Raw genomic sequence first — 57,671 nt, 5'->3', positions numbered from 1 at the left:
TTCTTCTATTTCACTAATAAATGAATCTTGATTTTTTTCAAAATATGGAATCAGCGTTACATTAGTAAAATCTCCGATGACCTTCATTATATCTTTACTTAGAGGAAGCCTATTAAATAACGTTAAGTTTAAAGTAATATCTTTTTGCTCGCTCCAATGTGAAAGAACTTTCATATATGCAGTACATATAACTGCCGAAGCTGTAAAATTATACTTTTTCATTTTTCTATTAAGAATATCTGATTCTTCATTAGTTAACACAAACATCTTTCTAGAAAAATGCGGCTTTTCTATTAATTCATAGGAATTTTTTAAAGGGATATTTGGAGCTGGTGGAAGTTTATTAACTTGTTCCTGCCAAAACTTACTTGCTTCATTATGATACGCCTTATTCTTAAGCCATGAATCCTGCTTCTTAATATATTCCCTAATTGAGATATCAGGCTCTTCTATTTTGATTCCATGATAAGCCTTAAATATTTCCTTTAAGAAAAGCAATGTGCTCCATCCATCAGCTATCAAACAATCGATGCTGAAATGAATTCTAAAAGGTTCATTTTCAAACCTGGAAACTTGAATATTAAACATTGGCCATTGACCTAATTTATATACACATTGAGATAATTCATTCCTTTTATCTTCAAATTCTTTAGCATCAGTTATTTGTTTATATTTAATTTTATATAGTGGAATTGAACTTAATACTTCCTGTGTTCCATCCTCATAAATTACTGTTCGCAGCATCTCATGTTTCTCAATAACTTCATTTATTGCTTGTTCAAATTTGTTGATATCAAGATTTTCGCATTCATATTCTGAGTAGTAATGTGCACTGACATTCCCAAGTTCATAATCTTTTGAACGCCCTAAAACATAAGCTAGTTGAATTGGTGTTAATGGAAACTTATTATTTTGAATTTCCTTAAGATAAATAATCAATTTCTCTTTATTTTCTTTTAATTCATCACGGAGCTCTAAAGTCATAATGCCTTTAGGTGCCTTAAATTTAAGGCCTTCACTCTCTAGCCATAATTTAATTCCAAGGTTATTATATCTTTCTTCTAAGGCCTTCATTTTTTCGTAATCATCAGCGTTTAATTGGTTATCTTTTTTATGATCGATCTCATAATCTTCATTAATTCCTTCTTTTATATGAGTTTCATTTGAAATATTAATTCCTTCTTTTACACGAGTTTCATTTGAAATTTTTATAGTTTCTTTTTTATTATTAATGATATTATCATGATTAGCCTCTTGAATTTTATCTCTATAAAACTCAAGTAATTCAGATATAAATTTATATTTTATCATTTCACTTACTAAAGGCCTCTCAGTATAAATAATTTCAAGTTGATTAGCGAGCCTTATAATTTCCAAAGAAGAAACACCTATATTGCTAAAACTGTCTTCAGCCATTAGTTCTGGAATATTCAATATTTCCCTGACGGTTTGCAAAACTGGATTATCTTCAGTATCTCTAGTATCTTTAATATCTTTAAGCTCATTATTTTCACGAATTAATTGTGATTCTCTTTCAAATATCCTTAGGAGTTCCTTCCTATCTATTTTCCCATTCGATGTAATAGGCAGCTTATCCAATATGATTATTCTGTCTGGAATAAAATAATGTGGCAGATATTCTTTTAACTTTAATTTCAACTTGTCTTCTGAAGTTGCTATTTCATCATGTTTTAAAAATGCCGCTATTTTATTTTTATTCATACCTACACCAATCGGTAGAATTATAACTTCTTCAAAATCTCCACATTTTCTAAAGGCAGACTCTATTTCTCCAATTTCTATCCTATAACCATTAATTTTAAGTTGAGAATCCTTTCTTCCAAGAAATTCAATGATCCCATCCTCCATATATCTGCCATAATCTCCTGTATTGTATATTCTCTCACCTATTTGAGTGTTATATATAAATGTTTCTTCAGTAAGTTTCTCTTCATTTAAATAACCTTTTGAAAGCCCTTTTCCTCCAATGAATAATTTTCCTTTTACCCAATTAGGACAAGGACGATAAAATTCATCTAATATATAAAAACGTTGATTAGCTAAAGGATATCCGTATGGGATTGAATTCCATTCATTTTGTATTTCCAAAACATCATAATAATTAGACCATATGGATGCTTCTGTTGCACCACCCATACTTGTTAATTTAGCTTTTGGTAAATTAACTTTTATTTTATCTGGTAAATTTAACGGTATCCAATCTCCAGACAAAATAATTTGTCTTATTTTATAATCTTGGGCGTAAACTCCAACACTCTCAATATAATCAGTATAAATTTTCATTAATGCTGGTACTGTATTCCATATACTTACTCCATACTCATCAATAAGAATCTTCCAGAATTTTGGATCAATCCTCTCTTCTTCAGTAGGCAGCACTAATGTACCTCCAACTGATAAAATTCCAAATATATCATATACAGAAAGATCAAAACTAATTGACGATAATCCAAAAGTACTATCTTTTGATGTAACTTTAAAACGATTATTCACATCATTAATTGTATTCATGGCTGCTTTATGCTGAATGCATACTCCTTTTGGAGTTCCAGTTGAACCAGAAGTATAAATTATATATGCTAAATCAGATGGACTTATTTCTTTTTTACTCCACTCTCCATCAAGTTCACTGAAGTTTTCTGAATTAAACTGTTTTACTTTATCCACCAATAATTCATTAACACCATCTACAAATAAAATTGATATTCCAGCTCTTTTAATTATGTCAATTGTCCTATTTGCAGGCTGGTCATAATTCATAGGTACATAAACTGCTCCTATCTGCAATATTCCAATTATAACTGCTATTTGATCAAAGGATTTTTTCATTTGTAGTCCGATTTTATCTCCTTTTTGGACATCTTCTCTCTCTAATAATTCTGATACCTGATTAGCACGATTAATTAACTTACTATAACTATATTTTCTATTATTACATACTATAGCTGTTTCTTCTCCACAATATAAAGCTCTATTTATTATGTTTTCATGTAATAATGAATCCTCAATTTCACTAAAGGTATCATTAGATTTTTCCTGGATATTCTTTTGATCTTTAGTCCTTAAATCAACTAAAGCATTCTTCCAGAAATCTTTTTCTTTTGAGGCTCTTTTAACAAGTTCTACATATTGTTCAAACATCGATTCAACAATGCCAGGAAAGAAAACATCATCTAAGGTATCCCAGCTCAAAGCAATACCTTCTTTTTCTTTGAATACTTGATGATCAATCCATACTTGTGGCGTTGAGGATGCTATACTTTCAAGATTTTTAACAAAAATATCTGCTTCATCTCTATTACTCATTTCATCTATTCCAAGTGCACTTGTAAAAACAATTGGATATATTCGTTCGCCATCACTGTCTTTGTTCAATTCTTTTATGAAGTCTATTGCTGAGTAATTGCTATGTTCTATATCTTTCTGCATCTGAATTTGAAAATCTAAAGCATTTTCACCTGCAGTTTTATTTCTTCTATGAACTTCAACAAGTGCCAGCTGTGTAAAATCACCTATTACTTGATTTATTTGAGAATGAATAAGTTCCCTATTAAATACTGTAAGCATTACTGCAAAATCTTCCCCTCCTCCCCATGCTGACAATATCTCTGAGTATAAGCAAAATAATGCAGCTGATGGAGTTAAATTATTTTCTGCAGCTAAAGTCACAAAATCTCCCCATGTTTTATTATCAATCCATTTCTTTCTTCTAGAAAATCCATGAGAGTTTCCATTTTTAATATTTACAGGTAATTCAGGGGCATTTGGGAAGTTTTCAATTTTATTTAGCCAATACTTTTTATCCTCTTCATATGAGTTATTATTACTCATTAATTCGTAATTTAAATAATCTTTATACGTAACTTCGAGATTCGATAATTCTTTATCAAAATAAAAACTTGTCATATCTTTCCACAATATTGAAACGCTTAAAGCATCTGCTATCATAAAATCTATTCCAAATAAAACTATCCACTTATTATCATTTGTTTCAGTAACTCTAATATCAAACATTGGTTTTCCAAGAGGAATAACCTGTAATGATATTTCTTTTCTTAAATCTTCAAGATGTTTTCCCATATCATAAACTTCGTTTTTATGATAAATTTTTAATGGCAATTCTATTTCTTTCACTATTTTTTGAGTGCCATCTTCTGAAATAATACCTCTTAACATATCATGTCTTTTTATAAGCAATGATAATGCTCTCTTAAATTTTTCTAAATTTAATTCTTCAATTTCTATTTCATATGCACCATAGCAGCCAACGCCACCGTACTCTAATTCGCTATTTCTACCAACTAAATAAGCATTTTGAACTTTACTTAAGGAGAAGGCTTCATACCTTTTTTCTGGATGAGAAATAAATGTATTTTTTTCCTCAGCTACTGCATATGGCTTAGCAGCTTTTTCAAAGATAATTTCTGCCCATTTATTCACTGAACAATTTTCCAATAAAGTTCTTGGTTTTAAGTATATCTTTAAACTTTTTCTCCATGCAGCAGCAAGCCTTGTAGTTACAATTGAATTTAATCCATATAAAAGCAGATTTTCATCATCCGCTAATTCATTTTCTTCTATTTTCAATTCACGTTTTAGTTCACTTCTGATATATATCTTGACTTCATCTATAGTGTTAAATATGCATTTATTATCCGCAAACTTAAGCTTAACTTCTTTATTTTCATATTCTTCATTTTCATATTCTTCCTTCAAAATTGATAAATTTGAATTAACTTTATCGTATTTATCGCTTTTTAAAATTGCCTTATTTATCTCAAAGTGTTTTTCACTAAATTTATAGCTAGGTACAATTACCCTATCAAAATTTGATCTTGAATAATATTTTCTCCATTCAATATCTGAGCCAAAAACATATAAATCAAAAAGGACTTTTTGAATTTGCTCTTCTGTTTTTACATCTGGATAATTAGTAACTAAAACTTCTGCTTTTTCCTCATAAATATTATCTACAAAGGATGTTAAAACAGGCTTAGGCCCTATCTCTAAGAAAATATAATTTTCAGGATTTTCAATTGACTGTATACTTTGATAAAACTTTACTTCTGATAAAATATGCCTGCTCCAATATTTCCATGAGGCTATTTCTTTCCCAATAATTCCACCTGTTACATTTGATAAAATTGCTTTTGATGGAAAGTTGTATTCTACAGCTTTAGAAATCAATTCAAAATCTTCAAGCATTGGTTCCATAAGCTTAGAATGAAATGCATTAGAAACCTTTAATAAAACGCTCTTTATTCCTTTGTTTTTTAAATCATTACATATTTCATCAATTTCCTTGTCATTCCCAGAAATGATTGTCTGTTCCTTAGAATTTGTAGCTGCAATCGAAACATTTTCCTTAAACCTCAAAAGTTTCTCTACATCATTTCTTTTCATAAAAATTGCTGCCATTTTTCCTTTTACAGATAATTTCTGCATAAGGCTTCCTCTTGCTGTTACAAGTTTTATAGCATCACTAAGCTTAAAAACATCTGCTAAACAAGCTGCTACATACTCTCCAATACTATGTCCAATCATTAATGCTGGCTTAATTCCATATTCCATCCACATTTTAGCTAGTGAATATTCTATTGAAAACAAAGCTGGCTGAGTATATTTTGTTTCACTTATTAAATTATCTGATGAAAAAATTATAGGTAAAAGTTCATTCCCTGTATATTCTTTATAAAAGGCATTACATTTATCTAGATAGTATTTAAATATACTGTTTGTATCATAAAATTCTTTGAACATTTCCGGATATTGTGAACCTTGTCCTGTAAATAAAAATGTTACTTTTTTTTCACTGTTCCCATATTTAATATTAGAATTAATCTGGTTATTTAGTGCCAAACTAACATTTTCCTTCAACTCACTATAAGAATCAGCCCAAATAATAATTTTTTCTTTTAAATCACCTTTAGATATATTTTGACTATAAGATAAATCAGAAATTAATACTTCTTCTTGTATTTTAGCTTTGTTTAAATACTCTAAAAATACTTCAAGCTGATTAATTAATCCTTCCTTATTATTAGAACTAAATTTAAAAGGCCAGTATTTATCTCTTCCTTTATCAATTAATTCACTTTTTCTTTCTATTTGTCTTTCTATTGGTTTAGATGAATATTCTTCAACTATCGCATGTGCATTTGTCCCACTTAGTCCAAAAGAACTAACTCCAGCAATACGCTTTTTTCCTGCTTCACTTTTCCATTTAATTGTCTTTTTAGGGACTTCTATACATATCTCTTCCCAATTTATGTGGGGAGAAGGAGCTTCAAAATTTAAATTTCCTGGTATTTTCCCATTTTTAACTGCCAATATTACTTTAATAATTCCTGCTACTCCAGCTGCTGCCTCAAGATGACCAATATTAGCTTTAACCGTTCCTACATACAAATTTGATTTTCTATTTTTTGAAAATACATTTCCTAAAGCTGAAATTTCTATAGGATCTCCTAATTCAGTTCCTGTACCATGAGCTTCAACATAACCAACCTCGCTGGAATTAATCTCATAACGACTTAATATGTCCTTAATCAATCTCTCCTGTGCTAGTCCATATGGAGCTGTAAGCCCAGAACTTGGCCCATCTTGATTTACACCACTGCCTTTTATAACAGCATAAATAAGATCTCCATCTTTTTCTGCATCTGAAAGCCGTTTTAAGACTAAAGCTCCGCACCCTTCACCTCTTACGGTTCCATTTGCTTTTGCATCAAAAGGACGAATTTCGCAATCAGGAGATAAAATATTTAAGTCACCCAATGACTTAGTAGTTTCTGGTGAATACATCAAATTGACTCCACCAGCTATAGCCATATTGCATTCGCCAGTTATAAGCCCCTTACAAGCATTATCTATTGCTACTAATGACGAAGAACATGCCGTATCTATTGTTATACCTGGTCCTTGAAATCCAAAGAAATATGACACTCTTCCAGATAAAAAAGAAAAACCGCTTCCTATTACATCACCAGATTGAAGCTCCTTATTCACCTTTCTATCAATGCAGAGCTCATTTGAATAATCAGTTGATGTTATTCCAACATATACTCCAGTCTTTGAATTTTTTAAACTATTAGGTGAATACCCTGCATTTTCTAAGGCTTCCCAGGTCACTTTCATAAATAATCTCTGCTGCGGATCTGTTCTTTCAGCCTCTTTAGGTGATAATCTAAATAATCTATTATCAAAGGACATGATATCTTCCTTAAGAAATCCTGCCTTTTTCATATATTGATTTTCATTATAATCTTTTGATAAATGTTCACGCCATCTAGAATCTTTAATATCACAAATCATACTTTTCTGCTTAATTAAAGCTTCCCAAAATTCTTCTGGACTTGTAATTGCCCCAGGAAAATGGCATCCAATTCCTATTACTGCAATTGATTCACTCTTTCTCAGCTCACCCTTTAACTTTCTGATTTCAATCAATGCCTTTTTTAAAAGATCATCCTTTGATTCATTGCTAATCATAAACACTCTCACATCCTAATTCTTTTTTTAATAACTCAAAAATTTCATCCTCAGAACAATTTTCAATCATAGATTTATTTATTTCCGATATGATGCTGATTTTATCATCTTCCATACTTTGGTTTTTCGTTATAATAGTTATTTCATCATCTTCTATACTTTGTTTCTCAGTTATCATATTGATTCCATCATTCTCTATACTTTGTCCCACTTTAACAATTCTTTTAGGATTTAGTGCAGAGGTTAAATATTCACTCATTTGTGCTGCTGTATTATAGTTAAAAAGCAGCGTTGAAGATATTTTAATTCCTAAATTTTCTTCTATAGCATTTCTAATGGCTAAAGACATAATTGAATTTATGCCGAGTTCCATAAACGATATGTTTTTGTTCACTTCTTTTACTTCAATGCCAAGTTTTTCTGCCATAAGTTCTATCATAAAACTTTCTAACGATTCTTTATTAAATCCTCTTGTTTTTAATACTTCGCCAGCCTTATTTTTCTTCATAATATCTCTTTTAAAATCCAAGATTTCTAAAGCATTTATCCAGCCGTTATTCCCAAATATCTTTTTACATTTTGCTCTTTGAATTTTTCCGCTTATTGTACGTGGAATACTTAAAGGCGGCACAAAAACAATGACCTCAGTCTTAATTCCATGAACCTTTAATATATTTTCTCTTATATGCTCTCCCCACTTTTTACATTGGTGATTCCTAACAGCATCCTGGATTATTTCTTGAACTAATATAAGCTTTTCTTCACCATTTTCCAAAATTGAAAATGCAGCTGCACCGTTTTTCACAAAATATTCTTCTGAATAAAATGACGTCTTTTCAATATCTTGAGGATAATAATTCATTCCTCTCATAATTATTAATTCTTTTCTTCTCCCAGTTACATAAAGCTCACCACTATCGTCTATAAACCCTAAATCTCCAGTTTTTAAATACATTTCATTAGAATTTTCATCATATTTGAAAATTTCCTTGTTTTTTTCACTGCTGCCCCAATATCCATTTGTTATGGATGGGCCAAAAAAGCAAATCTCTCCTATATTATTAACTTCTAGCTCACTTTCTTTTTTATCATCAGCTTTTTTTATAACTACCTTATGCTCATCAATAACACTTCCGTTAGATACTAAGTAAATTTCATTGTCTGCTAAATCATTAAATGTATCTTTAAAATCGCCTAAATATCCTTTGTCTAATATAGTTATAATTCCGCTATTATAATCACTTCTATTTAGCTTAATCCAACTAACTTTTTTTGAGACTTTATGGCAAGATATTATAAGCGTTGCCTCTGCTAAGCCATATGCTGGAGATAAAACACAATCGTTAAAACCAAGAGATTTAGTCTTTTCATAAAATCTATTTAATGTTTTTATATTTACTGGTTCTCCTGCACAAAGTGCAGCCTTAAGTGTATTTAGTTTAATATCTTTTACTTCTAAAGGTTTGTTATCTATTTCATTTGAAATTAACTCATAAGCAAAATTTGGTGCTGCTGTATGAGTTGCTTTATAAGTTGTAATTGCCCTTAACCAGCTTATAGGATTTTCCATAAAATCATCTGGATTCATCAATATAACTTTATATCCCGAATATATTCCTTGTAGTATCCCGTATATCAGCCCAAGATCATGATAAAATGGCAGCCAGCTTACCATTATACTTTCTTCACAAAAGTTTAAATTTTTCTCTACCTGCTTCATATTATTTAATAAAGAAGAATTCGTCACAATAACGCCTTTAGGGATTCCAGTCGATCCAGATGTATATTGTAAAAAACTTATATCATTGTTTTTATGTGCTGCTTTATCTTTACTATCACTGCTTTTTTCTTTTTCAAAATATATTGGCAGGGATGAAAGATGCTTACAGCTGCTAAAAGCAAACTTCTCTTTCAAGAATTCAACATTATCTCCCTCTGTTAAAATGCACCTTGCTTCAGAATCTTTTGCAATATTTTCCCATTTATCCATATAACTATTTCTTTTTGGCATATTTAATGGAATAGGAATTGCACCAATGAAATTACATGCAAGATATGATATTATAAAATCCAATTCCCTATGAAAAATCAATAAGCATCTATCACCATTTACAATTTTATTTTTTAATAATCTTAAAGCAAAATTAGACACTCTGAAATATAACTCTGAATATGTGATTTCATATGGGTTTAAATTTGAATCCAATATTTCATATGCGATTTTTTCTGGTGTACAATACGCTCTAAATTGTAGTATTTGTATTAGATTTTCAGCATTTTCAGGTCTTATTTTAGTATCTAACATTTTTTCTATTCTTCTCCTTGTCCAATAATTTTATATTTCCTTTTCAATTTAATTCTTACTCTCTTATTAATGGTTTTCCAATTATCTCAGCAACATTTCCTGCATTTGTTTCTTCTTCAATACATGTGAAATGATTACCCTTTATTTCTTCTATTGACAGCCTTCCAAGACATATTTCCTTCCAAAATTCACGTGTCATTTCATTGATGTTTGAAAATAGAGGAAAGGCTTCACATGATAAAAGTAATCTAATATCTCCAAAGTATGGCATAGGATTAAAATGTGCAGCTTTAAAACTTTGGCAAAAAACTTTAAATAATCCTTCTATCATTTCTAGAGGCATTTGTTCTCCACTATACTTTTCTACTGCAGCTGCATAACTTATAAATCTCTCTCTTTGTGTAAGTTCTGAAAGTTTTTTAAATAACTCTCCTACTTTATCAAGACTTTCATCTCCTCCAATACTTAAAGATGCTTTAAACGGAATGCTTTCACCATTTTCTTTTAATACTTTTGATATTCCATTTATAAGAGCTTCATGGCTTACATTATTGAATCCTGCCTGTTCAAGGGTAAGGTTAATATTTGAAACAAATAATGCTTCAAGAATTAATTCATCTTCTACCTTAAATGGAATATGATGACCATCAATCAATATTAAATCCTTTATATTTATATCTCTTTCAACTAATCGTCTTGCTACTTCTACTGCAATCATTCCACCTAAGCTATATCCAATTAACTGCATATCCTTATATCCTGTTTTTATAAGCTGATCTGCATAATCATCTGCAATTTTTTCAAGGATTTCTTCTTCCTTAAACGAACAATATAAATTAATATCATCTACATTTATTCCTACCACAGTTCCAGTATTTTGTTTTATTAAATATGGCATTAATGTTTTAAAGCAGCTCATAGAACCTAGGCCTGCATGAAAAACAACTCTAAGCATATCATTATTTTGCTTATTATAAAATTTCAAATTAGCATTAGTTAAAACTTTATTTTTATCTCTAGATTCACTTACGTTACTTCCATCTTTATTGGTTTTTGACCTAATAAACTCTGCCAATTGACCTATAGTTGGATTATTTATCATATGTCTTAATAAAACATCAAATTGAATATCCATATGATATGGTTCTTTTGATAAATTTTCTCTTAATTTACCCGATACTTGAGCCATTATTAGTGAATCTGCACCACATTCATAAAAATTTTGTGTTTCATTAATTCCACTTATCCCTAATGCTTCTGACCATATTTGTGATAATAAAACAGCTAACGGATCTGATAAATTAAATTTATTTTTTGAATCTAAAGCTATATTTTCAGCTTTATTTTTCCATTCTATAATCTCTTTACGATTAATTTTGTTATTACTTGTTAATGGCATTGACTCTACTATCTCTATATCTGAAGGGATCATATGATTTGGCAGAAAACCAGCTATAAACTCAGTTATATCTGAAATCAACTCTTTTTTTGTCTTATTATGGAGATTATATACCTCAACAACAGCAAATAATAATTTATTGTATTCCTTCCCAACTGTCACAACTGCTGCCGAATGAACAGCTGGATGTTTTTGAAGTGCTGTTTCTATTTCTCCCAGTTCTATTCTGTGTCCCTTAATTTTTACCTGATTGTCCTGTCTTCCTAAAAATTCTATTTCCCCACCTGGAAGATACCTTCCTAAATCGCCAGTTTTATAAAGACGCTCTTTGTTAACAGGGTGATAAATAAACCTTTCTTCTGTTATTTTAATATCACCATAATATTCCTTTGCTAAACCAACCCCCGAAATATATATGTCTCCAGAAGCCCATACAGGGCAGTCCCTAAACTTCTTATCTAAGATGTAAAAACTTTGATTAGAAAGAGGTTTTCCATATGGTATGCTATTTAAATTTTCCTTTAAACCTTTATATTCATGAAAAATTGACCATATTGATGCTTCTGTTGCTCCTCCAAGGCTTATTATTTTCAAATCAGGAATTCTTTTAAGAAGCTTATCTGGAAGCTCTAGTGGTATCCAATCTCCTGAAAGCATAGCCAAACGAAGTTTTGGTAATCTTATTGATACTTCACTATCTAAATATGAGCTCAACATTCTCATGAGTGCAGGAACTGAATTCCAAATGGTTATATCATGCTTTAAAATCAAATCAACCCAGTGTGATGGATCAGTCTGTCTGTCTACAGATGGATAAATAAGTGTTCCTCCAACAGACAATATTCCAAATATATCGTAAACAGATAAATCAAAACTCAATTGTGCTAATCCAAGAATATTATCATCACTTCCAACATTAAATCTCTTATTAATATCTTCTATGGTGTTTACAGCTGCTTCATGTGTGATTACAACGCTTTTAGGAATTCCTGTTGAGCCTGATGTATGAATGATATAACTTGGCATATCCGTATTTCCATCTTCCACAAGTATATTTTCCACATGAGGTGTTATTTTATCTACATATATTACCTCTATATTTTCCGGGAAATTTATCGATACAGTTGAACAAGTTAAGATACATCGAGTTTCTGTTCTTTTCAGCATTTCATTCATTCTTATGGCTGGCTGCGTCGTATCAATTGGAACATATACAGCTCCAATTGATAATATACCAAGCACTGCCTCTATCTGATGTACGGATTTATCCATAATAACAGCAACTTTATCCTGCTTTTTACAATCAATTTCTTGTAATTTTTTCATTACCCCAGAGGCTTTTAATGCAAGCTCCATATATGTGACTTCTTCTTTGTCATCTATGACCGCAATTTTTTCTGGAACTGACTTTATCTGTTTTAATATTCCACTGTGTAATAGATGATTTGGCAGTGGCAATTTTGTATTATTTACTTCTTCACGTTCTTCCTTTTGCCATTTAGGTAATTCTATTATTCTTTCTCTTTCCCATGAATTTTCTGTTATTGTAAGCAAAAATAATAGCTCTTTAAAAGCTTTAAACATGTCTTCTATCATGCCTTCTGGAAATACATTTTTTCTTACATCCCAATTTATTTGAAGCCCCAGCTCAGTGTCCATAGCTTGGCAATCAATAAATACCTGTGGTGTCTGACTTATTCCATGCTCTCCAATATTTCCCTTTAATTGATCTGATTCTGATGATTTAATAAGACCAATAGCACTCGTAAATACCACAGGCATTAAAGAAGCATTTCCTCCTTGTTTCTTTGATATCTCTCTTAATACCTCTACCCCTGAAAACAATCTATGATCTAAATCTTCAAATAATTGTTTACCGATTTTTTTTGCATTTTCACTAAAAGAACTATCATCATTCCAATCTACCTCAAGCAGATTTATTGTTGTAAAATCACCTACAATATCATTAACTTGTGGATGTACTGGTAATCTATTTAATACTGTAAGATTTAAGCAAAATTTATTATTACTGCTCCAACGCTCTATTACAGACGCATATGCACTCATAATTGCAACAGTAGGTGTTATTCCATAACTTTGTGATCTTTGCTTAAATTCATCCCATTCTTTTTTATTCATTACAACTGTATGTCTTTCAAATTCAACTTTTTCTTTGAATTTTTTTGATTCAACCACTGGAAGATCTGGAGCAGCTGGAATAGAGTCAATACGTTTTAACCAATATTCTTTATCATTAGAATAATTTATACTTCCTTTTAAACGCTTTTCAGCTATTAGATAATCTCTAAAACTTAAATCAAGTTTATCAAGTGGCTTTTCTGGATTAGAATATAAATTTTCAAATTCACAAAGGAGAAGCCATATACTTGCCCAATCTGCAATTAAAAATTCTATAGAAAAATGTAAAATTGAATTATCTGGAGTTTTTGATACAGCTACACCAAATAAAGGCCAATTTTCTGTATCATATGTGGAAATGCCCATTTTATCACGTATAGTTTCTAACTTTTTATCAGCTTCCTGGCTGTTTAATGTACTCATATCGTAATATGGTACTTCTAATTTAGGGACTGTATTTAATACCCTTTGATATCCATTTTTATTAATCACAGCTCTAAGCATGTCATGCCTTTCAACCAGCTTATTCCAAATGTTTTCACAAAGCTCATGATTTAGCTCTGAATAAATTATTTCCATATAAATATGGCAAGCACATCCACCATATCCAAATGCATCATTTCTGCCAAGTAAATATGCAGACTGTATATCCGTCAACGGAAATGGTTCATATTTATTTTCAGGATTGCTTTCAATAGTTAATTCATTTTTTCTATTTTTTAGTGCATCTAAAATATCTAGTTTATATTCTTTCATAACCTTTAGATCCGCATTATCTATTGCTCCTTGTGGATATTTATATTTTAGTTTTCCATCTTCCTCCCAAAGTGTTGCACCTTTTTTTATTAATGCATTTATTAGATCATCTATATTTAAATTTTGGTTATACATAATATACTCCCTCTCTTATTTTCTTTTTTTTACAGCAAAAAGTCTCTGACCTAGTGGAGATATTATGTGATCATCCTCTGGCAGTATTAAGACCTTCTCAGCTCCTGCATTATAAAATACCTCTTCCCATTGATCTATTGTCATGAATGTAGTTCTTGTATTACTTCTATCATCTTTCGGATCTGTCATCATAAACGCTTGAGAAATCAACATTTCCATACACTCATGGACTGCCTCTGTAATGAGTATCCATCCTCCAGGAACTAATAATTCCATTAGTCCTTTTATAACACTATCTGTATCAAAAGCATTGTTTATGACTCCAGCTGCAATAATAATATCTGTACTTTTTGGTGTTAATCCTTGTGTAATAAAATTTTTATCGATATTTATAGTCTTAAATTCCATCCAAGGGTTATTCCCAAACTTTTGTTTTGCAGCTGACAAAAAGTAATTTGATATATCTGTAAATAAATATTTTATATTTATTATTTTTTCAATTTCTATTAACCTTTTTACGACCCCATCAGTGGTTGCACCTGTTCCAGCTCCAATTTCAACAATTCTAAGCTCTCCTTTTGACTCACTGCCAATTGAAATCTTTTTTTCTGCACTGATACGAATAACAGCTTCTGATAAAATTTTATTTAAATAACGAACAGTTACCATATCGTGATACATTGAATAAGCACAATCAAATTTTCCTTCTGGGAACAGCAAAAATACGGCTTTCTGCTCTCCACTCATTAATTGTGGAAGCTTTTTAACATTGCGTATGAAATAATCCATTGTTTCCTTAGAACCAAAGCCACTTTCCCATATGTTTCTCACGTTATCCCAACATTTGTTTAATTTCATACCTGATATAATATCAGCTCCATAATATAGCTCATCATCACATTTTATATACTTATTTTTTTTCAATAATTCTAACCATTTTATAATTAAGCTTTCATGCTCCATAGCTGTATTAGAAATATCTAAAATCTCTCTTTTACTATATTTTTGTTCTTTATTTACCAAAGCTCCTTTTATTTGTAGTGAATATAACATAGAGGTTAAAACCGCTTCATTCAGATTTTCATTATATAATCTGACTAATTTAGCATCTATATTTCCAAGTTCGCTTTTACCACATTCACTGCAAGATTGAATATCTCTCGGTATCTTATATGGAAATTTATCATTAATATTAGTACTTGTCTTATTTGAATCTTCTAAAATAGCTTTTTTTAATATATCTACTGGAAATATATTATGCTTTGATGCACTTTTTAAAGTGGGATACCCTAACTCTTTTGTGATATTATGCCATTGATTTGAACATAACAATTCCCTTTGACCATGCATATTCACATTTATATTTCCTAAAATCATTTCCTTAATTACTAATAAATCTTCTACAATAGCTTCTGGCCATATTTTAGTGAAAATATCTCTATAATTTTCTATTTCTGTTATGCCTAATATTTCAGTGGTTTTTTCAAAAAACTCCAATGTTCCTTTATCCGCAAAGTCTTCCAATGTTATTGAATCTTTTGGGACATGCATTCGAGGATGCCATAGCAATGGACCATGTGTATCTGATAATAATAAACTTCCCCCGTCACAGCCAATTTCAATGCGATGCAATAAATGCATATAATTATCCGGGTCATCTGGATTTACTTCATTATGAACCCTAAAAGTAAATGGAATATCTCCAATTTCTCCTGTAATAATTTGAAATGGGCTTTTGCTTTTACTAACATTGTCTATTTTAAAATTTCTAATTGACGGCAATGCTTCCATAAGAATATGAATCATTGGATATGATACCTGTGAAGCAAAGGCCCCATCAATATATAAAAGCTCTTGTTTATCTGTTATTGCTTTTGCACATGTTATAAATTGCTTAACTGAAGGCAGATTAATATAGAGATCTCCTGTCATAAAAACAACATTATTTTGGCTTGCTGCTCTTAAACATTCCGAAATATCCCTGCTGTGTATTGGCTGCTCCTGAATAACATTAATTCCTCTATTAAGAAGCTCTAATGAAATATTCGTTCCCATTCCGCCTAAAACTCCTGAACGTAATACTACACATGCTAAATCTATATTTTTAGGTATCTGATTTACCTTTGTATATAAATTTACACCATAATTTTCTGCACATTTTTTCGATCTATCACTTCCATTAGCCAAAAGCCCAACAATTTCAAAATCGCTAGATAATGTTTTTAATGCCTCAAAATAAAATTGTCCAAAAGTAGAGCCACAAACTATAACTCTCAATTTTTCTCCATTCATATTTCTCCCTCCACCACTCTAAGTAATTCTTTAACAGGATAATTTTGAATTTGAAAACTCCTTAGAACCTTCACTTCATTTAATTTTTCTATTAAATTTTCTGTGCCTGAAACTTCTGCCAAAGGATACACGCCTTTTTTAACTCTGCCTTCCAAAATAGCTATTCCTGCTAAAGCTGCCATAGTTCCAGTTAATACTGATGGTTTATCCATTTGTAAAATAAGTGTTTTTACTATTTCATTTTCTTCTTCAATTCCATGCATCTCTACGAGAAAATTTACATAACTTCCGATTTCAATTGAATCAAGTGTCGTAGCCATGCAAAGATGTTTAACTGCATTTTTTTTATCGGATATAAATTCAAAACACACTTTTTCTAAAACAGATTGAATATTTTCCCCTTCAAAAGCCATATACCACTCACCATCTTCAATTCCTATGGACTCCGCTACATATTCTGTTTCCTTATCAAAATATGGATATAAATTAACTTCTTCCAAAAAATAAGGAAGCTGAACATTAGTTTTTCTTTTTAAACATGAGTTAACTACCTTTCCTTCTTTCCATGCTGCTAAAGACTTGTTACTATCAAAAATACCTGCTAAATAGTCTTCAGCTGCTGAAGATGTAAATTTATCCGAAATACCTGTATAACAAGTTAAAGATGATACTTTATGGAATTTTTGCGCTAGCCATCTAGGCAATATTCCTGATAACCCTGGCATAAATCCAGCACCATATATTGCCGTTATATCATTATTAATATTTCTCATGGATTCTAATTTTTTATTAATTCCAAGATCAACGTAATTGCATTTCTTTTCAAAACATTTTTTAGCAGCTAAAGATTCTGAATTATAAGATGGACCTACACAATTTATAATCAAGTCACATCCATCTATAAAAGCTTCCACGCTCCTGTCACTATCAACATCAACCTGCATCCATTCAACATCAAATAATTCTTTTTGCAATTTCATTTTTGCTAATTTAATATTTCTTCCGCCTATTCTCAATGAATGTTTATTATATTTTTTAAGTAAACGGGTAACTTCTAAACCTACTTCTCCATACCCCCCTATAATTCCAATCATATTTCCCCTTCCTCCATTAAACACACGTCTTGATTGCCTTCTTCTAAGTTTTCTTCAATTCTTTCTGCTATCTCATATAGCAGCGGCTTTTCAAACATTTCCCTTAATGATAAGTTAATTCCAAACCTCTCCTTAACTTCTGAAATAAAACGTGTTGCTAAAAGACTGTCTCCTCCAATTTCGAAAAAGCCTTGATTACGGCCTATGAAATCAACTTCTATAATCCTCTTCCACATTTCTTCAATTTCTTTTTCTGTTCCATCATGAACTTCATCAATATCATTTCTTTCTGATGAAGATAATAAAATTTTTTCAATAGCTTTTCTATCAACTTTTCCATTAGACGTTAATGGGATAATAGGTAATATATCTATTTTTTCTGGAATCATATACTCTGGTAAATTAGATTTCATAAAATTCAACAAATTTTCTTCTTTTAAAATAAATCTATCATTTTGAAAATCTGCTTCTATGAATTCCGTAAAGGAATCTTTTATTGACTCATAATTTATATTTTCAAAACCTGCTTTTGCTAATAAACTTCCCCATTTATCTGCTGTAAGCATTGGATTATCAGATGCTTTTCTATCATCATCAAAATCTTTAAAACCTTTTTCTAATACTGATGCTGTTAATAAAGCAATAGGTGTAAGCTCACTGTTTTCTAATGCAAATATTTTCCCACCATTTTTAAGCAGCATAGCCCCAATTAAAATTCCTTGATAAGCATTATAATAACGGTGAAGAGAATTAAAGGCTAAAACCAAATCAAATGAATAACGAAGCTTATCAGGAACTTGATCCTCTTTCAACAAACAAAATTCTATAAAATGTTCTTTAGAATTCATTATTTTCTTTGCACTTTTTATCATTGAAGAAGCTGAATCTAAATAAGTTAATTTTATATCTTCTGGTTTAAGCTTATCTAAAAGCATTTTTCCTAATACTCCACTTCTTCCACCAAGCAAAGCAACCTCTACCGGCTTTTTAAGCGCGCTAGATATTTTTTTAATTTTATCAGCAATAATTTGAATACCATTAATCCTATCTAAATCTCTTGCTGATATATTTTCAGGTGAAATTATATTGTCTTCGAGAATAGATATTACCGGCTTTTCCCCTTTTAATATCTTCCTATAATCATCTATTTTCTCTAAAACGTACTTTCCAATTTCAATAATCAGCGAGTCTTCATTATTTATTGTAGATTTCTTCATATTTTCCAAATAAGCAAGTGCTTTTGAAAGTTTTAAGCCACCATCAATATTTCCATCATGGCACTTTATAACCTCTCTTTTCACTAACCATGATAACCATACTTTCAACAAGTATTGAAACTCATTATCAATACTTAATTCTCTTATAATTCTATCCTCATTCATTGAAGAGTTTTGCAGACTATTAAGATTAAGAATTTCTATAAGTAATGCTTCTACCATTTCAGATTGCATTTCAACATTATCTTTTCTATAATCTTCTATTTTCTGATCTTTAGCTTTAAAGTCACTATACTCAGCTCCAGAAACAACTTCTGGTTCAATAGCTGCTGCTAAATGCTTTAATCCGCTATTAGATGCTATTAATGCAACAGCTTTGTTTACTCCCTTATATTTCTTTAATACTTCCTCAATTTCTCCAAGTTCAATACGAAATCCTCTTAGCTTTACTTGCTGATCAGCTCTTCCCATAAATTCAATTATTCCATCAGATCTATATCTTCCAAAGTCTCCAGTACGATACCAACGTTTATTTTCTATTTCAATAAAACTCTTAGAGGTTAACTCCTTATTACCAACATATCCTCGTGCAACCCCCATTCCGCCAATTAATAATTCTCCTGAAACCATATCTAAGCAATCTCTGCCTAATTTATCTACAACTCTAAAGCTTTGATTACTTAATGGTTTACCGTATGGAATGGAAGTCCAGTTACTATCCACATGATCAACTTCATAATAATTTGACCATATGGATGCTTCAGTTGCACCTCCAAGGGCAATAAATCTACACTTGCCTGCTTTTTCTAACAATCTAGGATAAATATCAAGTCCTATCCAATCTCCAGATACCAATACCAAACGTAATGAAGATAATAACTTATTATTGTGATTTGCCATTAACAGCATATCTAAAAGAGCCGGCACTGAATTCCAAACTGTTATATTAAGATTATAAATTAATTCATTCCAAATTAAGGCTTCCCGTTCTTCTTTTTCATCTAATAATACAATTCCTCCACCAGCAGAAAGAAGGCCAAATATATCATAAACAGATAAATCAAAATCTAATGCAGAAACGGCAAGAATTCTATCCTTATCTGTAACTGAAAATCTTTTATTTATGTCTAATATAGTGTTATATGCAGATTCATGCATGATTTCTACGCCCTTTGGAGCTCCTGTTGAACCAGAAGTAAAGATTATATATGCCAGAGAATTTGTGTTTACAGAAATATATTCATCAAGAGGTTTAAGGTCTTTAGAGTCTTCAATTAAAATTGTTTCAATCTCATCAGAGAAAAAAACTCTTTCCTTATCTCTTTTATTTGTTATTACATATTTTATTCCACCTGATTTATATATTTTATCTCTACGTTCTTTAGGCTGTTTAACTCCTACAGGGACATAGGCTGCTCCTACAGCTAAAATACCTAATATAGAAATAATTTGGCTTATTCCTCTAGACTGAGTTATAGAAACAATATCCCCCTCTTTAATTCCTCTATTAATTAATAGCCTTGCTAATTTTAAGGACTTATCTGTAAGTTCACCATATGATATAGATTTTATTATTCCATTTTCAGTCCATAACACTGCCTGACGTTCAGGATACTTTTTTGCATTAATAAAAAAATCTTCATGCAATAATTTTTTTTCAATTGAAACTTCCGTATTATTTACACTATCACGGAGCTTTCTTTGGCTCTCTGGCATTAATTCTGGAATTTCACTGTCCCATTTTGTCTCAGCTATCCAATTTGCAAAGCACTCATAAACAGAAATTATTGTATCTATCACCCCTTCTAAATGAAACTCTTCACATAAATTCACTTTTATCCTTAAAGACTCCTCTTCCATATAATCATTGCAGGAAATAATATTTATTTTTTGATTTTTGTTATCCATATTTTCATCAGTTTCATTTAAATTTAAATTCACTGCATCTTGTTCTTTTCTTATAAGATTTTCAAGTTCTTCTTGTACCTTAATACAGGTATTGCTAAAGCTCTCTCCCAAACTGCACTTATAATTAAGGAAAATTTCTTTTCCTGATTTAAAATCTGCTCTAAATCCTTTATATAGATTGCTATTAAGTGTAATCATTAAATTTGTGCCGTCACCCCATCTGCCAAAAACTTCTCCTATAGATGTCAATATTACAGCTAATGGTTCACTATTTTTTTTATATGCATTTTGTCTTATTTTAACCCATTCTTTTTTGCCAATTTTGAATTCCGTCACTATACAACTGCTATCATTTTCTTCTGCACATTGATTATCTCCATTAATTTTTTCTTTTCTCATTAATTCTGCTCCTTTCAGCATTAATACATATAATTTTAATGTTATTACTTCTTAAAAAGACTTAAATATTTCTATCACAAATCTCCAATAATTTGCTTTTCAAATCAATATATCATTGTTGTAGAGCTATTTATAAAATGCTACTGCACCAACATATTTCTCCCCATGATTAAACGCCTTAATATTCCATCTTTCATTTTCAATACCTTTACCTTTAATTGTTATCCTCTTACTATAAATATTGGATACATTAAAAGATTTAAATGAACAGTTTAACCCTTTGCCTATAGCTTTTACATAAGCTTCTTTGCAAGTCCAATAACGATAAAAAGCTTCAATTTTTTGGCTATCTTTTAAATTGAAGTATTCTTCAATTTCATTCTTATTAAAAAAATTACTAACTATCTTTTCATTTTCTTTATTTTTATCAATATGTTCAATATCTACGCCAATCAATCTTATTTTGGAAAAAATTATAGCTACAAATTCATTAGAGTGAGATATATTAAAAAAAATATTTTGTTTAGTATTCTCTAATTGTGGCTTGCCAGAATCTCCATACTTAAAAGTCAGCTTAAATGGAAATATACCCAAGTACTTTCCTAAAATGCTTCTTGTTAAGCTATGTCCTAAAATAAATCTAAACGTATCTTCTTCAAACTTAAAATTATTTGCTTTTTCTATTTCACTAATAGAAAGATAATTATATAATTTTTGTGGTTCTGAAATATTTTTTATACTTGATAAATATAGATATAGTTCTTCATTATCAAAGTCTAAATAACTATTTGATCCTAACTGCTCAATATCTTTAATAACAATTTTTTTTAGATTCATATAAAGATTAAACTCCTTGCAACTACTTTTTATAATTATGTATTAAATTCTCTATAAGTTTGAATTTACATGAAATAAATGTTAAAATATACAAATGATTCATTTGATTTCTTATTTCAAATGATAATGATAATTAATTGTTTTGTCAAAATGTCTTACAAAAGGTCATATTCTTAAGGCATTTAAATGAATCACTTATAAAATAAGCTTTTCTAATACTATCCACATACACCAGCGTGATATTGAGGGATAATTATAAATAAAAAAAAGATATATTGGGACTTTAATGTAATATTTATATACTTTTAGAATGGAGTGATTAACTTGAAGAACGAGAACCAAATAGACACAATATATAGAAAAGGTTATGGCAATTTAGCTGAACAACTTTCGTTTAAAAAGACTACTCAAAATGAGGAACAAATTTATGAAGTACCAATAAAAAATGGAACAGGTTATATTTATCAAATAAATCCTGCTCCTGGGGTTTTTATTTCTATGTGTGATTGGGTAGCATATAAAAAAATCGAGTATCATTACCAAGTAAATCAAACATTCACTGAAATCTATTTGCTAGAATCAGGTAATATTTCTTTAGTAATGAACGGTAAAAAAACATATTCAATACCATCTGGTGTGAATGTTTATATAAATAATATATCTCAAGGGCGTATATGCTACAAACCTAATATCCCAATAAAATGCATATGTATATTACTTTTTGATGATTTCATAAGAAATAATATTGGGAATAAATTTATCGATAATTATATAAATTTTGAGAAAACTTTTAGTTCAAAATCTATTAACTATAATACTCCTGAAATAACTCTGCTCTTTTTACAAATAAAACAGAAACTATTATACCGCGAAAAATCACGTTTATATTATGAGAGTAAGATTGGTGAGCTATTATCTATAATTAGAAGCAACTTTAATAAAGAAGAAGAACGATTAAAATCTATTCACAGTAAATTTCCTTTAAATGAATTAAAAAGATTGGAACTAGTAAAATTGGCACTCGATCAAAATATAGCCAATCCTCCTGAAATTGATCAATTATGTAAAATAGCTGCTATGGGTAAAACAAAGTTAAGGGAATCATTTAAATTATTTTTTAATATAACAATCGGGGGATATATTCGTCAGGTTAAAATGAAACATTCATTAATACTAATGTCAAACAATCAGCTATCTATTCAAAAAATTGCTGCTAGCTTAGGGTATTCTAGCACAAGTAAGTTTTCTATAAGCTTTAAAAAGATTTATGGGCAATCTCCTTCTGAATATCGTAAAAATATTCTCTTAACTTCTTAAAAATGATTCTTGTAGTTAAATCTAATAAAAATAACCCACGAAAGCTAAAATTGACATGATACCTTTATAATAATAGTATTCAAGGTACATTCCAAATCAGATTTTCGTGGGTCTTTTTGTTGTAAGAGAAAGATATCAAAACCTGCTAGCAGGATTTCTCATTACTTACCTACATCTATTAATCAATTGATTTAAATGAGTATAATTTTTAATATATCAATCTATAATTGTATACATAAGCTTTTTAAGCTCACCTTTATCTCTGCCATTCCTTTGAGCATAATCGTTAAACTGATCCTGATCTATTTTATTAATGTCAAAGTACTTGGCATCTTTATTTCCAAAGTAAAGACCACAGGTGCTTGCAGTTGGTGACATCATATAGCTTTCAGTAAGTTTTACATTAAGCTCTCCTTCTTTATCAAGCAAGTTAAATAATTTAACTTTTTCTGAGTGATCTCTAAGTGAAGGGTAACCAATTGCAGGTCTTATTCCTCTATACTTACCTTTAAATATTTCTTCGATGGATAAATTCTCATCTGGCGAATATGCCCAGTATTCTTTTCTCACTTTTTCATGAACATATTCTGCAAAAGCTTCTGCAAGTCTATCTGCAAGTAAAATAACCATTGTTGCACCATAATCATCACCAGAGGCTTTAAGCTTATCTTCGTATTCTTTTGCGCCTATTCCACCTGTTGTTATGAAAGCACCTATATAATCCTTTATTCCAGTATCTTTAGGAGCTATAAAATCAGATAAGCACATATATGTATTATCTTTTTTCACTTCTTGCTGCCTTAAAAGATTAAAGTTAATCATTTCAGAATCATTATAGACTTCAATATTATCGCCTACAGAATTAGCTTCGAAGAGACCAAAGGCTGCATTTGCTTTTAAAATATTTTCACGCTCTATTTTATCAAGCATTTTTTCAGCATCAGCTAATAATTTTTTAGCTTCTTCACCGTATTTTGCGTCTTCAAGGATTTGTGGATATGTCATTCCCATATCCCAAGCAATGAAGAAAAAGCTCCAATCTATATATTTTCTTAATTTCCCTATAGGAAAATCAAGAAATTTCTTTATACCTAACATTTTAGGCTTCTCTATTTCCTCTTTATCCCATTCTTTCTTGAAATTATTTTCCCTTGCATAATCTAAAGTGACAAATTTTCTAGGTACTTTGTTAAATGTTTCTCTTAAAGTTTCATATTCTGATTCTATTTTATTAAGATATTCAGCTTTTTTATCCTTATTTAAAAGAAGTTTAGCAGCTTCAACAGCTTTTGACGCATCAGTTGTATGAATTACTCCACCAGAATACTTAGGTGCAATTTTAATTGCTGTATGAGCCTTTGATGTTGTAGCTCCACCTACCATTAGAGGAATTTTAAATCCTTGCTTTTCCATCTCTTCTGCTACGTTTGCCATTTCCTCTAAAGATGGAGTTATAAGACCACTTAAAGCAATAATATCTGCATTTTCTTTCTTAGCTGTTTCTAAAATAACTTCAGTAGGAACCATTACCCCAAGGTCTATAACTTCAAAGTTATTACACGAAAGCACTACTGACACAATATTTTTACCTATATCATGAACATCACCTTTTACAGTCGCAAAAACTACTTTTCCAGCGCTAATGCTTCCGCTGCTGCTTTTTTCTTCTTCTAAATATGGTCTTAAAACTTCTACAGCCTTTTTCATAACTCTAGCACTTTTTACAACCTGAGGTAAGAACATCTTACCATCCCCAAAAAGTTTCCCTACTTCATTCATTCCATCCATAAGAGGTCCTTCTATTACTTCTAAGGACTTGCTATATTCTGCTCTTACCTCTTCTACATCTTCTTTAATATATTTATCTATACCCTTTACTAAAGCAGTTTTTAACCTCTCTTTGACATTTTCATTTCTCCAGGCTTCCTTGTTTTCTTCAGCTTTATTATCTACTTTATTATAGTTAGCTGCAAATTCTAAAAGCTCATCTGCTGCATTTTCGCTTTTATTAAAAATAACCGCTTCTACTTTTTCAAGTAAGCCTTTATCAATTTCATCATAAATTTGTATCATTCCAGGGTTTACGATCCCCATATCCATTCCATTTTTTATTGCATGATATAAAAATACTGAGTGCATAGCTTCTCTTATTACATTATTACCTCTAAATGCAAATGAAAGATTACTTACACCACCGCTTACTTTTGCATAAGGTAAATTCTCTTTTATCCATTTAGTTGCATTAATAAAATCTACTGCATAATTATTATGCTCTTCTATTCCTGTAGCAATTGTTAAAATATTAGGGTCAAATACTATATTTTGTGGAGGGAAATTAACTTCATTTACTAAAATGTCATAAGCTCTTTTGCATATGCTAATTTTTTTCTCATAAGAATCTGCCTGACCATTTTCATCAAAAGCCATAACTACAACAGCTGCTCCAAAATCTTTTATAATGGACGCCTGTCTCTTAAATTCTTCTTCCCCTACCTTAAGACTTATGGAATTTACTATTGGTTTCCCTTGGATGGCCTTAAGTCCAGTTACAAGAGCCTCAAACTTAGAAGAATCTATCATTACTGGAACCTTTGAAATTTCAGGTTCACTTGCTAAAAGCTTTAAGAATTTATCCATCTCTTCTTTGGCATCTAAGAGAGCATCATCAAAGTTAATATCAACTATTTGTGCCCCATTTTCAACTTGATCTTTAGCTATAGATAAAGCTTCTTCATAATTCTTTTCTCTAATTAATCTTGCAAATTTTGCTGAACCTGCTACGTTTGTTCTTTCACCAATATTAATAAAGCTATTTTCCTTATTTGCTCTAAGAGCTTCTAAACCACAATAAACAGTTTCAGTTTCAATGTCTGGTATCTTTCTAGGTGAAATGTCTTTTATAGCTTCACTTACTGCTTTTATATGCTCTGGTGTTGTACCACAACATCCGCCTACAATATTAAGGCATCCGTCCTCTGCTAAATTTTTTATTAAAGCTGCAGTTTCTTCTGGCTTTTCATCATATTCCCCAAAAGAATTTGGAAGTCCTGCATTAGGGTAAACACTTATGTATCTATTTTGAGTTCTTGAAAGATATTTTACAAATGGTATCAAATCTTTTGCTCCAAAAGAACAATTAAGTCCTATTGCAATTATACTTTCATCCACCATAGTATTTGCAAAAGCTTCTAAAGTCTGACCCGAAAGAATTCTCCCACTTTTATCAGCAATAGTACCAGATATTATTACAGGTAAGTCCTTGCCTTTTTCTTGAAATCCTTGCTTTGCTCCCATAAGAGCAGCTCTTGCATTTAATGCATCAAAAATTGTTTCTATGAGAATTAAATCTACTCCTCCATCTATAAGCCCTAAAACTTGTTCTTTATATGCTTCAACTAATTCATCAAAGCTTATATTTCTATAACCTGGATTTTCAACATCAGGTGATAAAGATGCAGTTTTATTTGTAGGTCCAAGTGATCCTGCTACAAAACGCGGTTTATCTGGATTTTCTCCTGTAAATTTATCTGCAGCTTCTTTTGCAAGCTTTGCACCTTCAAAATTAAGTTCATATATTTTATCTTCCATTTCGTAGTCTTTTTGAGATATACTCGTACTATTAAATGTGTTAGTTTCAATTATATCTGCACCAGACTCCAAATAGGCTTCATGAATTTCCCTTATTATATTAGGATTAGTGAGATTTAAAATATCATTATTTCCCTTTTGATTACAAGAGATGTTTAGATTGCCCCTATAATCTTTTTCCTCTAATTTATAATTTTGAATACAAGTCCCCATAGCCCCATCTAGTACTAATATTCTTTTTTCTAATAACTCTTTAATTTGTAAATTCATCAAGTTTCCTCCCCAAATTGTTTTATATAAATAGTCTAATAGGTTTTTATTAGTATCAAAAATTTATGTAATTTTCTTCTATCCTTAAGTAAGCCCTAAAATATACACTAATAAAAAAGTAAACCTATATTTTCTTATATCAATTTTAAATGATTTGCCCTAAAGAGTCCAATTATTTTGATATTTTATTAAAATAAAATAGGTAATATCCATGATAATACTAAATGCTCTATCTCTAAAAAGAAAAATAGCCATTCTATATGAACGACTATTTTTTTAAAGTTATTCTGTTTTATTATTTAGCTTGCTTCAAAACATAGTACCAAGGAGTTGCTCCTCTTTCTATATAATCACCATTTTTCCATTCAAAGAACATATACTTTGAACCGTTTATTTCTTTTATTATATATTTAGAAGCAGTTTTATCGCTAGTATTTAAGACTAGGTCTTTTGTCCAAGTTATATTTTTATTCTCTATTTTACCATTTTCATCAAAGATTAAATTATTTAAATATAAATCTCCATTCCATGACTTTCTCTCTGGATTAAAGTTATTTATATCCTCCACAAAGTCAACGCTATCCCATTTTCCAATTACTTCAGGATCATTAATAAAAGGGTAGTCAACTTTATCAGCTCTCGTTTCAACTTCATTACCAGACATATTAGTATTGAGTGATGGAGTAGAACTAATTTTTTTCAATACGTAGTAGCAAGGTTTCTCTCCTCTAATTGTATAATCCCCGCTCTTCCATTGAAAGAACATATAAGTTGAACCATCAATATCTTTGATTACATAACTACTGTCAGTTTTGTCAGCATCATTAAGAATGTGATCCTTAGTCCATTTAAATACAGTTCTTGCTACCTTCCCATCTTCTGTAAAGTTTAATTCTTTAACATATAGATCACCTTTGAATTTCTTATCATTTACATTGAAATCTTCTATGTTTTCAACAAAATCTACACCTTGCCACTCACCTATTATATTAGGATCATTAACAAAAGCATAATCAATTTTATCCACATTTACTGCATTACTTGCTCCATTTATATTTGCAGATGCCTTTGCATCAGTAAGTGCAATACCGCTAATTACAAGCAGAGATGCAACTGCCATTGCAGAAAATCTATAGGCCTTTTTATTAAAAACTTTTATCATAACAATTCTCCTTTTTACTTCAGATTTATTATTTACTATGGAAGTTGCCCCAACTAAATGAACTGACTTTGAAAAATGTTCTATCAAATTTATGATTGTAAATCCATATTCCGCAACTTCTTCATCTTCCGTATAAGAAAGTGCAAGTGAATCACAGCATATTTCCATATCCTCTTTCATCTTTCTAAGACCATAATGAATAATTGGATTAAACCAATAAATAGCCTTTAAAAAGATTATTATCCAGTTTATAACTATATCTTTACGTTTCAAGTGAGATAATTCATGAAGAAATACATATCTTAATTTATCAACAGATATTATCTTATGAATATCCTTTGGAATTAGAATCATTGGATTAAAGTAACCCAGTAGCGCTGGTGTCTTTACACTAGAAGTCTCAACTAGCAGTATATCTCTTTTAATTTTCATTTTATTTTGGCAGTATTTTAAAACATCTAAAAATTCAATGTTATTTTGTATGGACTCGCTGCTTATCTTATTTCTCAGTTTTTTATATGCAAATAGAATATATGTGAATATAAACACTGCTCCTATAAGCCATACAAGACTCACTGTAGTTAAACCTGATAAACTATACCTATTAATTTCGTTATTGCTAAAATCAATGGAATTTATAGTTCCTAGGATAACATCATGATTAGACATAGAACTAGATTGGCTGCTACCCTTTTCTAACATACTTCCAAAATGTACTTCCTTATTGGGAATTAATAACAATATATTTTTTCCTAATTTATTTATAAGATTAAACATGCTTAAAGTGCTCTCAGGAAGCTTAAATATGGTTAAACGTAGTATTACTAAAAACCATAATGCATACTGAAACTTTATACCTATTCTCTCTCTGGAAAACTTTCTGAAAATTAAAATGAAACAAATCAATATGCTGCCAGTAATAGATGTTTGAAATATTATTTTAAATAGCTGATCAAGATAATTAAAATACTCGTACATACACTACTTATTCCTCTCGTCTAATATCCTTTTAAGATCATCTATATCCTCTTTGCTTAAATCACTTTCTTTTATAAAACTTACTAGCATATTTTTAATAGCTCCATTATAAACTTTACTTAAAAACGTTTGATTCTCTGCACGTATGCATTCATTTTCATTTACAATTGGATAATATAAGTATTTTCTGCCTTCTTCTTTAAATCCAAGTGCATTCTTGCTAACTAGTCTGCTTATTAATGTTTTTATTGTTTTAGGCTTCCAATCTTTTGTATCTTCTAATGCCTCAATAATTTGATTTGATGTGCGTGGTGAATCTGTCCAGACAATTTTCATAACTTCCCATTCAGCCTCAGATATCTTAGGTATTTCTCCCATAACTTTCACTCCTCTTTTTTGTATTACAATTGTAATCTATAATTAGAATACAACTGTAATCCTTAATTGTCAATATATGTTTTGAATAAATTTCAGATTAAATATCAATACTATATACGTATCTATTTTAGAGTATCTTTTAATTTTCTACCCAATTAAATAGACCTGATTTTAATATTGCTATTAAAATCAGGTCATATTTTTTTATTGCTTGTTATAAAACAATCCAGCTTCCTTTATAATTTCTTGTTCCATAAATAAACTTCCTACTGCTTCAGTATAATCGCTTAACTTTTGTGCACTTCTTATTTTTTTAGCGTATTCTTTATTATCCGAAAATATGTAGATCATATATCCAAATAGCTCTTTCATTCTATTTATTGCATATATATCTTCTGGAAACACCTCTATATATCTATTTAAAATTTCATCATGGAAATCTTTTAATATATTTTTGCTTGTATTAATATCATTTTTTATTATGTTAATCAACCCTGGATTAGCAAGTATGCCTCTTCCTAGCATTACTGTATTTACCTCAGGAAAATCCGCTACTAATTTATTATAATCATTAATTGTGAAAATATCTCCATTGTAGCATACTGGGTTATTACTTAGTGATAAGGCATCTCTAAATACATTTAAATTAGGTTTATTTCCATAAAAGTCTTTTTGTGTTCTAGGATGAATAATTAACTCTTCCAAAGGATATTTATTGTAAATTTTTATTAGCTCATAAAATTCTTCTGGATTATCTTTTCCTATTCTAGTTTTTATAGAAATTTTTATATCATCCATCTTGAATATTTCATCTAGAAATGAATCTAGTTCTTCTCTTTTTGCCAAAAATCCTGAGCCCCTATTCTTTGAAACAACAGTCTTTGCAGGACATCCTAAATTTAAGTTAACTTCACTATAACCTAGTTGTTGTAATTTTCTAGAAGTATTAATGAAGCCTTCTGCATCGTTAGTAAGTATTTGAGGTACTATATTCATGCCATTATTATTTTCAGGCAAAACATCTACAAGCTCCTTAGTTTTAAGACTTCTACTTTCATTTGGCACAATAAAAGGTGTAAAGTATTTATCCACGTTTCCAAAAAACTTTTCATAAGAATTTCTATATATGTATTCAGTAATTCCCTCCATGGGCGCTAAATAGTATTTCATTTAATAACTCCTTTATATATCCTAAAAAACAAAGCCTTTTAATACATCATTTATTGTTTGTAAAACTTTTAATAATAACTTTAAGATGTATGGTAAGAAAAATGATGCTACTAATACTGCACCAGCCAAAATTAATATATTATAATTTATCGCTTGTCCCATTTTAACCTGATATAAGTGTATGGCTCCCACAGATATAGATCCAACGATTAATACTTTAGTTGCAATCCACGAAATTATGTTTATAACCTGTAATACTGCTATTATTACTGATAATACAACTATAAATGGGAACACCAATATCTTAAATGGTAGCATAATCAAATTAAATGCCTTTTTAGTATCATTTTGCGATTTCTTTTCGGCTGCTCTTTGTTTTCTTCCCTTTTCCTCTTTATCATCGTTTAAACTATTTTTTCTCTCTTTATTTCTCGAAGTTTCTTTTCTCTTTAGATTATTACTTTTCCCTCCAGAACTTTTTGCTTTACTTTTAGAATTACGCCTACTTGCATAAGCTTCATCTTCATTACTATAATCTTTTTCTTTTTGTATTTCTTTTGGATTTATAGCTACTGTTAAATTTTCTTTAACCGATTGATTTTCATCTAAGCTAATTAAAGCTTCATAAGCCTCATCAAATATCTTTAAAAATTGATTAAGTCTTTTTTCATTAACCACTTCTTTTTTTATTTTCTCTACTTGCATTTCATAAGCTTTTTTTATCTCTTCTTTGGATGCATTCTTTTCTACGCCTAATAACTTATGGTAATCTGTCATTACTTCTCTCCATTTCTTTAAATTAGGATAATCCTATTTTAATTTTAACCTTAGTACTCCTTAAAGTATTATACTTAAAATTATAATCAATTTAAAGCACTGACTTTATACAATTCTATTACAATTATCTATTTCAATTAGGATTTATTAATACTTTTTGTAATTATAGCCAAACTACTTAATATATGATGATTAATTTATTTAATATTCGCTAATCATAACTGCTTACTTGGAGGTTTTTTATTATGGAGCAAAATAAAGTAGATAGACGTATACGAAGAACTAAGAAAGTTTTAATAGAAGCCTTAACAAAACTTATGTCTGAAAAGAAAATAAATAAGATTACTGTTAAAGAACTTACTGACTTGGCTGATGTTAACAGGTCAACTTTCTATCTTTATTACAATGATATATATGATATGTTAGAAAAAATCGAAACAGGATTATTCAATGATTTTACTGAGGCTTATGATAAATTTTCAGAAGAAACAGCCTCCTATGATAATTTATTATCGTTTTTAACTTATTTACTTGAATTTATAAAAACCAATGCAGATATGTTTAAAATATTACTTGGCCATGATGGAGATTATGCTTTTATAGAAAAATTCAAGAACTTTATAAAATATGCTAATTTACCAGTAAACAGTTCATTTTCTAAGACAAAAGCCTATTATTACATTCCTTATACAATCTCAGGGTTTATTGGAGTTGTGCAACAGTGGCTTAATGATGATATAAATGTTCCACCTAAAGATTTAGCTGCTACTATAATAGAAATGTTCTAACTTAATATTATCTTTAAAATCCCTCTATTCCAATCATCGAAGTATACCTATATCTATATAATATATACTTGTTGCAATGCAAAAAAATAAAGGTGCCACAATTTTTTCGGCACCTTTATTTTGATTAAATCTATATTTCTTCTATATAATTATTATTTTTCATTGCTTGTGCAAGTTCTTTCATTTTAGTATTCGATTTTTTTGAAATATCTTCTGATAGTGACATAAGTGCTGGTATTGCTACTGGAAGTAAAACAAAAGCTAATAGGAATAATCCTATGACAACAGCTATTGCGAGTTCCATTAATATAACAATATTTGAAGGATATAAAGTAGCGAAAGTTCCAGCTAAAATAATAGCTGCTGACATTACTACCCCACCTATTTTTCTTGATGCTAAAACTATAGCTTCTTTTGCAGAAATATTTGGATATTCCTTAAAGCGCATCATCAAGAATATACTATAATCAACACCAAGTGCAGCTATCATTATAAATGAGAAGAAAGGAACATTCCAAGACAACCCTTCTGCTGCACTACTAAATAACATTTTTGATATAAAGGCTGTTGATGATAAAGCTGCATAATAAGCCACTCCAAGTGAACCTACTATATAAACTGGAATCCAAAATGATCTTATTACGATAACTAGTAATATAAATATAGCTCCTAGTACTATTACCTGAGTAAAAGTTATATCATGTGTTGCAACATTACTTAAATCATTAGAATTAGCTGTTGCCCCTGCAACTCCATATTTTACATTAGAAAGCTTTGTACCACTAAGATTATTTTGAACTACAGTACTTATATTATCTATAAGATTAATTGAAGAATCAGAATATGGCTCTGAATCTAAAGTTATAGTTAACTTAGCTATTTTTCTATCTTTAGACATATACGCATCAAACATTTTAGTTATATCTGAATTACTAAAAGCTTCATCTGGTATATAGAAACTTTTTGTATTAGTAAGCTGATTTAAAAAATCGTTACTCTTATCAATTCCATTTGATATACTAGACAATCCATTACTGCTTCCGTTTAATCCATCCTTTAGTTTTGTCATTCCTCCACTAAGATTATTTAATCCATTGTATAAGGAATCTTGTCCTGTTTTAATTTTATCAGCACCATTTCTTAGTTGTGACATACTTGAAATAACTTGTTCTTGTCCAGCACTACCTTGTTTTAATCCATTAGAAAGTGATTTAGCACCATTCTCAAGTTCATTAATACCTTTTGCAAACTCTGAATCCGAGCTTGTACTAGCAATAACTGTTTTTAAACCATCATTGACCTGATTTAAGCCAGAAGTAAGTTTATCGTAGTTATTATTAGCAGTATTCATTGCTGAAGTAATGCTATCTAGTGAAGAACCTAATTTGTTAATCATCTCTTTAAGTGCTGCTACATCTGGATCATTTGGTAATTTCGCATCAACTTTTGCGATACTTCCTTGCATCATTGATGACATCTGCTTTAATTGACTTATAGATGTCTCTAAGGACTTATATCCTTCTCCAAGTGTATTATATCCATTGTTTATTTCTGTGATTTTGCTTGAAATATTATTAAGTCCACCATTTATTTGAGCTAAGCCTGATTTAAGCTGCCCTATACCTGATGCTAGGTTATCTGCACCATTTGCTCCTTGTGCAATTCCATCATTGATTTTTACTAATCCATTAGTTATTGCATCCATTCCACCTTCAAGATTACCAGTACCTTCAGATAGATTTTTAACTGATGAAAAATCTGGAGCCGATAGACTGTTATCCATCTTGTTTAATCCATCCTTAACCTTTCCAATCCCATCATTTGCACTAGACAATCCATTCACTACAGTATCTGTCTGATTATTTGTGTAAAAATTATCTATTATAGTTCCCATAGGCTGAGTTGGTCCTGATACTTCTTTTATTCCCTTTACTCCTTTAAGCTTTTCAGTAAGATTATCTATAACTGCTAAATCTTCATTATTGTCTAAAGGTTCATCGCTTTCTAAAACCACAGTAGTCTGCATAACCTTTCCTGCACTAAACTTGTCTGTAATAATATTAAAGCCTTTTACAGATTCATTTGAATCACTTAAATCCTTAATATTATCAAAAGATAATTTATTTGCATTAAGTGCTATTACAGGAGTAAGTATTGCTGCAACAACTAACAATGAAACTACTGGATGCTTAACTGACATTGAAGTTATTCTTCCCCATAGACCACTTTCTTTATGACCACTTGCTTGTTTAGAAGGCCAAAATAACTTACCACCTAATAATTTCATAGCTATAGGAGTAAAAGTAAACATTTCTACTAAAAGAATAGCTATGCCTATAGCAACAGCATTAGCTGATCTATATATAGAAAATTGTACAAATGTTAAACTTGCAAAAGCCATTAAAACTGTTAAGCCGCTATATAATATTGTCTTACCTGAAGTTTTATAACTGTTTATAATAGCTTCATCTATAGTTAATCCATTAGATAACTCTTCTTTAAATCTATTAAGTAAGAGTATATGATAATCTGTTCCAATTCCAAAAAGTACTAAACATATAAACATTTGAGTGAAACTTGTAATAGGAAAATTAAATTTATTAACTAGCACTCCTATAATACCCATTGATGATACATAGGATAACCCTACTGCTAGAAGCGTTACTAAAGGTGTAACAACTGAACGGAACATAAGCACTAGTACAACTAATATAAACCCTACAGTTATTACAGCACTTTTATCAACACTCTTTGCTACTTCATTTTGATAATCATTATTTATGGCAAGTGAACCTGTGATATAATGATTTACCTTAACATCTTTGATTTCATTATTAAAGTCTTTTATTACAGCATTACTATCTCTTTCACCTTTCTCAAAGGAAATTGATACTAGTACAGTTGTATTATCTTTTGATATCATTTGATCTTTTGCTTCAGGCTTACTGAATGGATCTATAATATCATTTATTTGCAATTTTTCTTTATTTTCATTTAATTTATCTATACCCTGTTCAATATTATTCAAATCACCATCTGAGAGTTCCTTATCGCTGTTAAATACTAACAGCAATGAGTCTCCCTTAGAATCACCCATTTTATTTATCATTTCTTGAGCAACTACAGATGGTGAGTTTTCACTTATAGTAGCTCCACCCTTCTGACTTAGTACCGCATTAAAATTTGGTTGATTAATTACGAATACTATTGTGGCTATAATCCATATAAGCAATATACTAAAACGATGCTTTAATATTTTTCTCATAAATTCATCCTCCGTTAATAGTCATTGTTTTGTCGACATGTGTATATTATATTTTGATGGATTTCTCATTTCAATCATCAATATTATAAAAGCTTGTTGGATATAAGACACATTAATAAAAACTGTCGAATAACTTACGAAATACTGTGTATAATAATTTAAGTAATTTATGAAAAGAATAGAATGAATAATATTCAATATCCTGTTCAGGAAAATTTATATGATAAATTTCTACTTAAAACTTAATATGATTTTTTCAAGATGTGAATGCATTTTCTCTTTTATTTTTTCTTAATCTGCATTATTTATAATTCATGTAAGCAGACCACACTATACTCGTACTTAACTTTAATGCAACTTTCTACGAAATAAAAAAATGAATAACGCCATTAAATGACATCATTCATTTTCCAATTCTATAACCTTTTTTAACTACATACCTCTAGTAATACGGCATTAATTATTTATTGATTTCAATTGTAGGAAATTTTAATTCCTTATATTTTGCAAATTTTTCTTTAACAACTGTCAAATTCTCGTCTGTATAGAAACCACCCTGTGTATGCATAATTTCCTTTACATGATGTCCTCTGCCTTCAACAGATGTACGATCACGAATTAATCCATCTTCTTGGATAACAAATTTCCATTTTCCTTCTTCTGTCTTCTCTAAGTTTCCACCAGCGCCACAAACTTGACATTCAGCTGGATAATGTAGCCCGTCCCATTGCACTTCTCCAAGAATTAATGCATTTGAATGGCAATGTGGGCACCATCCCATACCTTCTTCTCCAAGCCAAGTTCTTTCTTCTACTGGAGTATTTAATGATTTCATTATATTTTCACCCATTTTATGAGCACGTTCTATCATATCATCGTATAATAAGCACTGTTTTGGTGCTGGAACCCTTGTTGCTAAATACATATCAACTACTTTAAAATCATTTGTAAAACATGTAGCCTGCATGCTCTCAAGTGCCATTGACTGCCAAGAACGAGTAGATCCCCCAACTGCGATTAAACCTGCAACTCTATCTTTATGTTCAATTGCGCCAATAAATTCTAAGAATGCTGATTCATATGCTAGATTTCTATGCATGAATTTTGAAAATGTTGCTGTTGGCATTAAGTCATATGTTGGTGCTGTTGCAATTATAGCATCTACATTTAGCATCACTTTCATAATTTCTTCCTTATCATCTTTTTTACTTAACGTACATCCAACATTTTTTCCATTACTCATTCCATGGGTACAAGCTGTACACCCTGAACATTCCATAATATTATAATCTCTTAAATTAATCATTTTAACATCTGCACCTTGTTCTTGACATGCAAGTAATGCTTCCTTTAATAAGATTTCTGAATTTGAATCTTTTCTTCCCGCTGTAATACCTAATACTGTAAAACTCATTAATACTTCTCCTTTAATAGCTTAATATTTTGTTAAAATTAGTTTATACTTTTGCATTTTCTAATTATAATTTAATAAGATAATTAGTTTTGAATTACAAAAACAAACGATTTATCATAATTTTAGCATTATAGAAAATGTCATTCATCAAAAATAAGTCTTAAAATAATGCTCTTAAGTTTATAATGTTTAGACATTTTTTCAATTTAAGCGAAATAAGGAGAAATTAATGAAAAAGGAATACGATTTATATAAGAAAAGATATGAACTTTATAATAGTTTATTTGTTCAAAATAATATTGATGATATTCTTAACATAGCCGAGAGTTTTTTAGGAAATCCCATTTTTATTTTAGATACCAGCTACCGACTCATCACTCGTTCGAATCTAGCTAAGTGTGAAAATTCAAGCATAGAAACCTATAACGGTGAAGATTATCTATTATCAGGCATTATTAATTTAATGAAAGAAAATAAATGCATGGATACTATTTATAAAACAAATAATTCATTTTTTCATTATTCCGATGAAAATTTAATATTTTGCTCTATTAAAGTTAATGGAATTTCAATAGGATATATAAGTGTTCTTCAACGTGATCGTGATTTTCAAGATGAAGATTTAGAACTTACAAATATATTATCCAATTTACTTTCTATTCAAATACAAAAAGAAAATCTATTTATAAGTAACTCAGGTCTAGATGAAGAATATTATTTGATGGATTTATTAGTAAATGATATAGATAATTTGGAATATGCCAGTGAACGCTTAAAATATAGTAGTTTTACTTTGCGTAAATACAATTTAATCCTTTCAATACCATTCAAACAGAAATATGACGACTATAGGCACAACTTTGGATTAAGAGAATTAATTCAGAGGCTTAAAAGTATACTAGGAAATTGTATCTCAACCTATTATAAAGATACAATTATTTTTCTTATGAGCAGTGATAATGAACAAATTATAAGTGAGTACATAAAAGAAAATCTATTAGAATTTTTAAAACTAAACAATTTAAGATGTGGAGCTAGTATTAATTTTAATAATTTATTGGATATAAAAGATTACTTTAAGCAATCAATATGCGCTTTAAAGCTATCATCATACATGAAAAGCCATAGTAATATAAGCTATTTTGAAGATTACATTGAGTATTATCTTATTCATATATCTGCAAGTTCAAAAGAAAATAATAATTTACCTAGAATTGATATAACAACCTTAGTTAACCCTCTAATAAAAAAGCTTATCAAATACGATGAGAAGAATAAAACCGAATTATTTATAACTCTTAAAACTTACTTAGAGTGTAATAGAAATGCCAACTATACTTCAAATAAATTAAATATACATAGAAGTACACTATTTTACCGCTTTAATAAGATTCAAAGTTTACTTAATATTTCCTTGGAAGACAGTAATAATTTATTCAAATTAGAATTATCGCTTAAGATCTTGAATTACAATGAATTTTCTTAAATTTTATCTAAATATTATGTAACAACTTTTAATGCTGCTTAATATACTATTAATATAACAAATGATTTTGATTAACAAAGGAGAAATGGGCTATGAAAAAGTGTTGCAAAAAATCTTGCAAGCCTTGCTATAATAACAATAATGGATATGGTAATTATGGTATGAATTATGGAAATTACGGTATGAACTATGGTAATTGCGGTGGAAACTGTGGTTTAAACTTTGGAAATTGTGGCATGAACTACGGCAACTGTGGAATGAATTATGGTAATTACGGTGGATATTACGGAAACGGCTTTAATGCTTGGAATTTATGGCCATTTTTATTTCTTTAGAATATATTGATAATTATTTTATCCTCAATATTATTACTACGCTCATAAGTATATTCAATCTAAATTCTGTATTAATTTAAATAAAGGCAAGTATATTATAGTAAAAAATAGACCTAAAAGATTTATTAATTAAATCTTTTAGGTCTTGTTGTTTAAGATATAAAATTTTGCTTTATATCTTAAACAACTATTTTTATGCTCTTAGTCCTATGCTTATTACTTAAGACCTTGTTCGTAATCTTCGATCATATGTTTTACCATATATCCGCCAACATATCCATTTTGTCTTGAAGAAAGGTTTCCTTTATCCATGTTTTCATAATCGCTTAATCCAACTTCTGAAGCAACCTCAGTTTTTAATCTGTTTAATCCTTGTTTTGCTTCTGGTACTAATGTTCTATTTCTTCCACTATTATTTGATGACATATGCATCTACCTCCCTTAATTAATATAAATTTTGCTTGGCAGTAATATATTAACCAGTATGATAAATTATAACCTATAAAAATACTAGTAAAAGTAGCACCTATAGCTTGTATTACATACTTTTCCTTGTTTAAGAATTATATTTCATTTTAGTCCATAATCTCCTATTAGCTTATTCTTAAAATATTAACATTTTGACAGATGTTTACAATCATATTTTTTATAACAATGTAGAAATATTTTCATAGCTTTTTGGAATCAAAATATTTATGATTTCGATAAGTTATTACTTAAATTTAGATATCTATATTGATAAACAAATTATAAGTTAGATTTATTCTATCAAATATATCCCAACTAGAAATAAGAATTATGCCTTTGCGAAATGTTTCATTAGGAATTTGATGGCTTTGATTCTTAGATTAAAAGTTGTTCCAAGTATGCTAGTTCAAAGCTTGACTTTGAGGCTAGCATCTTGGATGCAACTTGTGATCTTAGAATCATCCATCATAATTTCCTTAGAAACGGGAGCAACAGCATAATTCTTATTTCGGGGAGTTGTATGCATAAGTCTAAGTTAGATATTGTTTATCTATATAGATCTCAAATTTCAAGATAATTGTATATTTTTTATATATAATGCAGAAAATTAATATATAAAATTGGTTATTTATATTCTAACTACTAAATATTCGGAGGCTCATATGGAAAAAGAAATGCTTTCTCAGTATTATATATTTTTAATCTTAATACCAATACTATGTGGTACTGCTGCTAGATATATTACCCTAGTCGTTGATTACAGACAGTATCCCAGCTATCCAAATGGATATTTAATTCATTTAGTAGCCGGATTCATATCTTCTGGAATAGGTGCTATTGCAATTCCAGCTATTCTTGAAAGGAACTTTGAAGCAATAACCTTCCTAGTTCTTGCTACTGAGCAGTTTAGAGAAGTACGAAAAATAGAAAAAGAAAGTCTTCAAGATCTTGATAATGTGGAACATGTTTTTAGAGGAGAAGCTTACATTGATGGCATTGCAAAAACTTTTGAAGCTAGAAATTATTTATCATTGTTAGTTTCCTTTTTAACTAGCTTAACCATGCACCTTGTGCCTCATAACATCATTCTAATAAATATATTAAGCGGTATTTTAGCTGGAGGCATAATTTTTTATATACTCAAAAATTTTTCAAAAGGTAAATCTATCGGAGATATTGCTCAAGTAAAGCTAGCAAAGATAACTGTAAAAAATTCCGAACTATATGTGGATGATATATTTGTTACAAATCATTTAGGTACAGATAGGGCAAGGAATTTAGTTAAAGATGGCGGCATGGCAGCAATAATTCACCCAAATGACAGGCACTTTAACAGAATAATTGATCATCACGGTCAAAGGCAGGCTATAATATTTGAAGCGTGCAGAATGTTAGGACTAAAAAGATATCATTATACTAAATGTGACTACGAAACAGGAAGAGTTGCTGTTATGCTGGTTCCAATAATTTATGATGAAGGCTCTTTTATAGAAACAATAAAGAAAACACCTCTTTTAGAGAGTATAAGAAAGAGTTCTAGTTTAATGAAATCTAATCTTAATAAATAGAAAGGCAGGAATACCATGGGTACAGATTTTTATAATACTGGTTATGAAATAATAGCATATATAACCCTATCTAAAGATAGGGCACAAAATGGAAACCCCTTAATTTTAGTTGCCAAAACTCAAGAGGAACAAAAGCAGCTAACTGATGATATTTCAAAAGCTCTAAGAGCAGAGGTGGTTCAACTTACTTGCGGGGATTATATGATTATTAGTAAAAACTAACCAAATAAGCCTATTGCAGGTCAAAAATAATTAATATTGAAATTGATATTTGAATAACTAATGCTGACAGCCGTGATTACGCTTCAACATTTAGAAATATATAATTCACGAACACACAGTTCTATTAGAAACATTTTTGATCTATTGGGAATTTTATATTTAATCCCGCTAAATAAAAATTCACTGGGATAGGTGTTGCATAATTATTATTTGGAAAATATAATCCTGGATCTCCTTCTAATCTATTTAATGCCAATAATATAGTATAATTAAGTTCTGTTATATTTATTTGATATTTTACAAAAGTAGCAATAGCATTACCATTAGATATAACGAATGTTAATTTATAATTGAATTCTGCTGCATTTTCCGATTGAGAGTCGTTAGCTCCTTCACTTTTATCTGACTGATCACCCATTTCATCTTTTTCGAATTCTTTGGGTTTTTCATTCATTTCTGAATCAGATTGATTTTCTTCACATATATTTTGAAGACATTGATGTATTAATAAATCAATCTTTTCATCTGGATGAATTGGTTTAGTTTTGTCATATTCAATGATACCCATTTGGACCTGATTAATAAATAGACCAATTATAAATGTTGTAATGCTAATCTCAACATTAGTTTCAAGAGCTTCACCTAAACTTCCTGTAGGACCATTATTTGAAGCACTCGTAGTAATAAATACATATATTTTATTAACACTTCTATAAATCAATTCACCGTCTAATACCAATACATTTTCATTTTCTAAATATTCTGCACATGGTGGAATGACTGCATCTGCAAATGGATTAGGATTGCATTGTGATTTCTTTTGTTTATTTGTTTTTTTACTACTTCTACATTTTCTATCTTTCTTACATTTACACTTCTTCATATGTATCCCTAATTACAATTAATATAATATTATAATATGAATTATTACTAAATTATGATCACTAAAATCTTAATACAAATTAATTTATATAATTTGACAATCAAATTATTTCTTTCGCTTAAACAAAAGAACTAGCAGACTTAATATAAAAATTATAAGTCTGCTAGTTTATTCACTAAAGTTTTATATTACTTGGAGAAAATCATTTTTAAAGATATTAAAATCATTAGTATACCGAAACCTTTCTTTAAAAATGATAGAGGAATTATATTTGCTATTTTAGCACCAAATACCGAGCCTACAACCAAAAACAAGCATATTAAAATACCAGCTTGCAAGTTAACTTGTCCCTTTTTATAATACTCAATAAATGCCAATACTCCAACTGGGGGCAATAATATTGCAAGTGATGTTCCTTGAGCTTTTAGCTGACTGAATCCACATAAGTATATCAAGGCTGGTACAATTATTATACCTCCACCAATACCAAATATCCCACTTAATATTCCTGCTGCTAATCCAATTATTATAAATAAAATTACATTCATTCTTTGCATGCACTTCCTTTTACAATACATTTATAATAATTTAAGACCATGAATATTATCCATACAATAATTCCACTTAGACTAATTAACTGAGCCATTCTGATATTTCCAAGCATTAAACTATCGGTTCTCATACCTTCGATTATAAATCTTCCTACAGAGTATAGACCAATATACGAGAAGAATACTACTCCATTTTTTTTACTTTTTCTAAGTACAATCATTAATATTGCAAATATAGCTAAATTCCAAGCAGATTCATATAAAAATGTAGGATTATAATATAATCCGCCTATATTCATTCCTTTTTGGATGAACATAGGAAAATGTTTAATAAATTCATAGGTAACTACATCCCCATGAGCCTCTTGATTAAAGAAATTTCCCCATCTTCCTAAAGCTTGAGCTAAAATAATTGAAGGTGCTGCAACATCTGCAAATTTAATAAAACTAAGTTTCTTAATCTTTGTATATATTAATGCTGTTCCCAATGCAAAAATAAGGCCCCCATGTATAGCTAGTCCTCCATTTCTTATGTTAAAAGCCTCAATAATATTATTTTTATAGTTATTGAATTCAAATATTACATAGTATAGTCTTGCACCTATAATACCAATTGGAATAGAGATAAGCACTATATTTAGTAAATTATCATAATCAGCTTCTCTCCATTTACAATTATATTGAGATATTATTATTCCTAACATAATACCTGTTGCAATTAATATTCCATACCATCTTATATCAAATCCTCCAATTGAAAATGCCACTGGATTCATAATATTCACTTCCTTTTCTTAATTTTGTATCTTTTTTATGACCATAACACACGCACCTACTGCTATAGATTTTTCTTGAAAATACCCACCATTACTAAACATAACAGTATTGTTTTTCAAATGACATTTTTCAAGAGCCATTTTTTTAGATGCTTCATAAAACAAATTAGAATTTTGTATTAATGGGCCACTTAATATTATTAATTCTGGATTAAATAATTTAATATAATTTGAAAGCCCAATTCCAAAGTATAAAGCTGCACTCTCTATAGCATTTATAGCTGCCTTATTATTTTTCTCAGCTAGCTTACAAACATCTTCATAATTTATTTCATCTATTTCCTTATTTAAATCTAACATATCGCATTTTTCTAATTCCTTAGCAAATCTTCTAGTTATATTAGGTATTGATACATGGCTTTCTAAACATCCACAATTACCACACGAACACAACTCTCCATTTGCATCAACAATCATATGCCCAAATGCATCTTCTAAATTATTGATTGTACGAATTAAGACACCTGAGGATATAATTCCAGTTCTTATTCCAACGCCACAATTTACGTATGCAATATTATTTTTCCCTTTTCCAATTCCAAAGTTATACTCTCCAATGACAGCTGCATTAGCTCCATTATCAATATATATAGGAGTGCCTAACTCTTTACTTAAAGTATTAGATAACGGTTCAGTATAGAACCCACCAACTATTCCTATTCCGACTCCAACAATAGATGACTTTTCTATTGATAAATTTATAAGTAATCTTTTTACAGTCCCCGGTATAATTTTGCTAATATTTTCAAAATCATATTCATGGTTTATTAATTCCTCATTGACAATTTCCAATTTCAAATTTGTTATAACTATCCGTGCATATATTCTAGAAATATCAATTCCGATAATATAAAATTCACTTGAATTTATATCATATAAACTAGGCTTTCTTCCCCCTGTAGATTCTCCAATATGACTTTCTACAACTATTTTTTTATCTGTTAATATTTGAAGATCTCTATTTAAAGTTGTTAATTTTATTTTAGTTATATCACTCAATTCGTTTTTAGTTAATGGACCATTTTTTTGTATAATGCTGAATATGTGCTTGCATCTATCATTTAATGATTCCAAAACTTTGTACGCTTCCAACTACTTCACTTCCTTATATAAATATTTACTTTGATAAAGGTAACCTATGACCCTTTATTTGCTTTTAATAGTTGGTCTTCCTATATCAAGGATATCACCTTTTAACCATTTTGGAAATAAGTTTTTTTATTCTCTAGGAAATTATATTGATGGACAATCCTCGGACATTGTGTCCTTGATAGTAAATTACGAGAAAGCTAATTCATAAGATTGTCTTTTAAAAAGGCTTTAAGTACAGTATAGAAAAAGCCATTAACACATTTTTTTGAAATTTATGTGTCTATGGCTTTTTCTTCATTTCATAACTATCTATTATCATTAATCCTACTATTAGTATTACAATCCTATTTAATTATACTTCTAGCTATATACAACTAATTTAAACACACTAAACTTAAATTTGCTATGTAATCTTCTTTATCTATTTTTCATATATTCTTCTATTGCATAATTTTTATCAAGTGTTATAACTCCATTATCTAAAACAAAGCATGGAATCCCTATCCTTTTTTCATCTTTAACATCATCAAATAGTGAATTCTCATCGCGAATTGCAACAAATTCCTTTAAAGCTTTTATATCCTCGCAAAAATCTCTGTAATCAAAGCTAATATTTTTTTCTCTCAATTCCTCTATAGCCTTTAATGTAGATGGACACACATTACTTCCATAAATCTTCATAATAAAACATCCTTTCATTTGTATCTTTTGCTTTCTTAAAAATATTTTTACTGTGGTTCATGATTCTTCATATAGATATTCAGCTATAAAACTAAATTTATGTGGTAACTTACCGAAATCATAAATATTTTGTTCCGAAAATCTATGAAAATATCGCTGAAGGTTCTAAGCAGCAGGTTGTATCCACTTTAGCATGCTCCCACTTCAGTGTGACAAGCTAAAATGGAACAACCTACAGCTAAGAACCTTTAACAGCTCATTTTCAAATGTTTTCTACACAAATATATTTATGATTTCTAGTGAAGATACGAACTTAAAGTATTAGCAACTTTGTAAATATGTTCATCTAATAAGAAGAATCTAATCCCCATACTTCAATAATTATTTTTTTCAAAATAATTATATTTATACTTTTTGATACCATAAATCAAATTTGAAATATTAAAATAATGTACATATAGATACAATTGCAAGATAGATTTATACTATGAAATATATCCAAACTAGAAATAAGAATTATGTTTTTGTAACCACAAGGGTCATAATATGAAATGTTTCATTAGAAATTTGATGGTTCTGATTCTTAGATTAAAAGTTGTTCCAAGTATGCTAGTTCAAAAAGTGAGAATCGAAAAGTGATGCTCCAAATTTTACATTTGGTAAGCAGAACTTTCTCTGTGAGCGCTCGACTTTGAGGTTAGCATCTTGGGTGCAACTTGTAATCTTAGAATCATCCATCATAATTTCTTAGAAACTGGAACAACAGCATGATCCTTATTTCGGCTAGCTATATGATAAACATGTAATATACCTTTCTTTAAAAATCTATTTTTTTAATTTCTGCTGAAATTGTGGCATGCTCTTATACATGCTCATTAGACTCACTACAACCAATAGTATCCATCCTAATAATGATGAAAATGCTAGTAATATAACTAATATTATGATCAACAATATTATTGATATTTTTAAAATGATGCCATCTATACATTTGAGACTAGCAATAAGTCCAAGAAGTGCGTTGCATATAAAGAAAGTATTTGCAATTCCTACTGTCCATTCTACAGTAATATAATTGTAGTGAATAAGAACAATAAGTATATAATGAAATATAGTTAATACTAATAAAGCCCTTTTAGGAGATTTTTCTTCTTCTTTCTTTCTTAAAAAAGCAGGAAGCATACCATTTTCTGCTCTGGCAGCCATTTGTCTTGTAACAGCACCTAATATCATGATCAATGTGGCATAACACAATCCTGCTGCTACAATCCCCATAACAATATAAGATAAGTTACCGAATAACGGAACAAGAATTAAACTCACATTGATATCTGTTTCTTTTGTAATAATTTGATTTCCTACACTATTTTGCAAAGCAAAAGTAGTCAATAAATATATAAAAATAACAGCTGATAAACTTATTTTCATAGCACGCATAAGCGTTTTCTCTGGATTCATGACCTCTTCAACGTAACTTCCAATTACCTCCCACCCTATAATTGCCCAAAATAATAGCAAAAGCGTAGAACCAAGAGTTGTAATTGGTGGCATACCACTTGGAAAAGTCACATTATCTTGCTTTAACAGATTAAAAACACTGCCTATAATAAGAATAAGTCCAGTAAGTGAAGAAAGTACTAAAGTAACCTTTCCCATTGCAGTTATTCCCATTAGAAGCACAACTACATTGAGAAATAATAATATAAAAATGACAAGGGTTCTATAATTATTTGCTCCCGGAAACATGTTACAAATAAATCCAGAAGCCGTATATAAAACAGCTACAGGTCCAAAGCAGACAGCTGCTGTCAAATAATTTGAAGATAATTCCCGAAAATTTTGTCCAAGTTTCTCACCTATTACCACATTCACCCCTTCATTACTCAAAGTTAATATACTCATCTTTGTAAATATGTAAGCAAATATGATACCCATAAGCATTGTTATTATCCATGCAATAATGGCTTTATCTCCAATCATATGAATTGCAATAGGTGGTAAGAGTACTATACCTGAACCTAAAATTGGACCTATCATTAGTCCACTTATAGAAATAGTATTTAGTTTTTTATTCATTTTTCCCCTCCTTGGTGTTGATTATTTTATTATAAGAGGGCTTAGTCTATTTGTAAAATTGAAATTTTAAATGCAGCATATCAATAATTTTGATGATTAAAAGTTTTATATTTAATAAAACAATCCAAGTGATCTTAGTTATGCCTAAGATTCACTTGGATTGTTAAACCTATCTATATTTTAAAATTTAAAACCGATTCAGTTAATTTTTCTGCTGTTTCTGCTTGATGCTGAGCTACTCTAGCAACTTGTTCTATTGCTTTATTAGTTTCATCTATGCCTGCTTTAATTTCCTCCGAACTATTTTTAGTATCTTTCATATTTTCCGCAATAGTTTGTACAACTGCAGAAATCTCTTCTGTAGATGCATTTAGCTCCTGTGACATTGATGCAATATTTTGTGATAAATCACTAATATATGCAGCATCATTTTCGTATTTATTCCCTGTCTCAATCAATAAATCATAATCATTTTTAACATTCTCATTAACAAAATTCAGCACATCCTTTGAATTGCCTGATAAATTATTAAAGGCAGCCTGAACATTTGAAACTACATTTTGGATATTTTTAACATAATCTGCTGACTGCTCAGCAAGTATCCTTACTTCATTTGCAACTACTGCAAATCCTTTTCCTTGCTCTCCAGCCCTTGCAGCTTCAATATTCGCATTCAAAGCTAGCAAATTTGTCTGTTCTGCTATTGATGCAATTGATTGTGCAATTATACCTATTTCACTAACTACTTTTCCTTGCTCTATTGCATTAAGTATATTATTTTGCTTTTCTTCATACAATTCATCTGTAGCTTTCATAGAATTAATTCCAGTTTCCTTTACTTCAGTAGCTCTTTCTTTAATTTCGATAGACTGATGACTACTTTCAGTTGAATTCGAAGCCAGCTGAGTTATTCCAGAATTAACCTCTTCCATTGTGGAAGATAACTCTTCTGTAATCGAATTTATACCTTGTATGTTTTCAACTATTCCAGATGTATTCTTATCTATACTTTCAAAATTACTTGATAATTCTTCTAACGTAGCAGATAATTCTTCACTAGATGCTGTTACTCCTTGCGCCTGAATCACAATATTTTCAATCACTGATTTAATTTTTTCTTTTGCATTATTTAATGCCCTAATTAATAATCCTAATTCATCATTGTTTTTACTTTCTATTGAATATGTTAAATCTCCGTTTCCTAAAGCTTCTGCAAATAATAAACCCTTTTTAATCATCATCGATATATATATTGATAATCCTGTCCCTATAGCAATCGCCAAAATAATCCCTACTATTAGAATTGCATGCATTCTATGAGTTGTTATGCGATAGTTTTCTTTTGCACTGCTATAAGCTTCATCTGCTTGTTTTTGGTTTATTTCAACCAAGTTATCAAGATGTTTTGATATAATTTCTGTGGTTTGATTAATTTCAGATAATTTAATTTTTGCTTCTGAATAATTCCCATTTTTAAGTAACTCAAAAAGATTGTCTTTTTCAGTTGCAAACTTATCTCCTAAAATAGAATTAAGATCATCAAACTCTTTCTTCTCATCATTTGACATGCTGCTATTACCAAAAGCTTCAACTACAGCTGAATTTTTAGTTTTGATTTGATCAAGTTGTTGTAGCGCTGTTTGTACCTTGGAATTATCCTGTTCTAGAACTACATCATTAACGATTTTAATTTCAATTAAAAAGTTCTCTTTAACCGAATGTATTTCATCAATACTTTTTAAATCATCAGAATATATTTGTTCTATACTGCTCTCAGTATTTGATAGACCAAACTTTCCGAAGAAACCAGTTATTCCAATTAGTATAACCATACTCATAAAGCCAATTAACAATTTTGTTTTTATGGATAGATTCTTTATCATCAGTATACCATCTCCCTTTTACAATAAAATTTTAAAGTTTATAATAATTTGCAGCTTATTTCAAACCTTTACTAAATTATATTTTATCAAAAATTGTTAAAATTTAATAGCATTTCGACATAATTTTTTCTAGTTATGCCATTTTTATATTTTTTTATTTATATAAATTTTATTATCATACTACTAATTTAGATTATAAATATTTAGTTTTTAACCATATATACCTATACATTTCCTTTTTATACAAAGTGTGCATCATAGAGTGTCGTTATATAATTTTTTATTTTTTTCCAATTAAATTAAATAGGCTAGTTATTCATTTGCATAACTAACCTTAAAATTTTACTCATTGTATAGAATTTATATTAATTCTCTCTCCAAATTTTGTTAGCGTGTTTTTTTATTTTGAAGGAGTGAAAGCTTCTATAACAGCAGTTTCTTTATCTTCTGTTATTACTCCTCCACATCTTTTTTAAATGCATATCTCTTGTTCGGTTTAATTATAGGAAATTATTGTTACAGTTCTGTCACAGGGATTTATCAATAATGTTACAGATTTGAGAATGTTTATCATGTTATGTAAATATTACATTCATAGCCTTCTGAACAACATTTTCTACAGTAAAACCAAATTTCTCAAAAACTTAAATTTGCTTCATTCTCTTTTTAAAAGATATCTATTTACTACACCTTTTTATATTGTTACCTTTTTTTATTGGTTCATTTTTAAATTGTTTTATGTTTTCATTTATAAATTCTTATATTGTTAAATTCTTATATTCCTATATTCTTTTATTCTTAACTTCGTATATTCTTAAGAATATAAATTTTACCTGAACCTATGATGTTAGTATAGTTTTATAGGCACATTCTTTTAATTAGATTATTCTCCTTACTAAATCTTTTTTCATTTGCAGAGTAATATAAATAATAGAACCATGAATTATTTTTTGTCTCATGGTTCTATCCAGCTATTTATCACAATTTATCATTTTATCATTTATTTATCTTACAGCCTAAAAATTATTTGCTCTCATTAACAATGGCAATACTGTTACTTGATCCTATTCTGCTTGCCCCAGCATTTATCATCTCCATAGCAGCTTTAAAGTCTCTAACTCCACCTGATGCCTTTACACCTAAATCTGGTCCAACAGTCTTTCTCATTAAAGCAATATCTGCCTTAGTTGCTCCACCAGTAGAAAATCCTGTTGATGTCTTAACAAAATCAGCCTTAGCTTCTTTAGCGATCTCACAAACCTTAACTTTTTCCTCATCAGTTAATAAACATGTTTCAATAATAACTTTAACTAACGCTTTTCCTTTAGCTGCATTTACTACAGCTTCTATATCTTCTTTTACAAAGTTATAATCCTTAGACTTTAGTGCCCCTACATTTATTACCATATCTATTTCACTCGCACCATTTTCAATAGCTTGAGATGTTTCAAATGCTTTTGCTTCCTTTGTCATAGCTCCAAGTGGAAATCCTACTACCACACAAGTTTTTACTTCACTTCCTGCAAGTTCACTACTTACTAATTTTGAATAACATCCATTTACACAAACTGAAGCAAAATTGTATTCTTTAGCTTCTCTGCATAATCTTTTTACATCCTCTACTGTTGCTTCTGGTTTTAATATTGTATGATCTATATATTTAGCACTATTCATATTTCATTACTCCTTAAATTCATTTTATAACTATATATTTTACAATTCACAATGCACATTTCACAATTATGACTAAAATTCTTTCAATGTTTTTAGATTAACGAGTACCTTTTTCGTAAGGAACTCCATCAGCTTTTGGTGCAACTGATTTTCCAACAAAAAGAATCAATACTACAATTGTTAGAATGTATGGCAGCATTGCAAGTATTTGTGAAGGAATAGCAAAACTTCCACCGCCTAATACAACTGTTAATGCTTGAGCAAATCCAAATAATAAGCAAGCTCCATATGCACCATGTGGAGTCCATTTACCAAAAATAACTGCTGCTAATGCAATAAAGCCTTGACCGCTGATTGCTGTTGGAGTGAATTGCGCTATTATTGCAAGTGTCATAGATGCTCCACCAAATCCTGCTAGTATTCCAGAAATTAGAACACATACATAACGAGTTCTAGTTACACTTATTCCAAGAGTATCTGCCGCTGCTGGATGCTCTCCTACAGCACGAATACGTAGTCCCCATTTAGTTTTATATAAAATAAACCAAATAACTACTGTAATTAAAATCGCTATAAAAACTGTAATATCTACGCCAAATATCTTAGGTAATTTAGTAGCTACTGGTTTAGTCATAGTAGCTCCTTCAAATAATAACCTACATGTAAATAATGAGAAACCTGCACCCAATAAATTTATAGCAATACCTGATATTGTCTGATCCGCATTGAATGTTATAGATGCAACTGCATGTAATAAAGCCATTATTCCGCCTGCAATTCCTGCAGCTAAAAATCCAAGCCATGCATTTCCAGAATAATATCCTACTGCCGCACCAGTAAAGGCACCTATAGTCATCATACCTTCAATCCCGATATTTACAACTCCAGAACGTTCAGAAACCACTCCACCTAATGCTCCAAATATTAACGGTGCTGAATACATTAGTGTAATACCTATTAATAGTGCAATACTATTTAACATTCTTTTCACCTCTCTTTAAAAGTCTGTCAGCTAAAGCAGGTACAATCTTGGTTAATGCTACGAAAAATACAATAGTACCTATCATTATATTTATTATTTCCGATGGTGCACCTATAGCAGATTGTACAGATTGACCTCCATATAGTAATCCACCATATAATAATCCTCCAAAGATACAACCAATAGGTGAACTTCCTGCAATTAATGCAACTGATAATCCGTTAAATCCGTTATTCTCAAAAGCAGCCATAGTTGATAACTTATGAGGTGCTGTGCCTGTAATAGCCAGTGCTCCAGCAAGACCTGATAATGCACCTGCAATTACCATTGATTGAATTATATTACGATTAACATTTATTCCAGCAAATTCTGCTGCATCTTTATTTAATCCAACTGCACGTAATTCATATCCTTTTGCTGATTTATATAACAAAATTGATATAACTACAGCCATTATAATAGCAACAATAATTCCAATATTAACATCTGTTTTTAGCAAAACTTCTGATAACCATTTGTGATGAGAAAGAAATTCCATTCCAGCATCAGAAGTCTTCCAATTGCCAAGTATAGTAGTAAATCCAGATTCATTAATCATATAAGTACTTGTTGAATCTGGCTGGTGAAATACATCTGTTGATACAACGAAATTAGATAAATATAATGCAATCCAATTTAGCATTATACTGGTTATAACTTCGTGTATTCCGAATTTCGCCTTAAGAATTCCGACAATTCCACCAAACACTGCTCCAGCAGCTACACCAGCTAAAATTACTAAAGGAATTTCTAATACTGCTGGTAAATTTAATTTAATTCCAACTATAGTTGATGCAATTGTACCTACTATATATTGACCTTCTGCTCCAATATTAAATAAACCTGTTTTAAAAGCAAATGCTACACTTAACCCAGTTAAAATAATAGGAGTGGCCTTAATAATTGTATTAGATATATATTTAGGTTTTGAAAAAATACCTCCAAAAAGTGCACTAAAAGCATCTATAGGATTATAGCCAGCAACACCTAGTACTATTGATGCAACAATAAATCCACAGAATATTGCAATGAATGTTGAAGTAACTGGTTTTTTAAGAATTTTTACTACTATCTTCACTATGTTTACCTCCCGCCATTAGCAAGCCTATTGTATTTTCATCAACTTCACCTTGTTTAAAAGTACCTACAATAGTTCCTTCCGAAATTACAGCTATAGTATCAGAAACATTCATAACTTCATCAAGTTCTAATGAAATTAAAAGAACAGCTTTTCCTTTATCCCTTTCTCTTATTAATGTTTTATGAACATATTCAATTGCTCCTACATCAAGTCCACGAGTTGGCTGCACTGCAATTAATAAGTCTGGATCATTATATACTTCTCTTGCAATTATAACTTTCTGCTGATTTCCTCCTGATAGCCCTCTGATAGGTGATGATTCACAGTTATCAGGCCTTATATCATACTGATTTATAAGCTCCTTAGTATGAGCCATAATTTTATCTTTAACCAATAATCCATTCTTACAATATGGATCACTTTTATATTTTTCTATTACCATATTTTCAGCAACACTAAAATCTAATACAAGCCCACGTTTTTGCCTGTCTTCATGTATTGTTGAAACTTTATTTTTGATAACGTTTTCCACTGTAGTATTTTGTATCTCTACTCCATTTATTTTAATGGTACCTTTTTCGGATTTAGCAAGACAAGTTATAGCTTCAATTAATTCTTTTTGTCCATTGCCATCAATTCCTGCAATACCAACGATTTCACCTTTACGTACTTTAAGTGATAAATCTTTAACTGCATCTAATTTTCTTTCATCTTTTACAGTTAAATTATCTATTTCAAAAACAACCTCATCTGGTTTTGCAGCTTCTTTGTCAACGATTAACTTGACTGCATGACCTACCATCATTGTTGCAAGATCTTCTCTTGTTACTTCCTTAACATTTACTGTATCTATATATTTTCCTCTACGTATTATTGTACAAACATCAGAAGACTCCTTTATTTCTTTTAATTTGTGTGTAATTATAATTATTGTTTTTCCATCAGCAATAAGGTTATGCATGATGCCTATTAAATCTTGAATTTCTTGTGGAGTAAGAACCGCTGTCGGCTCGTCCAATATTAATAAATCAGCTCCACGATATAAAGCTTTTAATATCTCAATACGCTGCTGCATACCTACTGAAATATCTTCAATTTTTGCATCTGGATCTACATCTAATCCATACTTTTTAACAATGTTTAATATTTCTTCTCGGGCTTTTTTCATGTCTAATATTCCACATTTTTTTGTAATTTCACTACCTAACACTATATTTTGTGTTACTGTAAAATTTTCAACTAACATAAAGTGTTGATGAACCATTCCTATTCCATTTTCAATAGCTATATTAGGATTTTTAATATTTATCTTTTCACCATTAAGATATATTTCACCTTGATCAGCTTGATACAATCCATAAAGGATATTCATAAGTGTACTTTTGCCTGCACCATTTTCTCCTAGTAGTGCATGAATTGTACCTTTTTTAATATCAAGGTTGATATTATCTAAAGCACAGAACGAGCCAAACGTTTTTGTAATCCCACGCATTTGTACTGCATATTGTTTGCTAATTTCCATACCTAATCCTCCTCTATTATATAAGGCTTTGCCGGCAAACCGTTAAGTTACCAGCAAAGCCTACCTCCACTACTGTCTTAATAGTTATTATCTACTTTAAGTTTAAATTATTATTTTTTTAAAAAGTCATTGTAAGTTTGTTCATTGTAAGGTGGAACTATTGTACCAGCTTTAATCTTGTCTTGAACTTCCATAGTTGCTTTATATACTGCTGAATCCATATTTTTGTTTTCAGTTGGAATTCCTACAGCATTTTCTTTTAATCCATAAGTATAAGTTTTACCACCAATTTTGTTTCCACTCATAGCTTCTTTAGAAACATTTTCAACCGCAACACTTGCAAGTTTTAATGCTGATGTTAATACATTATCAGGAGCTAAATATGCTTGATCACGGTCAACACCTATTGCAAATTTATTTGCTTCTTTAGCTGCTTCAATTACACCTACACCAACTCCACCTGCTGCATGGAATACGATATCGCATCCAGAAGAGAACATCTTGTTTGCAATTGCTTTACCCTTTGATGCGTCAGAGAAACTTTCAGCATATTGAACATCTACAGTAATATCTTTACCTAATTCTTTTGCTGCATATTGAACACCAGCTTGGTATCCATATTGGAATTGATCTATAATTCCACTTTTTATACCACCAACAAACCCAACTTTACCTGTTTTTGTTGTTTTAGCAGCTGCATAACCTACCATAAATGAAGGTTCTTGTGCATTAAACATAACGCCTGTAACATTAGCTGGAGTATCATCTCCATATGAATTATCAACTATAGCATAACTAACATCTGGATTTGCTTTTGCTGCCTTTGTTATTGCATCTGACATTGCAAAACCAATACCCCAAACTACTTTATTACCAGCATCAACAGCTTTATCTAGATTTGTAGCATAATCTGATTCTTGCTTAGATTCAAGATAGCTTACTTTACCTCCAGCATTATTCTTTTCAAAATTCTGCAATCCTTCCCATGAAGATTGATTGAAAGATTGGTCATTTACACCACCTGTATCAGTTACCATTGCAACTTTAAATTCCTTATTATCACCTGTAGTTCCTTTATCAGTTGTCTTGTTTCCACTTGATCCGCAACCAGCCATAGTTCCCATAATCATTGTTGTCATTAATAATGCAATTACTTTTTTCATGATACTTCCTCCTATAAACTTTATTATTTTGCTATTTCAAGAGCAATTTTCATCATTTCTGTAAAACTTAATTGTCTATCTTCTGCTGAAAGTGATTCTCCTGTTAATACTGAGTCTGAAATTGTAAGTAAACATAGCGCATTCTTTCCTGCTTCTGCAGCATTCATATAAAGTGCAGCTGCCTCCATTTCTATAGCTAAAATTCCCATGCTCTTCCACTTTTCTGTTGCTGTTTTATCAGCGCTATAGAAAGTGTCAGAAGATAATATGTTTCCTACAACAACATTTATATTGTTTTCTTTTGCTGCTTCAACTGCACTGCTAACTAAATCAAAACTTGCAATAGGCGCAAAAGTTCCTGGCAGACTATATTGGTGTGCGTAATTAGAATTAGTAGATGCACCTAAACCGATTACAACATCACGTAAGTGCAATTTCTCAGATATACTTCCTGCTGTTCCAATTCTAATAATATTATCTACACCATAGAAATTAAATAATTCATAGCTATAAATACCTATAGATGGCATTCCCATGCCGCCTCCCATAACTGAGACACGTTTTCCTTTATAAGTTCCAGTATATCCAAGCATATTTCTTACTGTATTAAATTGAGTAACATCTTCAAGAAAATTTTCTGCAATAAATTTAGCTCTTAAAGGGTCTCCTGGCATTAATACTGTTTTTGCTATTTCTCCTAGCTTTGCCCCATTATGGGGAGTTGGTACATTTGTCATATTTCTGTCCTCCAAAATCTTGTTTTTAATATTGTAAAATGTTCTTTTCACCTATTTTAATCTTCATTAGAACTGACTTTTTAAATAGCTCTGATGTAAATTGTATACAAGGCCCTCCTATTAGGGCTGCAATAACCGTTACAGCCCCTGCTTTTCCTCCTAGTATAAAACCAATTATAAGCGATGTAACATCACAAATTATCTTTGCCGTTCTATATTGAGATTTCATTTTGTCTTTTAATATCATAGCTAAACTTGTAAAAGGATCTAATCCAATATTTATTGCTATAAAGATTCCTAATCCTGTAAACAGCATTAAGGATCCACATACAGAACTTAATATTCTCCACTCTAAAACATTAGGCAAATTCATATATTCATAAAACTTTGAACCTATTCCAACGAAGGTTCCCATTGGAATAGTATATATAAATGTTCCTATATTTATATACTTTCTGTTAATTAATAACGATAATATTATTATTGCGTAATTTACCACATTTGTTGTCATTCCAAGTTCACTTTGTGGAAGGCCACTTACACTACGAACTCCATCATATAGAATTGCAACTGCATCATTTCCAAGCATTGCAGCTGAATTAAATGCAATTCCAAATCCAACAAGGGAAACTCCAACTAACGCTATTAAAATATTTATAAGAAGAACTTTAAGTGATTTTTCCTTTAGCGTATTAACTGTACTCATCATTAGTTAAATATCCTTCCTGTAATACTATACTAACTTGCTTAGTACTGATTCACCAATTGTATTCTCAGGCATCTTTACTCCAAAGTTTTCTGCTATTGTAGCACCAATTGCTGCAAAACTATCGCTTGTTTCCATTAATCCACTTTCAGTCATAGATGGAGAATAAGCTAAGAAAGGAACATGTTCACGTGTATGATCTGATCCTTTATAAGTTGGATCATTACCATGGTCTGCTGTAATTATTAATAAATCATCTTCTTTTAATTTATCTAATACTTTTCCTAAATTAACATCAAACTTTTCTAATTCTTCAGCATAACCAACTGGATTTCTTCTGTGTCCCCATAAAGCATCAAAGTCTACTAAGTTAACAAAGCACGATCCTTTAAATTCTTTATCCATTATTTCTAAAGTTTGTTCCATTCCATGAACAGAACTTTTTGATTTATTTGATTCTGTTATACCTTCACCATCAAATATATCATTTATTTTTCCAACAGATATTGAAGCAAATCCATTATCTTTTAATACATTTAATGCAGTAGCTCCATATGGTTTTAAAGCATAATCATGTCTATTACTT

36 protein-coding genes (2 of these 36 only partly in view) are annotated in these 57,671 nt (G+C 30.0%); 6 read left to right on the top strand and 30 right to left on the bottom strand.

Going from position 1 to position 57,671, the window contains the following annotated elements:
* From T483_RS0122905 to T483_RS0122875, 7 genes are all read right to left on the bottom strand, one after another.
* On the bottom strand, positions 1 to 7,512 hold the 5' portion of the coding sequence (locus tag T483_RS0122905) for a hybrid non-ribosomal peptide synthetase/type I polyketide synthase (RefSeq protein WP_026888917.1). It extends 369 nt beyond the left edge of the window; the window shows 7,512 of its 7,881 coding nt (coding positions 1–7,512); the start codon lies at positions 7,510 to 7,512; its stop codon lies off the left edge, out of view.
* A complete protein-coding gene (locus T483_RS0122900; RefSeq protein ID WP_026888916.1) occupies positions 7,505 to 9,817 on the bottom strand; it encodes a non-ribosomal peptide synthetase in 2,313 nt (770 codons plus the stop codon). The genes T483_RS0122905 and T483_RS0122900 overlap by 8 nt, the downstream gene beginning before the upstream one ends.
* Positions 9,818 to 9,872: 55 nt before the next feature.
* Positions 9,873 to 14,246: a non-ribosomal peptide synthetase gene (locus T483_RS0122895; protein ID WP_035790510.1), complete on the bottom strand. Its 4,374-nt coding sequence runs from the start codon at positions 14,244 to 14,246 to the stop codon at positions 9,873 to 9,875.
* Positions 14,247 to 14,261: 15 nt separating this feature from the next.
* The gene (locus tag T483_RS0122890) at positions 14,262 to 16,538 is read right to left on the bottom strand and encodes a bifunctional Gfo/Idh/MocA family oxidoreductase/class I SAM-dependent methyltransferase (protein WP_026888914.1); all 2,277 of its coding nucleotides are present in this window, start codon (positions 16,536 to 16,538) and stop codon (positions 14,262 to 14,264) included.
* On the bottom strand, positions 16,535 to 17,632 hold the full coding sequence (locus T483_RS0122885) for a saccharopine dehydrogenase NADP-binding domain-containing protein (protein ID WP_026888913.1): 1,098 nt from the start codon (positions 17,630 to 17,632) through the stop codon (positions 16,535 to 16,537). Before T483_RS0122885 ends, T483_RS0122890 begins: the two co-directional genes overlap by 4 nt.
* Positions 17,629 to 21,156 (bottom strand): amino acid adenylation domain-containing protein, encoded by a 3,528-nt coding sequence (locus tag T483_RS0122880; RefSeq protein ID WP_026888912.1) that lies wholly within the window; start codon positions 21,154 to 21,156, stop codon positions 17,629 to 17,631. Before T483_RS0122880 ends, T483_RS0122885 begins: the two co-directional genes overlap by 4 nt.
* 126 nt (positions 21,157 to 21,282) lie before the next feature.
* Positions 21,283 to 21,993, bottom strand: a complete 711-nt coding sequence (locus T483_RS0122875) for a 4'-phosphopantetheinyl transferase family protein (protein ID WP_026888911.1) — start codon at positions 21,991 to 21,993, stop codon at positions 21,283 to 21,285.
* A gap of 315 nt (positions 21,994 to 22,308) precedes the next feature.
* Between T483_RS0122875 and T483_RS0122870 the strand changes: the two genes are divergently transcribed.
* Positions 22,309 to 23,310 carry a helix-turn-helix transcriptional regulator gene (locus T483_RS0122870; protein ID WP_431603162.1) on the top strand — a complete coding sequence of 334 codons (1,002 nt, stop codon included), beginning with the start codon at positions 22,309 to 22,311 and terminating at the stop codon, positions 23,308 to 23,310.
* Positions 23,311 to 23,526: 216 nt separating this feature from the next.
* On the opposite strand, the gene metH is transcribed toward T483_RS0122870, so the two are convergent.
* The 5 genes from metH to T483_RS0122845 all read right to left on the bottom strand — a co-directional run bounded on the left by metH (position 23,527) and on the right by T483_RS0122845 (position 31,633).
* Positions 23,527 to 27,168, bottom strand: coding sequence for a methionine synthase (gene metH / locus T483_RS0122865; protein WP_026888909.1), 3,642 nt, complete (start codon positions 27,166 to 27,168; stop codon positions 23,527 to 23,529).
* A gap of 295 nt (positions 27,169 to 27,463) precedes the next feature.
* Complete coding sequence (locus T483_RS0122860; protein ID WP_026888908.1) at positions 27,464 to 29,308, bottom strand: M56 family metallopeptidase; 1,845 nt, start codon at positions 29,306 to 29,308, stop codon at positions 27,464 to 27,466.
* A 3-nt stretch (positions 29,309 to 29,311) separates the two neighbouring features.
* Positions 29,312 to 29,686 carry a CopY/TcrY family copper transport repressor gene (locus tag T483_RS0122855; RefSeq protein ID WP_009170362.1) on the bottom strand — a complete coding sequence of 125 codons (375 nt, stop codon included), beginning with the start codon at positions 29,684 to 29,686 and terminating at the stop codon, positions 29,312 to 29,314.
* A 204-nt stretch (positions 29,687 to 29,890) separates the two neighbouring features.
* A complete protein-coding gene (locus T483_RS0122850; protein WP_026888907.1) occupies positions 29,891 to 30,856 on the bottom strand; it encodes a tRNA dihydrouridine synthase in 966 nt (321 codons plus the stop codon).
* Between the two features lie 21 nt (positions 30,857 to 30,877).
* Positions 30,878 to 31,633, bottom strand: a complete 756-nt coding sequence (locus T483_RS0122845; protein ID WP_026888906.1) for a molecular chaperone DnaJ — start codon at positions 31,631 to 31,633, stop codon at positions 30,878 to 30,880.
* A gap of 245 nt (positions 31,634 to 31,878) precedes the next feature.
* Here T483_RS0122845 and T483_RS0122840 point away from each other — a divergent pair, with 245 nt between their 5' ends.
* The gene (locus T483_RS0122840) at positions 31,879 to 32,421 is read left to right on the top strand and encodes a TetR/AcrR family transcriptional regulator (RefSeq protein WP_026888905.1); all 543 of its coding nucleotides are present in this window, start codon (positions 31,879 to 31,881) and stop codon (positions 32,419 to 32,421) included.
* Positions 32,422 to 32,551: 130 nt separating this feature from the next.
* Here T483_RS0122840 and T483_RS0122835 read toward each other — a convergent pair whose 3' ends face one another.
* Together T483_RS0122835 and T483_RS0122830 are read right to left on the bottom strand one after the other, a co-directional pair.
* A complete protein-coding gene (locus T483_RS0122835) occupies positions 32,552 to 35,686 on the bottom strand; it encodes an MMPL family transporter (protein WP_026888904.1) in 3,135 nt (1,044 codons plus the stop codon).
* A 460-nt stretch (positions 35,687 to 36,146) separates the two neighbouring features.
* Entirely contained in the window at positions 36,147 to 37,100 is a 954-nt protein-coding gene (locus tag T483_RS0122830) for a flavodoxin family protein (RefSeq protein ID WP_026888903.1), read from the bottom strand.
* A 229-nt stretch (positions 37,101 to 37,329) separates the two neighbouring features.
* On the opposite strand from T483_RS0122830, the gene T483_RS0122825 reads away from it, so the two are divergent.
* Together T483_RS0122825 and T483_RS0122820 are read left to right on the top strand one after the other, a co-directional pair.
* Positions 37,330 to 38,586, top strand: coding sequence for a PucR family transcriptional regulator (locus T483_RS0122825; protein ID WP_026888902.1), 1,257 nt, complete (start codon positions 37,330 to 37,332; stop codon positions 38,584 to 38,586).
* Between the two features lie 92 nt (positions 38,587 to 38,678).
* On the top strand, positions 38,679 to 38,921 hold the full coding sequence (locus T483_RS0122820) for a hypothetical protein (RefSeq protein ID WP_026888901.1): 243 nt from the start codon (positions 38,679 to 38,681) through the stop codon (positions 38,919 to 38,921).
* A 216-nt stretch (positions 38,922 to 39,137) separates the two neighbouring features.
* Here T483_RS0122820 and T483_RS0122815 read toward each other — a convergent pair whose 3' ends face one another.
* Positions 39,138 to 39,347, bottom strand: coding sequence for an alpha/beta-type small acid-soluble spore protein (locus tag T483_RS0122815; protein WP_017213126.1), 210 nt, complete (start codon positions 39,345 to 39,347; stop codon positions 39,138 to 39,140).
* A gap of 704 nt (positions 39,348 to 40,051) precedes the next feature.
* Between T483_RS0122815 and T483_RS0122810 the strand changes: the two genes are divergently transcribed.
* Positions 40,052 to 40,957: a YIEGIA family protein gene (locus T483_RS0122810; protein ID WP_026888900.1), complete on the top strand. Its 906-nt coding sequence runs from the start codon at positions 40,052 to 40,054 to the stop codon at positions 40,955 to 40,957.
* A 15-nt stretch (positions 40,958 to 40,972) separates the two neighbouring features.
* The gene (locus T483_RS0122805) at positions 40,973 to 41,179 is read left to right on the top strand and encodes a capping complex subunit for YIEGIA (protein WP_026888899.1); all 207 of its coding nucleotides are present in this window, start codon (positions 40,973 to 40,975) and stop codon (positions 41,177 to 41,179) included.
* Positions 41,180 to 41,303: 124 nt separating this feature from the next.
* Here the strand turns inward: T483_RS0122805 and T483_RS0122800 are convergent, their stop codons facing one another.
* The 15 genes from T483_RS0122800 to T483_RS0122730 all read right to left on the bottom strand — a co-directional run.
* A complete protein-coding gene (locus T483_RS0122800) occupies positions 41,304 to 42,062 on the bottom strand; it encodes a hypothetical protein (RefSeq protein WP_026888898.1) in 759 nt (252 codons plus the stop codon).
* A gap of 188 nt (positions 42,063 to 42,250) precedes the next feature.
* A complete protein-coding gene (locus tag T483_RS0122795) occupies positions 42,251 to 42,610 on the bottom strand; it encodes a sulfite exporter TauE/SafE family protein (protein ID WP_026888897.1) in 360 nt (119 codons plus the stop codon).
* Complete coding sequence (lgt, locus tag T483_RS0122790) at positions 42,607 to 43,389, bottom strand: prolipoprotein diacylglyceryl transferase (RefSeq protein WP_026888896.1); 783 nt, start codon at positions 43,387 to 43,389, stop codon at positions 42,607 to 42,609. The genes T483_RS0122795 and lgt overlap by 4 nt, the downstream gene beginning before the upstream one ends.
* Positions 43,390 to 43,407: 18 nt before the next feature.
* Positions 43,408 to 44,541: an ROK family transcriptional regulator gene (locus T483_RS0122785; RefSeq protein WP_026888895.1), complete on the bottom strand. Its 1,134-nt coding sequence runs from the start codon at positions 44,539 to 44,541 to the stop codon at positions 43,408 to 43,410.
* Positions 44,542 to 44,958: 417 nt separating this feature from the next.
* Positions 44,959 to 45,222, bottom strand: a complete 264-nt coding sequence (locus tag T483_RS0122780) for a glutaredoxin (RefSeq protein ID WP_026888894.1) — start codon at positions 45,220 to 45,222, stop codon at positions 44,959 to 44,961.
* Between the two features lie 825 nt (positions 45,223 to 46,047).
* The gene (locus T483_RS0122775; protein ID WP_026888893.1) at positions 46,048 to 47,298 is read right to left on the bottom strand and encodes an APC family permease; all 1,251 of its coding nucleotides are present in this window, start codon (positions 47,296 to 47,298) and stop codon (positions 46,048 to 46,050) included.
* A 173-nt stretch (positions 47,299 to 47,471) separates the two neighbouring features.
* Complete coding sequence (locus tag T483_RS0122770) at positions 47,472 to 49,181, bottom strand: methyl-accepting chemotaxis protein (RefSeq protein ID WP_026888892.1); 1,710 nt, start codon at positions 49,179 to 49,181, stop codon at positions 47,472 to 47,474.
* A 1,023-nt stretch (positions 49,182 to 50,204) separates the two neighbouring features.
* The gene (gene deoC, locus T483_RS0122765) at positions 50,205 to 50,855 is read right to left on the bottom strand and encodes a deoxyribose-phosphate aldolase (RefSeq protein WP_026888891.1); all 651 of its coding nucleotides are present in this window, start codon (positions 50,853 to 50,855) and stop codon (positions 50,205 to 50,207) included.
* 97 nt (positions 50,856 to 50,952) lie between these two features.
* Positions 50,953 to 51,837 carry an ABC transporter permease gene (locus T483_RS0122760; protein ID WP_026888890.1) on the bottom strand — a complete coding sequence of 295 codons (885 nt, stop codon included), beginning with the start codon at positions 51,835 to 51,837 and terminating at the stop codon, positions 50,953 to 50,955.
* Complete coding sequence (locus T483_RS0122755; protein ID WP_026888889.1) at positions 51,827 to 52,954, bottom strand: ABC transporter permease; 1,128 nt, start codon at positions 52,952 to 52,954, stop codon at positions 51,827 to 51,829. Before T483_RS0122755 ends, T483_RS0122760 begins: the two co-directional genes overlap by 11 nt.
* Entirely contained in the window at positions 52,929 to 54,479 is a 1,551-nt protein-coding gene (locus T483_RS0122750; RefSeq protein ID WP_023974977.1) for an ABC transporter ATP-binding protein, read from the bottom strand. Before T483_RS0122750 ends, T483_RS0122755 begins: the two co-directional genes overlap by 26 nt.
* A gap of 110 nt (positions 54,480 to 54,589) precedes the next feature.
* Entirely contained in the window at positions 54,590 to 55,642 is a 1,053-nt protein-coding gene (locus T483_RS0122745) for a BMP family ABC transporter substrate-binding protein (RefSeq protein WP_026888888.1), read from the bottom strand.
* Between the two features lie 23 nt (positions 55,643 to 55,665).
* Positions 55,666 to 56,379 carry a purine-nucleoside phosphorylase gene (gene deoD / locus T483_RS0122740; protein ID WP_026888887.1) on the bottom strand — a complete coding sequence of 238 codons (714 nt, stop codon included), beginning with the start codon at positions 56,377 to 56,379 and terminating at the stop codon, positions 55,666 to 55,668.
* A gap of 25 nt (positions 56,380 to 56,404) precedes the next feature.
* The gene (locus tag T483_RS0122735) at positions 56,405 to 57,088 is read right to left on the bottom strand and encodes a YczE/YyaS/YitT family protein (RefSeq protein ID WP_026888886.1); all 684 of its coding nucleotides are present in this window, start codon (positions 57,086 to 57,088) and stop codon (positions 56,405 to 56,407) included.
* Positions 57,089 to 57,112: 24 nt separating this feature from the next.
* Positions 57,113 to 57,671, bottom strand: the final stretch of a protein-coding gene (locus T483_RS0122730; RefSeq protein WP_026888885.1) for a phosphopentomutase. The gene runs 632 nt beyond the window's last position; the window shows 559 of its 1,191 coding nt (coding positions 633–1,191); its start codon lies beyond the right edge, outside the window; the stop codon is at positions 57,113 to 57,115.

Origin of the sequence: Clostridium beijerinckii HUN142 (assembly GCF_000621745.1) — a bacterium.
In the GTDB taxonomy this organism is placed as follows: domain Bacteria; phylum Bacillota; class Clostridia; order Clostridiales; family Clostridiaceae; genus Clostridium; species Clostridium beijerinckii_A.
Note: the sequence above shows the minus strand (reverse complement) of the source record. Positions and strands in the feature narration are given on the sequence as shown.

Bases quoted from the DNA above. Each gene is read 5' to 3' on its own strand.
- T483_RS0122795 (WP_026888897.1), bottom strand. From the start codon at position 42,610: ATGAATGTAATTTTATTTATAATAATTGGATTAGCAGCAGGAATATTA.
- T483_RS0122835 (WP_026888904.1), bottom strand. From the start codon at position 35,686: ATGAGAAAAATATTAAAGCATCGTTTTAGTATATTGCTTATATGGATT.
- T483_RS0122820 (WP_026888901.1), top strand. From the start codon at position 38,679: ATGAAAAAGTGTTGCAAAAAATCTTGCAAGCCTTGCTATAATAACAAT.
- T483_RS0122895 (WP_035790510.1), bottom strand. From the start codon at position 14,246: ATGTATAACCAAAATTTAAATATAGATGATCTAATAAATGCATTAATA.
- T483_RS0122825 (WP_026888902.1), top strand. From the start codon at position 37,330: ATGAAAAAGGAATACGATTTATATAAGAAAAGATATGAACTTTATAAT.
- deoD (WP_026888887.1), bottom strand. From the start codon at position 56,379: ATGACAAATGTACCAACTCCCCATAATGGGGCAAAGCTAGGAGAAATA.
- T483_RS0122890 (WP_026888914.1), bottom strand. From the start codon at position 16,538: ATGAATGGAGAAAAATTGAGAGTTATAGTTTGTGGCTCTACTTTTGGA.
- T483_RS0122780 (WP_026888894.1), bottom strand. From the start codon at position 45,222: ATGAAGATTTATGGAAGTAATGTGTGTCCATCTACATTAAAGGCTATA.
- T483_RS0122750 (WP_023974977.1), bottom strand. From the start codon at position 54,479: ATGGAAATTAGCAAACAATATGCAGTACAAATGCGTGGGATTACAAAA.
- T483_RS0122880 (WP_026888912.1), bottom strand. From the start codon at position 21,156: ATGAGAAAAGAAAAAATTAATGGAGATAATCAATGTGCAGAAGAAAAT.
- T483_RS0122860 (WP_026888908.1), bottom strand. From the start codon at position 29,308: ATGTACGAGTATTTTAATTATCTTGATCAGCTATTTAAAATAATATTT.
- T483_RS0122875 (WP_026888911.1), bottom strand. From the start codon at position 21,993: ATGAATCTAAAAAAAATTGTTATTAAAGATATTGAGCAGTTAGGATCA.
- T483_RS0122800 (WP_026888898.1), bottom strand. From the start codon at position 42,062: ATGAAGAAGTGTAAATGTAAGAAAGATAGAAAATGTAGAAGTAGTAAA.
- T483_RS0122900 (WP_026888916.1), bottom strand. From the start codon at position 9,817: ATGTTAGATACTAAAATAAGACCTGAAAATGCTGAAAATCTAATACAA.
- T483_RS0122830 (WP_026888903.1), bottom strand. From the start codon at position 37,100: ATGAGTTTTACAGTATTAGGTATTACAGCGGGAAGAAAAGATTCAAAT.
- T483_RS0122810 (WP_026888900.1), top strand. From the start codon at position 40,052: ATGGAAAAAGAAATGCTTTCTCAGTATTATATATTTTTAATCTTAATA.
- T483_RS0122885 (WP_026888913.1), bottom strand. From the start codon at position 17,632: ATGATTGGAATTATAGGGGGGTATGGAGAAGTAGGTTTAGAAGTTACC.
- lgt (WP_026888896.1), bottom strand. From the start codon at position 43,389: ATGAATCCAGTGGCATTTTCAATTGGAGGATTTGATATAAGATGGTAT.
- T483_RS0122775 (WP_026888893.1), bottom strand. From the start codon at position 47,298: ATGAATAAAAAACTAAATACTATTTCTATAAGTGGACTAATGATAGGT.
- T483_RS0122770 (WP_026888892.1), bottom strand. From the start codon at position 49,181: ATGATAAAGAATCTATCCATAAAAACAAAATTGTTAATTGGCTTTATG.
- T483_RS0122805 (WP_026888899.1), top strand. From the start codon at position 40,973: ATGGGTACAGATTTTTATAATACTGGTTATGAAATAATAGCATATATA.
- T483_RS0122745 (WP_026888888.1), bottom strand. From the start codon at position 55,642: ATGAAAAAAGTAATTGCATTATTAATGACAACAATGATTATGGGAACT.
- T483_RS0122735 (WP_026888886.1), bottom strand. From the start codon at position 57,088: ATGATGAGTACAGTTAATACGCTAAAGGAAAAATCACTTAAAGTTCTT.
- deoC (WP_026888891.1), bottom strand. From the start codon at position 50,855: ATGAATAGTGCTAAATATATAGATCATACAATATTAAAACCAGAAGCA.
- T483_RS0122815 (WP_017213126.1), bottom strand. From the start codon at position 39,347: ATGTCATCAAATAATAGTGGAAGAAATAGAACATTAGTACCAGAAGCA.
- T483_RS0122855 (WP_009170362.1), bottom strand. From the start codon at position 29,686: ATGGGAGAAATACCTAAGATATCTGAGGCTGAATGGGAAGTTATGAAA.
- T483_RS0122850 (WP_026888907.1), bottom strand. From the start codon at position 30,856: ATGAAATACTATTTAGCGCCCATGGAGGGAATTACTGAATACATATAT.
- metH (WP_026888909.1), bottom strand. From the start codon at position 27,168: ATGAATTTACAAATTAAAGAGTTATTAGAAAAAAGAATATTAGTACTA.
- T483_RS0122840 (WP_026888905.1), top strand. From the start codon at position 31,879: ATGGAGCAAAATAAAGTAGATAGACGTATACGAAGAACTAAGAAAGTT.
- T483_RS0122845 (WP_026888906.1), bottom strand. From the start codon at position 31,633: ATGACAGATTACCATAAGTTATTAGGCGTAGAAAAGAATGCATCCAAA.
- T483_RS0122760 (WP_026888890.1), bottom strand. From the start codon at position 51,837: ATGTTAAATAGTATTGCACTATTAATAGGTATTACACTAATGTATTCA.